At 47.8% G+C, this 57,671-nt stretch carries 56 protein-coding genes and 1 riboswitch (2 of these 57 only partly in view); of the genes, 43 read left to right on the forward strand and 13 right to left on the reverse strand.

All coding sequences use genetic code 11. The features are described 5' to 3' along the window. From MHI55_RS07925 to MHI55_RS07955, 7 genes are all read left to right on the forward strand, one after another. Positions 1–491, forward strand: the 3' portion of a protein-coding gene (locus MHI55_RS07925) for a type II secretion system F family protein (RefSeq protein ID WP_047842033.1). Its footprint begins 379 nt before the window's first position; 491 of the gene's 870 nt are visible here — the last part of the coding sequence; its start codon lies off the left edge, out of view; the stop codon is at positions 489–491. An 11-nt stretch (positions 492–502) separates the two neighbouring features. Further along, positions 503–691, forward strand: coding sequence for a Flp1 family type IVb pilin (locus MHI55_RS07930; protein ID WP_036669085.1), 189 nt, complete (start codon positions 503–505; stop codon positions 689–691). After that, on the forward strand, positions 675–1,349 hold the full coding sequence (locus MHI55_RS07935; RefSeq protein ID WP_076251550.1) for a TadE/TadG family type IV pilus assembly protein: 675 nt from the start codon (positions 675–677) through the stop codon (positions 1,347–1,349). Before MHI55_RS07930 ends, MHI55_RS07935 begins: the two co-directional genes overlap by 17 nt. A gap of 91 nt (positions 1,350–1,440) precedes the next feature. Continuing rightward, positions 1,441–3,558 carry a hypothetical protein gene (locus tag MHI55_RS07940; protein ID WP_340389607.1) on the forward strand — a complete coding sequence of 706 codons (2,118 nt, stop codon included), beginning with the start codon at positions 1,441–1,443 and terminating at the stop codon, positions 3,556–3,558. Beyond that, the gene (locus tag MHI55_RS07945) at positions 3,555–4,619 is read left to right on the forward strand and encodes a pilus assembly protein (protein WP_306068494.1); all 1,065 of its coding nucleotides are present in this window, start codon (positions 3,555–3,557) and stop codon (positions 4,617–4,619) included. The genes MHI55_RS07940 and MHI55_RS07945 overlap by 4 nt, the downstream gene beginning before the upstream one ends. Before the next feature lie 11 nt (positions 4,620–4,630). Continuing rightward, positions 4,631–5,146 (forward strand): prepilin peptidase, encoded by a 516-nt coding sequence (locus MHI55_RS07950; protein ID WP_076251552.1) that lies wholly within the window; start codon positions 4,631–4,633, stop codon positions 5,144–5,146. Positions 5,147–5,195: 49 nt separating this feature from the next. After that, the gene (locus MHI55_RS07955) at positions 5,196–6,968 is read left to right on the forward strand and encodes a DUF6382 domain-containing protein (protein ID WP_076251553.1); all 1,773 of its coding nucleotides are present in this window, start codon (positions 5,196–5,198) and stop codon (positions 6,966–6,968) included. A gap of 12 nt (positions 6,969–6,980) precedes the next feature. On the opposite strand, the gene MHI55_RS07960 is transcribed toward MHI55_RS07955, so the two are convergent. Both MHI55_RS07960 and MHI55_RS07965 read right to left on the reverse strand, forming a co-directional pair. Continuing rightward, positions 6,981–7,892 carry a TIGR01777 family oxidoreductase gene (locus MHI55_RS07960; protein ID WP_076251555.1) on the reverse strand — a complete coding sequence of 304 codons (912 nt, stop codon included), beginning with the start codon at positions 7,890–7,892 and terminating at the stop codon, positions 6,981–6,983. A 159-nt stretch (positions 7,893–8,051) separates the two neighbouring features. Next, a complete protein-coding gene (locus MHI55_RS07965; protein ID WP_036610792.1) occupies positions 8,052–8,519 on the reverse strand; it encodes a DUF2621 domain-containing protein in 468 nt (155 codons plus the stop codon). 170 nt (positions 8,520–8,689) lie between these two features. Here MHI55_RS07965 and MHI55_RS07970 point away from each other — a divergent pair, with 170 nt between their 5' ends. Both MHI55_RS07970 and purU read left to right on the forward strand, forming a co-directional pair. Continuing rightward, positions 8,690–9,796, forward strand: coding sequence for a deoxyribonuclease IV (locus MHI55_RS07970; protein WP_036669096.1), 1,107 nt, complete (start codon positions 8,690–8,692; stop codon positions 9,794–9,796). A 42-nt stretch (positions 9,797–9,838) separates the two neighbouring features. Beyond that, on the forward strand, positions 9,839–10,732 hold the full coding sequence (gene purU, locus MHI55_RS07975) for a formyltetrahydrofolate deformylase (protein WP_017689986.1): 894 nt from the start codon (positions 9,839–9,841) through the stop codon (positions 10,730–10,732). Between the two features lie 74 nt (positions 10,733–10,806). On the opposite strand, the gene MHI55_RS07980 is transcribed toward purU, so the two are convergent. Beyond that, positions 10,807–11,286, reverse strand: a complete 480-nt coding sequence (locus MHI55_RS07980) for a hypothetical protein (protein WP_076251557.1) — start codon at positions 11,284–11,286, stop codon at positions 10,807–10,809. A gap of 436 nt (positions 11,287–11,722) precedes the next feature. Between MHI55_RS07980 and tkt the strand changes: the two genes are divergently transcribed. From tkt to MHI55_RS08005, 5 genes are all read left to right on the forward strand, one after another. Continuing rightward, positions 11,723–13,765, forward strand: coding sequence for a transketolase (gene tkt / locus MHI55_RS07985; RefSeq protein WP_076251558.1), 2,043 nt, complete (start codon positions 11,723–11,725; stop codon positions 13,763–13,765). Positions 13,766–13,914: 149 nt separating this feature from the next. Next, positions 13,915–14,232, forward strand: coding sequence for a pyrimidine/purine nucleoside phosphorylase (locus MHI55_RS07990; RefSeq protein ID WP_017689983.1), 318 nt, complete (start codon positions 13,915–13,917; stop codon positions 14,230–14,232). A 236-nt stretch (positions 14,233–14,468) separates the two neighbouring features. Continuing rightward, positions 14,469–15,824, forward strand: a complete 1,356-nt coding sequence (locus MHI55_RS07995; RefSeq protein WP_017689982.1) for a glucose-6-phosphate isomerase — start codon at positions 14,469–14,471, stop codon at positions 15,822–15,824. A gap of 176 nt (positions 15,825–16,000) precedes the next feature. Further along, positions 16,001–16,633: a YigZ family protein gene (locus tag MHI55_RS08000; protein WP_340390581.1), complete on the forward strand. Its 633-nt coding sequence runs from the start codon at positions 16,001–16,003 to the stop codon at positions 16,631–16,633. Positions 16,634–16,638: 5 nt separating this feature from the next. After that, positions 16,639–17,241, forward strand: coding sequence for a TetR/AcrR family transcriptional regulator (locus MHI55_RS08005; RefSeq protein WP_036669101.1), 603 nt, complete (start codon positions 16,639–16,641; stop codon positions 17,239–17,241). A gap of 190 nt (positions 17,242–17,431) precedes the next feature. Here the strand turns inward: MHI55_RS08005 and MHI55_RS08010 are convergent, their stop codons facing one another. Further along, positions 17,432–17,833, reverse strand: a complete 402-nt coding sequence (locus tag MHI55_RS08010; protein WP_036669103.1) for a secondary thiamine-phosphate synthase enzyme YjbQ — start codon at positions 17,831–17,833, stop codon at positions 17,432–17,434. 345 nt (positions 17,834–18,178) lie between these two features. On the opposite strand from MHI55_RS08010, the gene cysT reads away from it, so the two are divergent. The 11 genes from cysT to MHI55_RS08065 all read left to right on the forward strand — a co-directional run bounded on the left by cysT (position 18,179) and on the right by MHI55_RS08065 (position 27,321). Further along, on the forward strand, positions 18,179–18,994 hold the full coding sequence (gene cysT / locus MHI55_RS08015; protein WP_017689978.1) for a sulfate ABC transporter permease subunit CysT: 816 nt from the start codon (positions 18,179–18,181) through the stop codon (positions 18,992–18,994). Next, positions 18,991–19,788: a sulfate ABC transporter permease subunit gene (locus MHI55_RS08020; RefSeq protein ID WP_017689977.1), complete on the forward strand. Its 798-nt coding sequence runs from the start codon at positions 18,991–18,993 to the stop codon at positions 19,786–19,788. The genes cysT and MHI55_RS08020 overlap by 4 nt, the downstream gene beginning before the upstream one ends. A gap of 1 nt (position 19,789) precedes the next feature. Then, positions 19,790–20,854: a sulfate ABC transporter ATP-binding protein gene (gene cysA, locus MHI55_RS08025; RefSeq protein ID WP_036610770.1), complete on the forward strand. Its 1,065-nt coding sequence runs from the start codon at positions 19,790–19,792 to the stop codon at positions 20,852–20,854. Positions 20,855–20,879: 25 nt separating this feature from the next. Beyond that, complete coding sequence (locus MHI55_RS08030; protein WP_340389610.1) at positions 20,880–21,944, forward strand: sulfate ABC transporter substrate-binding protein; 1,065 nt, start codon at positions 20,880–20,882, stop codon at positions 21,942–21,944. A 157-nt stretch (positions 21,945–22,101) separates the two neighbouring features. Then, a complete protein-coding gene (locus tag MHI55_RS08035; RefSeq protein WP_338708050.1) occupies positions 22,102–22,548 on the forward strand; it encodes a hypothetical protein in 447 nt (148 codons plus the stop codon). 283 nt (positions 22,549–22,831) lie between these two features. After that, positions 22,832–23,638, forward strand: a complete 807-nt coding sequence (locus MHI55_RS08040) for an MBL fold metallo-hydrolase (protein ID WP_340389612.1) — start codon at positions 22,832–22,834, stop codon at positions 23,636–23,638. A 117-nt stretch (positions 23,639–23,755) separates the two neighbouring features. After that, complete coding sequence (locus MHI55_RS08045; protein ID WP_340389613.1) at positions 23,756–24,628, forward strand: RNA polymerase sigma factor; 873 nt, start codon at positions 23,756–23,758, stop codon at positions 24,626–24,628. 18 nt (positions 24,629–24,646) lie between these two features. Next, positions 24,647–25,228, forward strand: a complete 582-nt coding sequence (gene clpP, locus MHI55_RS08050) for an ATP-dependent Clp endopeptidase proteolytic subunit ClpP (RefSeq protein ID WP_340389616.1) — start codon at positions 24,647–24,649, stop codon at positions 25,226–25,228. A 227-nt stretch (positions 25,229–25,455) separates the two neighbouring features. Next, positions 25,456–25,830 carry a GntR family transcriptional regulator gene (locus MHI55_RS08055; protein WP_036610760.1) on the forward strand — a complete coding sequence of 125 codons (375 nt, stop codon included), beginning with the start codon at positions 25,456–25,458 and terminating at the stop codon, positions 25,828–25,830. Between the two features lie 5 nt (positions 25,831–25,835). Beyond that, positions 25,836–26,702 (forward strand): ABC transporter ATP-binding protein, encoded by an 867-nt coding sequence (locus tag MHI55_RS08060; RefSeq protein WP_076319127.1) that lies wholly within the window; start codon positions 25,836–25,838, stop codon positions 26,700–26,702. Next, complete coding sequence (locus MHI55_RS08065; RefSeq protein WP_340389619.1) at positions 26,695–27,321, forward strand: ABC-2 transporter permease; 627 nt, start codon at positions 26,695–26,697, stop codon at positions 27,319–27,321. Before MHI55_RS08060 ends, MHI55_RS08065 begins: the two co-directional genes overlap by 8 nt. A 140-nt stretch (positions 27,322–27,461) precedes the next feature. On the opposite strand, the gene MHI55_RS08070 is transcribed toward MHI55_RS08065, so the two are convergent. Then, the gene (locus tag MHI55_RS08070; RefSeq protein ID WP_340389621.1) at positions 27,462–28,883 is read right to left on the reverse strand and encodes a PLP-dependent aminotransferase family protein; all 1,422 of its coding nucleotides are present in this window, start codon (positions 28,881–28,883) and stop codon (positions 27,462–27,464) included. A gap of 120 nt (positions 28,884–29,003) precedes the next feature. On the opposite strand from MHI55_RS08070, the gene MHI55_RS08075 reads away from it, so the two are divergent. Then, positions 29,004–29,942 (forward strand): EamA family transporter, encoded by a 939-nt coding sequence (locus tag MHI55_RS08075; RefSeq protein ID WP_340389623.1) that lies wholly within the window; start codon positions 29,004–29,006, stop codon positions 29,940–29,942. 64 nt (positions 29,943–30,006) lie between these two features. Here MHI55_RS08075 and MHI55_RS08080 read toward each other — a convergent pair whose 3' ends face one another. Then, entirely contained in the window at positions 30,007–30,576 is a 570-nt protein-coding gene (locus MHI55_RS08080; RefSeq protein ID WP_340389625.1) for a TetR/AcrR family transcriptional regulator, read from the reverse strand. 156 nt (positions 30,577–30,732) lie between these two features. On the opposite strand from MHI55_RS08080, the gene MHI55_RS08085 reads away from it, so the two are divergent. Further along, the gene (locus MHI55_RS08085) at positions 30,733–32,259 is read left to right on the forward strand and encodes an FAD-dependent monooxygenase (RefSeq protein WP_340389627.1); all 1,527 of its coding nucleotides are present in this window, start codon (positions 30,733–30,735) and stop codon (positions 32,257–32,259) included. A gap of 328 nt (positions 32,260–32,587) precedes the next feature. On the opposite strand, the gene MHI55_RS08090 is transcribed toward MHI55_RS08085, so the two are convergent. Both MHI55_RS08090 and MHI55_RS08095 read right to left on the reverse strand, forming a co-directional pair. Beyond that, positions 32,588–33,391 (reverse strand): Cof-type HAD-IIB family hydrolase, encoded by an 804-nt coding sequence (locus MHI55_RS08090; protein ID WP_036610742.1) that lies wholly within the window; start codon positions 33,389–33,391, stop codon positions 32,588–32,590. Positions 33,392–33,679: 288 nt separating this feature from the next. Next, on the reverse strand, positions 33,680–34,684 hold the full coding sequence (locus MHI55_RS08095; RefSeq protein ID WP_036610740.1) for a lipoate--protein ligase: 1,005 nt from the start codon (positions 34,682–34,684) through the stop codon (positions 33,680–33,682). 189 nt (positions 34,685–34,873) lie between these two features. Here MHI55_RS08095 and cobD point away from each other — a divergent pair, with 189 nt between their 5' ends. The 11 genes from cobD to MHI55_RS08150 all read left to right on the forward strand — a co-directional run bounded on the left by cobD (position 34,874) and on the right by MHI55_RS08150 (position 46,400). Beyond that, entirely contained in the window at positions 34,874–36,025 is a 1,152-nt protein-coding gene (gene cobD, locus MHI55_RS08100) for a threonine-phosphate decarboxylase CobD (RefSeq protein WP_340389629.1), read from the forward strand. After that, the gene (locus MHI55_RS08105) at positions 36,022–36,858 is read left to right on the forward strand and encodes an adenosylcobinamide amidohydrolase (RefSeq protein WP_340389632.1); all 837 of its coding nucleotides are present in this window, start codon (positions 36,022–36,024) and stop codon (positions 36,856–36,858) included. Before cobD ends, MHI55_RS08105 begins: the two co-directional genes overlap by 4 nt. 44 nt (positions 36,859–36,902) lie before the next feature. Continuing rightward, positions 36,903–37,883 carry an adenosylcobinamide-phosphate synthase CbiB gene (gene cbiB, locus MHI55_RS08110; protein WP_340390582.1) on the forward strand — a complete coding sequence of 327 codons (981 nt, stop codon included), beginning with the start codon at positions 36,903–36,905 and terminating at the stop codon, positions 37,881–37,883. Next, positions 37,874–38,560 (forward strand): histidine phosphatase family protein, encoded by a 687-nt coding sequence (locus tag MHI55_RS08115; RefSeq protein ID WP_340389635.1) that lies wholly within the window; start codon positions 37,874–37,876, stop codon positions 38,558–38,560. The genes cbiB and MHI55_RS08115 overlap by 10 nt, the downstream gene beginning before the upstream one ends. 178 nt (positions 38,561–38,738) lie before the next feature. After that, positions 38,739–38,857: riboswitch (cobalamin riboswitch) on the forward strand. 410 nt (positions 38,858–39,267) lie between these two features. Further along, a complete protein-coding gene (locus tag MHI55_RS08120) occupies positions 39,268–40,266 on the forward strand; it encodes an ABC transporter substrate-binding protein (RefSeq protein ID WP_047842049.1) in 999 nt (332 codons plus the stop codon). Next, a complete protein-coding gene (locus MHI55_RS08125) occupies positions 40,263–41,309 on the forward strand; it encodes an iron chelate uptake ABC transporter family permease subunit (RefSeq protein WP_340389638.1) in 1,047 nt (348 codons plus the stop codon). The genes MHI55_RS08120 and MHI55_RS08125 overlap by 4 nt, the downstream gene beginning before the upstream one ends. Then, the gene (locus MHI55_RS08130; protein ID WP_076251577.1) at positions 41,306–42,118 is read left to right on the forward strand and encodes an ABC transporter ATP-binding protein; all 813 of its coding nucleotides are present in this window, start codon (positions 41,306–41,308) and stop codon (positions 42,116–42,118) included. Before MHI55_RS08125 ends, MHI55_RS08130 begins: the two co-directional genes overlap by 4 nt. A gap of 45 nt (positions 42,119–42,163) precedes the next feature. Then, positions 42,164–43,285, forward strand: coding sequence for a nicotinate-nucleotide--dimethylbenzimidazole phosphoribosyltransferase (gene cobT / locus MHI55_RS08135; protein WP_076251752.1), 1,122 nt, complete (start codon positions 42,164–42,166; stop codon positions 43,283–43,285). Then, positions 43,282–43,842, forward strand: coding sequence for a bifunctional adenosylcobinamide kinase/adenosylcobinamide-phosphate guanylyltransferase (gene cobU / locus MHI55_RS08140; RefSeq protein ID WP_076251579.1), 561 nt, complete (start codon positions 43,282–43,284; stop codon positions 43,840–43,842). Before cobT ends, cobU begins: the two co-directional genes overlap by 4 nt. After that, a complete protein-coding gene (gene cobS, locus MHI55_RS08145; RefSeq protein ID WP_076251581.1) occupies positions 43,839–44,729 on the forward strand; it encodes an adenosylcobinamide-GDP ribazoletransferase in 891 nt (296 codons plus the stop codon). The genes cobU and cobS overlap by 4 nt, the downstream gene beginning before the upstream one ends. Positions 44,730–44,798: 69 nt before the next feature. After that, entirely contained in the window at positions 44,799–46,400 is a 1,602-nt protein-coding gene (locus MHI55_RS08150; RefSeq protein ID WP_076251584.1) for a cobyric acid synthase, read from the forward strand. Between the two features lie 126 nt (positions 46,401–46,526). Here the strand turns inward: MHI55_RS08150 and MHI55_RS08155 are convergent, their stop codons facing one another. Then, positions 46,527–48,227 (reverse strand): methyl-accepting chemotaxis protein, encoded by a 1,701-nt coding sequence (locus MHI55_RS08155; protein WP_076251586.1) that lies wholly within the window; start codon positions 48,225–48,227, stop codon positions 46,527–46,529. 352 nt (positions 48,228–48,579) lie between these two features. Between MHI55_RS08155 and MHI55_RS08160 the strand changes: the two genes are divergently transcribed. From MHI55_RS08160 to MHI55_RS08170, 3 genes are all read left to right on the forward strand, one after another. Further along, positions 48,580–49,977 carry an L-cystine transporter gene (locus MHI55_RS08160; protein ID WP_340389640.1) on the forward strand — a complete coding sequence of 466 codons (1,398 nt, stop codon included), beginning with the start codon at positions 48,580–48,582 and terminating at the stop codon, positions 49,975–49,977. A 374-nt stretch (positions 49,978–50,351) separates the two neighbouring features. After that, positions 50,352–51,035: a queuosine precursor transporter gene (locus MHI55_RS08165; protein ID WP_076251591.1), complete on the forward strand. Its 684-nt coding sequence runs from the start codon at positions 50,352–50,354 to the stop codon at positions 51,033–51,035. 201 nt (positions 51,036–51,236) lie between these two features. Continuing rightward, on the forward strand, positions 51,237–51,590 hold the full coding sequence (locus MHI55_RS08170) for a hypothetical protein (RefSeq protein WP_036610715.1): 354 nt from the start codon (positions 51,237–51,239) through the stop codon (positions 51,588–51,590). A gap of 291 nt (positions 51,591–51,881) precedes the next feature. On the opposite strand, the gene MHI55_RS08175 is transcribed toward MHI55_RS08170, so the two are convergent. Then, positions 51,882–52,970: a Xaa-Pro peptidase family protein gene (locus MHI55_RS08175; protein WP_340389642.1), complete on the reverse strand. Its 1,089-nt coding sequence runs from the start codon at positions 52,968–52,970 to the stop codon at positions 51,882–51,884. A gap of 262 nt (positions 52,971–53,232) precedes the next feature. On the opposite strand from MHI55_RS08175, the gene MHI55_RS08180 reads away from it, so the two are divergent. Continuing rightward, positions 53,233–54,453, forward strand: coding sequence for a PQQ-dependent sugar dehydrogenase (locus tag MHI55_RS08180; protein ID WP_076251595.1), 1,221 nt, complete (start codon positions 53,233–53,235; stop codon positions 54,451–54,453). 304 nt (positions 54,454–54,757) lie between these two features. Here MHI55_RS08180 and MHI55_RS08185 read toward each other — a convergent pair whose 3' ends face one another. Both MHI55_RS08185 and MHI55_RS08190 read right to left on the reverse strand, forming a co-directional pair. Further along, the gene (locus tag MHI55_RS08185; RefSeq protein ID WP_340389644.1) at positions 54,758–55,489 is read right to left on the reverse strand and encodes an MBL fold metallo-hydrolase; all 732 of its coding nucleotides are present in this window, start codon (positions 55,487–55,489) and stop codon (positions 54,758–54,760) included. A gap of 56 nt (positions 55,490–55,545) precedes the next feature. Further along, positions 55,546–56,088, reverse strand: coding sequence for a hypothetical protein (locus MHI55_RS08190; protein WP_340389646.1), 543 nt, complete (start codon positions 56,086–56,088; stop codon positions 55,546–55,548). A gap of 104 nt (positions 56,089–56,192) precedes the next feature. Here MHI55_RS08190 and MHI55_RS08195 point away from each other — a divergent pair, with 104 nt between their 5' ends. Next, complete coding sequence (locus tag MHI55_RS08195; protein WP_339189045.1) at positions 56,193–57,056, forward strand: SDR family oxidoreductase; 864 nt, start codon at positions 56,193–56,195, stop codon at positions 57,054–57,056. 47 nt (positions 57,057–57,103) lie between these two features. On the opposite strand, the gene thrS is transcribed toward MHI55_RS08195, so the two are convergent. Then, on the reverse strand, positions 57,104–57,671 hold the 3' end of the coding sequence (thrS, locus tag MHI55_RS08200; protein ID WP_340389648.1) for a threonine--tRNA ligase. It continues 1,433 nt past the right edge of the window; the window shows 568 of its 2,001 coding nt (coding positions 1,434–2,001); its start codon lies beyond the right edge, outside the window; the stop codon is at positions 57,104–57,106.

The raw sequence follows: 57,671 nt of genomic DNA on the forward strand, positions 1-57,671 counted from the left end.
TTGCGCTCTACAAAGACCTCAATACAAAGGTGCAGCGAAGAGACCAGGATATTCTTATGGAACTGCCTGAGCTACTGAACCGAATTGTACTGCTGGTTGGCGCAGGGGAAACCGTGCAACGTGCCATCGTTCACTGTGTGACAAGCCAGGGGGAACGGAATCATCCGTTGTACAACGAACTCAGAAAGACGGTGGGGGATTGGAATAATGGTTACTCTTTTCAACAATCATTTGAACAGTTCAGTCGTCGCTGCGGCGTACAGGAAGTGACGATTTTTACGACAACAGTGCTGCTGAATTTCCGACGTGGGGGAGGTGACTTTGTATTGGCGCTGCGGGATCTGTCACATGTGTTGTGGGAGAAACGCAAGGCTGTCAGTCGGGCGAAGGGAGAACAGGCTTCTTCCAAACTGGTGTTTCCAATGGTACTGATCTTTTTTACGATTGTGGTCATGATCGGGGCACCTGCTTTTATGATGATGAATATGTAGGAGGAATTGGGATGATGGAAGTGTTAAAAAACAAGGTAAGCGCATTTTGGAAAGAAGAGGACGGACTCGGCACGTTGGAACTGATTCTGATTATCGGGGTTATTATCATTATTGCTTTGATTTTTAAAAACCAAATTAAGACGTTGGTAGAGAGACTGTTAACTAATGTGAGTAATAAAAGTAATGAATTTTTCGAATAACAAGTTCAAAAAGGAAGAAGGGAGCTTCACCGTTGAAGCTTCCCTGATCTTCCCTGTTGTGCTGTTTATTCTTGTGTTATTGCTTTTTTTCACCATGTACATGTATCAAAAGACATTCTTGAATCAACATGCTTATGCAGCTTCGGAACGTGCAGCCTATAGCTGGGACAACAGCCACAAACAGGCGATGACGGGTGAATATGGTGTTGGAGAACATGACAATCTGTACTGGAGACTGACGGACGATCGTATGCTTGGAGCACTGTTTGGCTGGGCGGGAGCGGATAATCAGGTTAGCGTCTCTATACCTGGTGGTGAAGGTGGCAATCTCTCGGAACAGAAATTAGCACAAGCGGTGCAACATATGCCCTCAGCTATGAAAGGAACGATTGAGTATCAGAATTCTCTGATTCAGCGGAAAGTAACAACCAAGCTGGAACAAGTAATTTCTTTGCCTCTTCCTTCTTTTTTGTTCGATTCAGGTAACCGTGTCCTCACTCAAGGATCGTCCGCAGTTGTTGAACCGGTTGAATTCATTCGAACGGTAGATTTAATCCGGTATTATGCAGCCAAGTTTAAAGGGAAAGGCGGTGCGGCGACCAGTACAGCGGCAGAAGCCGGACTGGTTGTGCAGCATTTTGGCAAAAGCAAAAAGTGAGAAAAGGAGGAGGGCGGAGCTGTTTAGAAAAAAAGACGGTGAGTCGGGAGCCGTAACCCTTTTTTTAATATTAATATTGGCCGGAGTTTATATGTTTGTCGCAATATTTATTGATTACGCTCGTATAGCGGCATTCAAGGTGCAGACCGAACGCATGACTCATGCTGCGATGAGATCCGTCATGTCAGCCTATGACACATCACTCCGGGAGTATGGTCTATTCGGGTATGGCGACAGCAGTGGGGATGCAATTATGGCTAAAGTGTTGAATGATAGCGTGAAGCCTTCAGCTGTAAAAGATGGATTCCCCATTCTGGATATCCAGTGGGATACAACTTCGCTGAGCATGGAGCGTGAACTGGGCAGATACGATATATTTAATCGCCAGATTCAGGAGGATATGAAGTATCGGGCTCCGGTTGATTTTACCCTTGAAGTGATCAATCGGTTCAAACCGATATCAGACGAGATGAAGGAAGCCGCGCACACGGTAGACTTGCTGAAAAAATTACAGAAGTTATATGACAAACGTGAAGAATTACTGGATGAAGCCATTGCCAATCAGACAGAATCCGCGGAGAAACTGAAGAATCTTCCAAAGTTGATCATGGACCCGCCTTCACAGGCCATCTATGAAGAGATGCTGGAAGATACACCAGAGACAGCTGCCGAGGCAGCGGCACGTTATGCAGATTATCTGAACAAGAAACAGGCGGATGAGGGACTGCCATTCAGAGAGCAACAATACATATTGGAACTGGCTCGTTATCGGACTGGTGTTGGTAATGTGGTGACAGGCATCAGCATGATCATACAGCCCGCGTTACAGGCCCATCAAACAAAGCTGGAGGAAGCACAGTCCAAAATCGAAGAAGCGCGCAAAGTTAATGAGGAAATGAAACGTGTGATCGCGGAGGGGGAGAACCGTTCGCAGAATGCGAGCTATGACAACGTGGGCAACTCGAGTTTGCCTGGAACGAGTCCTGCATCTACTGGATCAGGCAGTGAAGCTAAAAGCACGCGTTCTCTTGCTTCGGAGCTTGTGAGGGCAGATAGCCTATTTGATCAATTGAAGGCACGGGTTGTTTCCCAGAATTCGGACTTCTCTAACGTCAGAAGAGACAACATGGAATTGAATACACAGCTTCGCAGTGTCACGGCCATGAGCGGTGTTCCGATTAAACCGGCGGTCAGACAGGCAAGTCAGGTTACGGAACGATATATTGACACCTATGTACGTAGCGGTCCTTCCAATCTCATCCAACAGAGTAAACAGCAGCTGGAGAGTGGTCGTGGGTCGGATGCCCAGCGCAAAGCAAATGACAAAGAATCCAAAGGGAAATTGAAGGAAGTCAAACGAATCTTGTCGCAGATTCAGAATGGAAGCTCGGGTTCCATGGACGCTTTCAAACAGTTGGAGGAATATTACAACGCTAATATTGCTTTTAACGAGGCTAGTCGTGAGGAAGCCAAAAAGGCAGAGATTGCTGGAGATCCCTATGACTCTGGTGGCGATGCCATGAAAGGGATGGACAGTTTGTTTGGCGGGATGTCCGGTCTGCTGGACAGTCTTGGCGACGAATTGTTTCAGAATGAATATGCTTTAGCCTATTTCAACTCCATGGATTTTGGTCAGTTATTTACCTGGACTGAAGGTAGTGGAGATGCTGGTGATGTTTTCAAACTGGAGAATCAGGAACTGGAGTATATCGTTTACGGGTTTCATAATCCTTCGGGTAACATCGCTGCGGCATATGCGGAGATATTTGGTATGCGGCTGGCTATTCGGACGGCAGAAGGGTTAATTGAGCACAGCAAGCTTGGGAATCCACTTCTGGTTTTATCGGCGGCAATCTTATACGGGATTACAAACGCCATCGCGGATATGGTGAAACTAGCAAAAGAGGGCAGTGTGGAATTGTCCAAGTATATCAAAGTCAAACTGACGTACAGGGACCATCTCCGATTGTTCCTATTGATGCATAGCAACAATGAACGCAAAATGTCCAGAATGCTGGCGCTAATTCGAATGAATACCGGTGTGAATCCAGATGAGAAACAGACGTATGCTTCGGGTAACATGCGTAGTAGCATCAAGCTGTGGTTTTTACCAGGGGTGGTTAGAAGCATCGGTGCAGTTATGGGTAGTGCGGACCAAGTTGAAGATGGACGATTTTTCATTGAGCGGAAGGCGGATTATTCCTATTGAATGATCAGGATCGTTTCGGTGGAGGGATTATGGATAAGCAGCAACATTATGAAAAAGAAAGCGCACAAAAGCAGATTCGTTTAACACGAATAATCAGATTGCAGCGTTTGAAGTCTCTCAAAAAGCAGATATGTTCTCAAAAAAAGGAACAGGGTAGCATGGTTCTGGAAGCTTCACTGGTGTTACCTGTCTTTATATTCTTTATCATGTTTCTCATCTTCATAGTGCAAATGACTCTAATCTCCACAGCGTTACAGAGCACGGCGGGTGAAGCGGTGAAGCAATTGTCAACGAAAATATATCCCGTTTCCCTTGCATTCACACCTTCTGATTCTGCTGGCGGAGAAGGTTCAGGAGGGGGTTGGAAGATACCAGAGTTATCACTGACGGAATGGGCAGAAGGTTATGCTTCTTCTCTACCCGAGCCTTTAAGTGATTGGGTACGTTCAGCGGCGGCCAGTGGTGAACAGCCACTACAGGAGATCAAAACATCCGTCTTGGAAACCGTACTTGATCCCACGGTAAAACCGCTGCTTCGACCTTTTATCGAGCCAACGCTGCTTAATATGGAACGTGTTCATGTGAATGGTATTTCGATACCTGATCTCAAAAACAAAACAAATCCATATTTCCGACTTGAACTGAGTTATGAATTGCCTATAAAAGTCCCCTTTCTCAGTAAACGGCTTCGGATTCAGGCTGCTGCGGCAGAACGGGTATGGATTGGAGATACCGGAGAAGGATCAGATGGCAGCGCAGGAGACGGGGATACTGCGGGTTCAGCAACGGTACTGTCGAAGCCTGACCCGGCATACATAGGCAACAATGCAACGATTAAGGTGAAGGTAGAACCAGGAGCGACAGCCAACTTAACGATATTTTACAAGTCAGGTGAAAGTTCTGCGAAGCACATCGGCTGGGCCACCGCAGATGAGAATGGAATTATTGAATGGAATTGGTTTGTTGGTACTCGGACAACAGAAGGAACATGGAGTTTTGTTGTCGAGACAGGGGACGGTGCCAAGACGGAGACTACGTTTACCGTGGCCTCCAGAAAATAAGTGAGGAGATGATGGAGGTGGAGTGGTTTTACATTGCCTGTGGCATATACATCATTGCAGCTTTTATTACAGATATTCGTTCAATGAAAATTCCAAATCGATTGACTTTACCCGTGACTGTTGCAGGCGTATTGGCCCACATCATATGGGGAGGTTGGGATGGTTTCTTGTTCTCAGCCGCTGGATTTGCAGCAGGTTTTGGCATTTTGTTTCTGATGTATGCGATTGGAGCCGTAGGGGCAGGAGATGTGAAATTGTTTGGTGGGATTGGCGCATGGACGGGACTTGCTTTTGGCATTCATGTCATTATTTACTCCGTTTTGTACGCGGGCGCAATTGGTCTAGTAATACTTCTATTCCGTAAAGATTCAGCGAAACGAATTCGAGGCATGGCAGGTAGTCTTGCAGGTTTTTTCATGCTCGGTTCGCTCAAGCTGGTAAACAAAGAGAAGACATTGAAGTTTCCGTTTATGCTGGCGGTGTTACCTGGATTTATCACGGTCCTTGTCTCAGGACTTTTCCCTTAAGTGAAGAAGTAGAGAAATTTGAGAATAACAATGGAAAGAGAGGATTGGCATGTATGGATTAACGAGAGATTTTATTCGTAACGGCGGAGCGTTCATGGTTTTGGAGAAAGCAGACGGGTTACGAATGGAGGAATTGAGCCGTGTACAGATGGGGATGTTGTCCTCCAATCAGATTCCGCGACTTCTTCCTGTTCATATTCGGGAAGTCGATCGAAATGTAACTTTGCAGTACGACATATCAGGGTACAAGATGTTATCTCAGATGTTAAAGTCAAGCAAAATCAAATTGCGTGTTCTGTATGGTTTGTTGTTCCAACTAGCCGATGCCTTCACGGAATGCCGACAGTATATGTTGGAGCCTCGTAAATTATTGATCCAGGAAGAGTCTTTGTTCATTAACGGTTCATTCGAACAGGGTGAACTTGGAATGGTATATGTGCCAATCATGGATACAGTTGAAGTTGATCCAACACCTCAGCAATTCCGTGAACTAGTGATCAGATTGATGGCACATGTACAGGAACTGCAGGGAGAAGGTATTCAGCGTGTTCTGCAGTTATGTGACAACGAACGCTGGGATATCAGACAGTTGCGCGAGCTTCTGCTGGAGTTATACGCTGACGAGCAAGAGAATGGAGGAGGCGCAGCATTTCTCTCGTCCAGAACTTTGGACACACCCAATGATCCAAGAGGTGATCTTCATTCGTCGATTTCTGAGCGAGATAGCAGGCTAGCCACTGGTACTTCTCGGCCATATCAACCCGGTCCTCCCGTTCAAAATGTTGGTGTAGGGCCGCAACTAAATTTCCGTCAGCCGCAGAAAACAAGTGAATTCGAGGTTGAAGACATTCCGGTGAGATCTCGAACCTTTCCAGGCAGGCGCTCACCTGAGCAAGTTCCATTAGAGAGTTCAAACGGTATGGATAAGAAAGGAAGTAACTCGTATGATTCGCTAGAGCGTGTTGATATGGAAGTGGAGGAAAAGCCTGGATCTTCCAAAGTAACTTATATCATATTGGGCTGTATGGTTGCCATGGCATTGGTATGGAGATTTATTTACATGGAGCAACCGGGACAGACGCAGATGATCCTGTGTATGGTACTCAGCCTTGGCTTGCTTGGTGTAGCAGGATGGACGTGGAAGCGTAAGGGAAGCCCTCATAATGCCTCAGAGAATAAGCGGTCTTTTTCATTCAATTTAGGTAAGAACAAAGGTAAGCAGACGGATGATGAAGAGGAGCAATTTCAGGAGAGTTGGCGCTGGAATGCAGCTGAAAGGCCAGTGGAACGCATAAACCAAACGGTTGCATCCGCCTCAGAAGGTGGTAGCGAGCATTCCCGTTTTCAAAATTTGCATATGGCATCTGAACACTCCGAACCACCGTTCGTTCAACGCCATGTGGAAACGGTAGCTTCAACTTCAGAGCTAATTCGACAGGATGCAGTTGCAGAGGCAACCGTGAATTTGCAGAATCTGAGTGGAAGTAATGTTACAGGGGTAGGCCCGGTGATGGCGTTTTATTATCTTGAACGAAGATCGGGAAGCAGTGACCAACATGAACGGATGGATGTGCAAGGAGCATCTTTTGTCATCGGAAGATCAGCAGACATGGTTCAGTGGGTGGACAAAGCGACCGGGGTGTCCCGTGCTCATGTGGAATTGAGCCGGAACAAATCGGGCTATGTGATTAAGGATCTGGGTTCCGTCAATGGAACCATTCTTCAGGGCAATATTCTTGCTCCGTATAAGGAGTATCCATTGGCGGATGGAGACACATTTACACTTGCGGAATCAGTCTACACTTATCGGTCGGTTGGATAAGACATAGTTCAATCAGTCAGATAAGCCGCGGTGTTTCAGATCTTCCAGTGCCTGGGTTAAGGTTGGGAAGGTGAACTGGAATCCGTGGTCGAGAGCTTTTTGCGGAATGACTCTCTGCCCTTGAAGCACGACAACGGATAGTTCTCCGACCAAGGTTTTAATCAGGAAGCTGGGTACGGGGAACCAGTGAGGGCGATGATACACTTTACCGACCGTACGACCGAATTCATCATTGGTAACAGGGTTCGGTGAGGAAGCATTGACCGGACCTGACACTTGTTTATTTTGAATGCTAAAATCAATGAGTCTTACGATATCCATAATGTGAATCCAGCTAGTCCATTGCTTGCCACTGCCGATCTTGCCACCAACACCTAGCATATAAGGAAGTTTCATCAATGGAAAAGCACCTCTTTTATGTCCAAGCACCAGACTCACCCGGATTTTAACGAGTCTTACATCTTTGATAGCATCTGCAGCAACTTCCCATTGTTCCGAGACCCGGGAGGGGAAATTCATTGATTTTTGCGGACTGCTCTCGTCAAAGGTTTCGTTAGGAGAGGTTCCATAGATGGCCATGGCAGAAGCCTGAACGACCACTTCCGGCTTTTGTTCAAGGGATTCTACCAATCGGGCTACCCGCGCTACGGTCGTGACTCTGGATTCAACAATTTCCAGCTTCGCCTTGGTTGTCCAACGTTGATTCAGCGTTTCTCCGGCAAGGTTAACGAGAGCGTCCATACCTTCCAGCAAGTGAGGTTGTTCTTCGACTTGTTCCCACGATATATATGTAAGATTTTTACTTGGATTATGCAAGTCAGGCAGTTTTCGTGTAATAACTTTCACATGGTGCCCGGCTTGCAACCAGTAATCTACAAGTGCTCCTCCTACAAATCCGGTACCTCCACAAATGGCAATTTTCATATCAAACATCCTCTCTGTATTTTCACTGCGCTGATACATACCGTTGGATCGACAAACAGCCCCGTACGGTAAGCAATGCCTGTTGGGAACAACTTACCTGACGGAGCATATCTGTATCTAATTAACCAAATCTATATGCCACTTAACTCATCTTTTATTTTATTTAATCAAATGTTGATAAGGGGAATAATCGATTTTGTTTTTCTCCAAAAATTTTACCAAAAACTTATTGTCCCGCTTCGGTGTGGCAATAATGTATCCTTTGATGCAATGATCTCTCGATACTTCCGTGGCATTGTCTTCGACTGCAATCTTACCGATCTCTGCAGCAATGGAATGTTTGGCGATGTCACGAAATGGCCCGGGCACAGGCTCCACTAGTTGATCCAAAAAAGCTTTGGCTTCATCTGTCCATAAGTGACGGCTGGCTTCAACCCAATAATTCTGCCAATCCAGTTTGGACTTTCCGTCTGCTTTTGGTAGCACTTTCAAAAACTTGCGCATCATGAAAAATCCACCGATACACATGCTGCCTAGCAATAAAAAAGTCCAGAATGCGATCGTATTCATAAACCAATTGCTGGGGGAATAGCTGTTCAGTATTATCGCGTAGGAGTCGAAAATCATTGCGGAGTCACCTCGGTTCATTGATTTTCACGGAAAGACGGATTCCGCCTACCCATGTTCCACATATTAGCTGTAAAAAATAGCCTCTATCCCGAATTATAGCGCATTTCTAGATTTATTTCGATAATCGCGTTAGAATAAGGGATAATTCAGAATAAGGGGGATCAATAATGCTGAAAATCGGCTCCCACGTGTCCTTTTCGGACAAGGGATTATTGAGTGCAACGAAGGAAGCGTCCTCGTACGGTTCCAGTTCGTTTATGATATATACGGGTGCACCACAGAATACACGTCGCAAGCCAATTGAGTCCATGTATATTGAAGAAGGCAAGGTTGCCATGCAAGAGGGTGGAATGGAAGATATCGTTGTCCATGCACCGTACATTGTTAATCTTGGCTCATACAAAGATAATACGTTTAGACTGGCTGTAGATTTCCTTCAGGAAGAGATTCGTCGGACACATGCTATTGGTGTGAAGAACATCGTATTACATCCCGGCGCATTTACAGACAAAGATGCCCACTATGGGATCGGACGGATCGCAGAAGGATTGAATGAAGTGCTGGAGGGTGTGAAAGACACGGATGTGAACATCGCTCTGGAGACCATGGCTGGCAAAGGTACGGAGATGGGTCGCAGTTTCGAAGAGATCGCTCAGATTATCGAGAAAGTAACATATAACGAGCGCCTGACTGTGTGTATGGATACATGTCACATTCATGATGCCGGATATGATATCGTTAATGATTTTGACGGTGTACTGGAACAATTCGATCGTACGGTAGGACTTGACCGCATTGCCGTAATGCATATTAATGATAGTAAGAATGCTGTGGGTGCGCACAAGGACCGTCATACACCAATTGGCTCTGGCTGGATCGGGTTTGAAGCGATTAACAGCATCGTCAACCATGAGAAGCTTCAAGGACGTCCATTTATTCTGGAGACACCTTGGATTGGTAAAGAGTCCAAGACACAGCGTCCAATGTATGAGGTTGAGATTGCGCTGCTTCGTGGGGATGTTGCCGGTCGATTTGGCCAGGAATTCCTGACTGAAGTAGAACAGTTGCAACACTTTTTCAAAGGTAAAGAGATTGAGTCTCGTTCGTATATTCTGGATGTGTGGACGTTGCTCAAAAATGATGCCAAAGCCAAAAAGGCAGATCCGCGCGAACCGCTGGAACGCCTCTATGACATGGTGACTGAAGCTGCACTATTCCCGCATTTGAATGAAGAACAACTGAATCATCGCTTGATTGCATGGCTTGCGGGTTAATCCCGCAGGTCATGGCTTAATTGAAGGAGGAAGAATAACCCGATGGAGATCCACGCTAAACAAGTACGCCCTGATTCTAAAAACCGCGCCGATCGTGCGCGCATGCTTATTTCCTGTCCTGATGGTCCAGGAATTGTAGCTGCCGTATCTCATTTCCTACACCAGCATGGTGCAAACATTGTTCAGTCGGACCAGTATACAATGGACCCTGCTGGCGGCATGTTCTTTATGCGAATTGAGTTTGATCTTCCGCAATTGTTGGTCAATTTGCCGAAACTGGAAGCCGATTTTGCAGAAGTGGCAAGCCGTTTCCAAATGGAATGGACGTTATCTGCGGTTAGCCGCAAGAAGAAACTGGCTATCTTTGTATCCAAAGAAGATCACTGTCTGGTTGAATTATTGTGGCAATGGCAGGCAGGCGATCTGGATGCCGATATTGCTCTTGTGGTCAGCAACCATCTGGACATGAAGGATTATGTAGAATCATTTGGCATTCCATATCATCATATCCCAGTTACAGCAGATACGAAGAAAGAAGCGGAACAGCGCCAACTGGACGTCATCGGCAACGATGTGGATGTGATCATTTTGGCTCGTTACATGCAGATTATCTCTCCGATGTTCATTGAGCACTACCGCAATCGAATCATTAATATTCACCATTCGTTCCTGCCAGCCTTCGTGGGTGGTAAACCGTATGCGCAGGCGTACAACCGCGGTGTCAAAATAATCGGTGCGACAGCGCACTATGTTACGGAAGAACTGGATGGCGGCCCGATTATTGAACAGGATGTGCAGCGTGTAAGCCACGGGGACGATGTAACCGAGCTGAAGCGTATTGGACGTACCATTGAGCGTGTTGTGCTCGCACGTGCCGTGAAATGGCATGTCGAAGACCGCGTGCTTGTTCACGAAAATAAAACCGTTGTATTTTAAGCTCACGCTTTAATACTGTGCAAGGTTGATTCGGAACCACGTAATAGACTAACAATAAAGCGACCCCAATTCGTTTACGAAGCGGGAGTCGCTTTTTTTGTTGTGTTGATATACTTTCCGCACAAGCCAAGCACAATACCAAACAGCAGATGTCCAACAATCCAGTAGAGGATGGCGGACACATCGTATAGGTCTGGCACACGTGATGACATTTGAGAGAGTGGGATATAGAGCAAGGACGAGACCGCACCAAGTAAAATTCCTTTGATCATAGGGCGGCCTGAATGCCTTACCCACCACAGATAGAAGATACCGATGACAACGGACACGATTAGATGCAGAGAAAATTCAATGATTTCGGGTAAGGTTGGTGGAAGACCAGGCACAAAATCAATATTCAGCAGCAGGGTATATACTTGTTCACCTGTGTTGGCCTGAATCATTTTGAGGAAAAATCCCAGGACAACTCCGGAGAGAATCCCCGTTAAAATACCAGATATCCAGGGTAATGAGTGTTTTAGCGATGTTGATGGGTGAGCAGCAGGATCTGGCATAATCGCGACCTCCTATGATTGACGCGTGTACATCTGAAAAAAGTAAACCACAGCCCGACTTTCGAATCCATATTCAGGAACATTATATGTGAATTGAGGATGAATATCTAAAAAATGCATGGTTTTCAGGTTAAAGGTTATACTTCATGCGATGGATTTGCGAGGCGCCTTAAGTCTGTTTTTGGAATTTAGTACCTTGTACAGTACGATTTTTGCTTGATAGGCCAAGGAATATTCATCACAGAGCACCGATTTTTCACGAACTTCTAAAAGAAGGTTATGGAAAAGCTTCACGCCAAGTGATACAATACAAAAGTGAATAAGTCAAAATGAAACACTCAAGCGGATTCACTTATTGTGAAATTCGGTTTGCTTGTATGATGAGAGGGATTCGCTTGCGCACCCGACTTATCTAAAGACATGAGGAGGACAAACCATGACTGACAAGAACGAAGCGATTCAAAAGGACGAGAACACTACAATCGACAACCTGTCGATTACTACCGTACGTACTTTGGCGATTGATGCAATTGAGAAGGCAAATTCCGGACACCCGGGTATGCCTATGGGCTCCGCTCCAATGGGGTACCAACTTTTTGCAAAAACGATGACTCATAACCCGGACCACCCAACTTGGGTTAACCGGGACCGTTTTGTCCTGTCTGCAGGACATGGCTCCATGTTGCTGTACAGCTTGCTGCACCTGAGCGGATATGATCTTCCAATGGAAGAACTGAAACAGTTCCGTCAATGGGGAAGCAAAACTCCGGGTCACCCGGAATTCGGACATACTGCAGGTGTTGATGCAACTACAGGCCCACTGGGTCAAGGTATTGCAATGGCTGTAGGTATGGCGATGGCTGAAGCTCAACTGGGCGCAACATACAATAAAGACAAATTCAACGTAGTTGACCACTACACTTACGCAATCTGTGGTGATGGTGACTTGATGGAAGGTGTATCTCATGAATCAGCTTCCCTTGCTGGACGTTTGCACTTGGGCAAACTGATCATGTTGTTCGACTCCAATGACATCACGTTGGATGGTAAATTGGATCTGTCTTCTTCCGAAAGCATCGCGAAGCGTTTTGAAGCTTATGGCTGGCAAGTGCTGCGCGTTGAAGATGGTAACGATCTGCCTGCAATCGAAAAAGCAATTCAGGAAGGTCAAGCAGATACACTGCGTCCTACACTGATCGAAGTTAAAACGGTTATCGGTTATGGTAGCCCGAACAAACAAGGTAAAGGCGGCCACGGCGGTACTCACGGATCTCCACTGGGTGCAGACGAAGCCAAATTGACTAAAGAGTATTACAAATGGGTTTACGAAGAAAACTTCCACGTACCAGCTGAAGTTCGCGATCACTTTGCACAAGTGAAAGATCGTGGTATCTCTGCTAACAAAGCTTGGGACGAGAAATTTGCCGAGTACAAAAAAGCTTTCCCTGAGCTGGCAGCTCAATTCGAAACAGCGATTAACGGCGACCTTCCAGAAGGTTGGGACCGTGATCTTCCTAAATATGCAGCAACAGACAAAGCTCTTTCCACTCGTGTAGCATCCGGTAACGCTCTGAATGGTCTGGCGCACAACGTGCCACAACTGACAGGTGGATCTGCTGACTTGGAAAGCTCCACAATGACTCACTTGAACAACCTGGAGAACTTCACACCTGAAGATTACTCCGGCCGTAACATCTACTTCGGTATCCGTGAATTCGGTATGGCTGGAGCAATGAACGGTATGGCACTGCACAGCGGTGTGAAAGTATTCGGAGGTACGTTCTTCGTATTTACCGATTACCTGCGTCCGGCTGTTCGTCTGGCTGCCCTGATGGGATTGCCTGTAACGTACGTTCTGACTCACGACAGTATCGCTGTTGGTGAAGACGGTCCTACGCACGAACCGATCGAGCAATTGGCATCCCTGCGTATCATTCCTAACCTGACGGTTATTCGTCCGGCTGATGGTAATGAAACTTCGGCTGCTTGGGCTTACGCGCTTGAGAACAAGAGCAACCCGGTTGCACTCGTACTCACTCGTCAAAACCTGCCGATCCTGGAAGGTACGGTTGAAGGTTCACGTGAGAACGTGAAACGTGGTGCTTATGTTGTCTCTGATGCAAAAGATGGCAAAGCGGTAGCACAAATTATCGCTACAGGTTCTGAAGTGCAATTGGCTGTTAAAGCTCAAGTAGCACTTGCAGAACAAGGCATCCAAGTTCGCGTAATCAGCATGCCAAGCTGGGATCTGTTCGAGAAACAAGACAAAGCTTACAAAGAGTCCGTTCTTCTTCCGGATGTTAAAGCTCGTCTTGCGATTGAAATGGCTTATCCAATGGGCTGGGAGAAATATGTTGGAGATCAAGGTGACATTCTCGGAATCAGCACATTTGGTGCATCCGCGCCTGGCGACCGTGTTATCCAAGAGTATGGCTTTACGGTGGATAACGTGGTTAGCCGCGTAAAAGCATTGCTGTAATAGCTTCATAAGCGCTGCTATGATTGGGAGGGCGTCATGCTGTCCTGATCCATGGCAGTAATTTATTTCCGCAGAGATGGGCGGTGACTCGTTATCGCCTTGATCTGTTTTGCCTTTTGTTTTCATTAACTTCAGGGGAGCGGGTACGCATGTCACAATTCGATCAAGTCAGTGTAGTGAAAGAGGCCAACATTTATTATGATGGTCAGGTAACCAGCAGAACGGTTATTTTGGGGGATGGCAGCAAAGTGACTCTGGGCATCATGCTTCCAGGCAGTTATGAGTTCGGTACGGATTCCCGTGAAATTATGGAGATTCTGTCTGGAGATCTGAAAGTATTGCTTCCCGGAGAAGAAGAGTGGCAAGAGATTCAAGGTCAAGCTACGTTCCACGTGCCTGCCGAATCCAAATTTAAACTGGAGATACGCAGCGTTACTGACTACGTCTGCTCGTACCCGGCGGAATAACATAAGAAGGGTAAGCAGAACCGCAACCCGCGGATTCGGTTTACCCTTTTTGCTTCTTGAATTCTAACGACAAAGTTCGAGCTGCAAGCTTGTCAGCCCCGTGGATTTGAAGTATCCTTAAGGCAAGTTGTTTAGAATGGAATACGGACATAATATAAGAGGTTGTTCAAAAAGTCCGCTTTTGATTACAAAGTTTGAACACGCACTATAATCGAAATCAGGAGGTTTTTGAGATCATGGCAAAAAAAGTGACATTTGACTATAGCACGGCATTGCAATTTGTAAATCAGCACGAAGTGGATTATTTCGCAGAACCGATTCGTCTGGCTCATGAGCAGCTTCACAACGGAACAGGAACAGGCTCCGATTATCTGGGCTGGATTGACCTGCCAACGGCTTATGACAAAGAAGAGTTTGCTCGCATTCAAAAAGCGGCTGCCAAAATCCAAAGCGACTCCGAAGTACTGATTGTTATCGGTATCGGTGGATCATACCTGGGTGCACGTGCAGCGATTGAAATGCTGACTCACTCGTTCTATAACAATCTGCCAAAAGACAAACGCAAAACGCCTGAAATCTATTTTGCAGGAAACAATATCAGTTCCACATATGTAACTCATTTGCTGGATCTGGTTGAAGGCAAAGATTTCTCCGTCAACGTTATCTCCAAATCCGGTACAACAACAGAGCCGGCAATTGCTTTCCGTATCTTCCGTGCAGCACTGGAAGAGAAATATGGTAAAGAAGAAGCTCGCAAACGCATCTATGCTACAACAGACAAAGCACGTGGTGCATTGAAAGAACTGGCAAATGCAGAAGGATACGAATCTTTCATTATCCCGGATGATGTAGGTGGACGTTACTCCGTTCTGACAGCTGTAGGTTTGCTGCCAATCGCAGCAGCGGGTATCAGCATCGAAGAAATGATGCAAGGTGCGGCTGACGCATCCAAAGAATACAGCAACCCGAACGTAGCTGAGAATGAAGCATATCAATATGCTGCTGTTCGTAACGCATTGTATCGCAAAGGCAAAGGCACTGAGATCCTTGTAAACTATGAGCCATCCCTGCACTTCGTGTCCGAGTGGTGGAAACAACTGTTTGGAGAGAGTGAAGGTAAAGATTACAAAGGGATCTATCCTGCATCCGTTGATTTCTCTACAGACTTGCACTCCATGGGTCAATTCATCCAGGAAGGTAGCCGGAATATCTTCGAAACTGTTATCCAGGTTACTGAAGTTGCTGAGCATATCTCAATCAAATCCGATCCGGACGATCTGGATGGTTTGAACTTCCTTGAAGGCAAAACTATGGACTTTGTTAACAAAAAAGCGTTCCAAGGAACACTGCTTGCACATACAGATGGTCAAGTACCAAACCTGATTGTGAACATTCCAGATATGACTCCATATTCTTTCGGATATCTGGTATACTTCTTTGAAAAAGCATGCGGTATCAGTGGCTACCTGCTGGGCGTCAATCCATTTGACCAACCAGGCGTGGAAGCTTACAAGAAAAATATGTTCGCATTGCTGGGCAAACCAGGCTTTGAAGAAGAGAAAGCAGCGCTCGAAGCGAGACTTTCCGAATAATTCATCGGTCTGCTCATATAGTTGAATAAGGTAATGTAATTCTAACCGGTAATCACTGTTTGTGTAAGATGCAGGGTTCCCGGATGTAGATAACCAGGGCAGTTCGTCCGCGTTCGCGCGGTGAACTGCTTTCTTGTAAAATGGACTCAGGAAAAGATCAGAAAGTTGGATTTAGGATGATTGAACGTTATCGCACGGTTCGAGGACCGGGCAATCTGGAAATTGTAATCAAGAAGTCGCGATTTATCGGTCATATTATGCCGGTCACGACAGAGGAAGAGGCTGTTGCCTTCATCGATGAGATCAAGAAAAAACATTGGAATGCCACTCATAACTGCTCTGCATACATGATTGGGGAGCGGGACGAGATCCAGAAGCAATCCGATGACGGTGAACCCAGCGGAACAGCAGGGAAACCCATTCTTGAAGTGATCAAAAATCAGAAATTAAAAAATGTGGCAATTGTGGTTACGCGATACTTCGGGGGAATTATGCTTGGAGCTGGCGGGTTAATTCGTGCTTATACGGATGGAGCTGTAGCAGCCATTGAAGCCGGAGAAGCCATTACCAACGTGCTACATCGTGAAGTGTTTGTTGAACTGGATTATACGTGGCTGGGTAAAGTGGAAAATGAGTTAAGAAGCCGGGAAGTCCGTACAGGTGAAACTGGATTCACCGAAAAGGTTACGTTGACTTGTCTTCCGCCGGATAGTGAAACCGAGGCTTTTATAGCCTGGATCACGGATTTGACGCAAGGGCAATCCCGGATCACGGAGGGACAGCGGCTTTATTTTATTGAAGGGGAATAAAATATATGGCTAGAAGAGCAGTCGAACAGGAGTTGTCGAGGGAGCGGATACTGGAGGCGGCGAGGCACCTTTTTATTACCAAAGGATACCGCGCCATTTCGATGCGAAGCATCGGCCAGCATCTGGGCTATAGTCATGGGTCGCTGTATTATCACTTTAAGGAAAAGGCAGAGCTGTTCTATGCCATCGTGGTTGAAGATTTCAATCATCTGGGGCATTTGCTGCTGCAAGCCATGGTCAGGCCGGTTCGTGATGATGTGAGCAAGGTAGAGCACATTATGATGGAGTTTATTCGCTTTGGTCTGGAGAATCCATACCAATACGAAATTATGTTTATGATCAGGGACGAAGAACTGTTGTCTTATTGTCGTACCGAACAGGGACGTTGCTTCGAATTGTTTGCATCGATTATAAGACAGTATATGAATGAAGCGAACTGTACGGAAGAGGATATTCAAAGGGTACCGCGTACGCTATTTTTGGCTATGCACGGATTCATTTCTTATTACATTCAGGACCGTTTAACGTTTGTGGAGATTGAATCGTCTGCGCTGTCTCATGTCAAAGTGCTGTGCCGCAATCTGGGTCAGCAGCCTGGCGACCAATAATGGCGCTGTTGTTGCACCCCTACACTTCAGGGCGGTGATTTGTCATAACTTTAATTCTTTATAACGTTGTCTCGCGAAAGTTAGTAAACGCAGCAGACCAAGTCAGGCGGCTCCGACCCGGAATGAGGGTGGACCGCCTGTTTGTGTTTGCAAAAAATGAACGAGTTGGTGGCAGGCCTATTGGACCCAACTAACCTTCCATGATTTTGAGAAAATACTCCCGCTCACGTGGTCCATCGAATTCGCAAAAGTAAATGCCTTGCCAGCGGCCAAGCAGCAGCCTGCCTTCGTGAATAATTACCGTCTGTGACGGCCCTGTTGTGATCGATTTGAGGTGAGAGGCTGTATTACCTTCGGCATGTCGATACTCGGGATGCTCCCAAGGGTACACTTCGTCAAGGCGTAACAATACATCGTGTTTCACATCCGGGTCAGCATTTTCGTTGATGGCAATACCTGCCGTCGTATGTGGACAGTAGATGAGCACCGTCCCATTCTGCACCCCGCTACTCTGGACAACCTGCTTTACGTCCCATGTGATATCCTTCATTTCATCTCGTGTAGAAGTGGATATATTCTTCTTGTATAACATGTTAAATCACTCCTTAGGATCTCATTTCTTACCCTCGATTGTACCTTAACCACTACATACCAAACAAACCACAATGACGCTGATTATGGGAACTGCACCATAACGAAGAGGACAGAAATAACCTGAAGTGATTTTTATTAATCGTTCTCATATGAGGCCCAATTATATTCAATAAAAGCATTGACGATTAGCACTGCAAACTGGTAAAGTATCAGAAAAGCAAAACCAAGTAGACTAATGGGAATAATATTAAAGTAATATCATCCAACTTAGGAAAAATGTCGTATTAAAGTCAGGAAGACTGCCGACCGGAGCTAAAGCCGGAGGCTGGGAGGGAACGCAGCAATGAATACCGTTCTTCGTCATAAGGGATGGACTTGGGGATTCCGCAGTACCGTATTGTTATATTTTATCGTACTTATTGTACTTCCAATCATCGGTGTGTACGTCAATTCCTTCTCTGAAGGATGGAGCAACTTTGTTCAGAGCATTATGGACCCCATCGCGTGGAAAGCCGTACTGCTGACCATTCGGCTGGCCGTCATTGCCACGCTGATTAATGTGGTTTTGGGCACGATGATCGCCTGGGTGTTGACAAGGTATCGCTTTGTGGGCCGATCGTTTCTCAATAGTCTGGTTGATCTCCCGTTTGCACTGCCAACAGCGGTGGGCGGCTTGATGATTATGCTACTTTTGGGTCCGGTCAGTGCCATCGGGAAACTGGCAGAATCCATGGGATTTGAGATTGTATTTCACCAGCCCGCCATTGTTATCGCGATGACCTTTGTCACGTTTCCGTTTGTTATCCGTGCAGTGCAGCCTTTGCTGGAAGAAATCGATCCTTCCGAGGAAGAGGCCTCGTACACGATGGGGGCATCCAAGGCTCGCACGTTCATGCAGGTTATTCTGCCTTCTATGGCACCTGGCATGATCAGTGGGGGGATGCTGGCTTTCTCCAGAGGACTGGCTGAATTCGGGGCTGTCGTGCTGGTGGCTGGTAACATTCCGGGCAGAACACTGACCGCTTCCGTATTTATCTACGGGGAGATTGAAAGTGATAATCCAACGGGAGCTGCTGCGGTATCCGTGTTGCTCCTGACACTCTCCTTCCTGATCCTCTGGCTGATCAATCTGGTGCAGATGCGGGGGAGAAGACGATGAGACGACTCTTAATCGGACTGACGTTTGCGGTATTTATTGTACTGCTGATCATCCCGCTCGGACGCATTTTTATTGGCGCATTTGAAGACGGGGCAGGTGGATTCCTGAAAGGGTTAATGCGCCCTGAGGCGTTACATGCCTTGATGATGACCGGACTGGTGGTTCTGGTGGTCACCCTGTTAAATACATTGTTTGGCATCATGATGGCTCTGTATCTGGTTCGTGCTGGATGGCTGAGTGAACGGATAAAAGGGCTGCTGAACAGCATTGTAGACCTGCCTTATGCCGTATCTCCTGTCATTGGCGGTTTGATGATTGTGTTGATGTTGGGACCTAACAGCATTATGGGTGCTTTTTTTGAAGGGATTGGATTCAATGTGGTCTATGCCTTCCCGGGTATGGTGATCGCAACGTTATTTGTTACCTTTCCACTGATGGTCAGAGAGGTTATGCCTGTCCTGCAGGAACTCGGTTCTCAGCAAGAGGAGGCCGCATCTACCCTGGGTGCCTACGGCTGGAGAACATTTTGGAGTGTGACATGGCCCTCGATCCGCTGGGCGGTAGTGTATGGTCTAGTCTTGACGGTTGCGCGCTCGCTTGGGGAGTTCGGTGCAGTGCTGGTTGTATCCGGGAATATTATGAACAAAACGCAGACCGCAACAACCCTGGTATATCAGGATGTTGAGAATTTTAATGTGGCTGCTGCAAATGGTGTGGCATTGGTGCTGGTCACCTTCTCCGTCGGACTGCTGCTCATGATGGAATGGGCCAAGAAGCGAAAGGAAGTGCATTGATATGCATGTAGAAGTCCGTGATCTGAACAAACATTTCGGTGATTTTCATGCGGTAAAAGATGTCTCATTCGATATTGCCAAAGGCCATCTGATCGGTCTGCTTGGACCCAGCGGAGGTGGGAAAACATCCATTCTGCGGATGCTGGCGGGTCTGGAGAATCCGGGTTCCGGAGAGATTCGCTTTCACGGAAAAGTCGTGAACCATCTGCCTCCACAGGAGCGGGGCATCGGATTTGTATTCCAGAACTATGCCTTGTTCAAACATATGACGGTATTTGAGAATATCGCCTTTGGACTCAAGGTCAAGAAGACGCCAAAAGCCCAGATCCGTGATCGGGTGATGGAACTGGTTGAATTGACCGGGTTAAAAGGTTTCGAACAGCGCTATCCACATCAGTTATCTGGTGGGCAGCGTCAACGTGTTGCTTTTGCCAGAGCACTCGCCCCGGAGCCACAGCTGTTATTGCTGGACGAACCGTTCGCGGCCATTGATGCCAAGATCCGTCAGGAACTGCGTTCATGGTTGCGTGAGTTGATTGAGCGAGTGGGAATCACTTCGATTTTTGTAACGCATGACCAGGATGAAGCGATTGAAGTGGCGGACGAGATTATGATTATCAGTCAGGGTCGTCTGGAACAGAAGGGCACACCTTGGGATATCTACAAAAACCCGCAGACACCGTTTGTCGCTACATTTATCGGGGAGTCTACGGTTGTGGAGGATGCCTCCCAGTTGAAAGGATTCGAACATGCCGTCGAGGGTGAACATACCAAAGCGCTGATTCGACCGGAGTATATTGAGATCGGTTTGAAAAACGAGTTCACCATGCTTTCTGCTACGGAAAAAGGCACAGTCAAACATCTTCATTTCCGCGGCAGTGAATGGATGGTAGAGGTGGATGTACAGGGTCATAAGTTAATCACATATCGTTCCCTGGAGAAAACGACATTGGAGATCGGTCAACAAATTCGCGTCCTTGTACACCGTGCATACCTGTTCAATGACTCCAACAGTTGGGTGGTTGAGAACCGACTGAAGGAAGATCCGATGCCGGTGATGATTTAGATCAAGTGGAAGAAAGGGGCTGCCCATGCAGACGAGGAAGAAGAAAGCCATACTCTTATATGTCGCCCTCATGCTTCTGCTCGTCTGCATGACCGCTGGATGCAGCAAGCAGGAGGAGTCCAGCGAACAGAACGAGCCATCTGGTAACGATTCATCCAATACGCTGGTGATTGGTGCTTATAGTGTAGCGAAAGATGCTGTAGGCGAATTGCTGCCCAAGTTCCAAGAGGAGTGGAAGGCAAAAACCGGACAGACGATTAACTTTCAAGAATCCTATGAAGCTTCGGGCACACAGGCAAGAGCCATCGTTGGTGGATTCGAGGCTGATGTGGCCTTGCTCGCGATGGAGAGTGATATCGAGAAGTTGGTCAAAGCCGATCTGGTTAGCTCTGATTGGAAACAGACCCCTAATGAGGGCATGATCACCCGTTCAATTGTTGTTCTGGGCACAAGAGCGGGCAACCCGCTCGGTATTCGTGATTTTCAGGACTTAACCAAGCCAGGAGTGAAGGTACTGTACCCCAATCCAAAGACATCCGGAGGCGCACAATGGGACATTAATGCCATTTATGGTGCCGGATTGAAACTGTCGGAGGAGCAAGAGGGGAAGAAAGATCCTGCCGTAGCCAAGGCTTTTCTCGAACAGGTACATCGTAACGTTGAATCATTGGACAAGAGTGGGCGTTCTTCGATGGCGGCATTCGAATATGGTGTGGGTGATGTCATCGTCACGTATGAAAATGAATTGCTTGCCCGGATCGCCAAAGGTGTAGATTATGACATCGTCATTCCAAAAAATACGATCCTGATTGAGAACCCGGCAGTTGTGGTGAATAAATATGCCGATAAACATGGAAATCGCGAACTGGCAGAAGCCTTTGTCGCATATCTGCGTACACCAGAAGCGCAGCGTATTTTTGCCAAGCATGGTTTTCGTTCAGTAGATCCGGATGTATTTGCACAGACGGAGTCGACATTCCCAACGCCAGAAGGACTATTTGATATCAACTATCTGGGTGGATGGGACGAGGTACGCAGTACGTTGTACTCCAAACGCGGCGTGTGGTATCAAGTGCTCGCTGGATTATGAGTATTGCTGATGTAATCGAATAGGTAAGCGAGCATGTAGATACTAAACCTTCATTTCAATGGAAGTAGAGATGGAGGTTTTTTACTGCCAAAAGGTTATAATAGAGGTATACTGAATCATGATTGTTACATAGTACTAGCAGGAAGGTGTGAGTTGGATGAGTGCAGAGATCAAATTATCCCAAAGTACAGCAATTCGACTGGAGCAGGCCCGCGGTAAGGGGATGACTGAGGAAGAAATTTTAAAAGCTATTCAAGCGAAAGACGTTTCCGCTTTTGACGCCGTGTCTGAAGAGGAATACCGATATAACGAATTTTTCTCGTATGCGGATGAGCATGGTGAAAATCTGGAGGCAGCAGTAAAAGATGGCTACCGGATTACCTTTAACACGCGTGGTGGACTTGGAATCTGGTTGGAGAAAGCCTTCAAGGTACAGCCCGAGAAAGACTTCACAGTGGGTGAAGGAATCATCACCGGATTACAGTTGAAACCGGAGCAGGCAGAGGTACTGGCGAAGCGGCTTGCATCGAACTGGGTCATTACGGATTCGAAGGATGTACCTGCGGGTCAGGAACTGACGTTGAAGCTGCGGGCACTGGTATAGTTCCAGCGCGGAGTGGATGTGACTCGAATTAATCGGTCGTGGCCTGTTTAAAAGGTAAGGCGTGATCTTCATGCGGATGCCCCGCTTATAAGGTGCATCACATGCTGACGAAGCGTACGCTCCCGAATGGAGCGAAGCATGGAATTAAAGTCTGACGGTGAACGGTCAGACCACAGACTGTCCCGAATTGCAGTGGAGAACTGCAGCGGGATGGTCTTTTTTTTTGCAAAAACGGAGGTGGACGATTACAATCTACATATCATTAATTCAGGGGGAATGCGGATTGAATCAGCTAACATTTCTGGGCACTGGCGATGCGATGGGCGTTCCACGTGTGTATTGTGATTGCGAAGTATGTACAGAGGCAAGGCTTACGGGGGAGAATAAACGGAAACGCTCTTCTGTTCTGATTGACGGTGGTGGGGATGGTGCGGGTGAACAGTTCATGATTGACTGCGGACCAGACTGGAGATCACAGATGGAGGATCAGGGGTTGCGTATGGTGCATACGCTGCTCATCACTCATGCCCATTTTGACCATATTGGAGGATTGCCGGAATGGGCGGATGCGTGCCGCTGGCTGGGTGTGAAGGGGCGTTTGTATGCACCACGTGAAGTGATTGCCACCATTCAGGGACAGTTTCCCTGGTTGGGGCGTCATATGGACTTTCTCGAAACGGATGGCGATATTGAACTAGGCGACTGGAAGGTACATTCCTGGAAAGTATGCCATGGACATAACGGGTATTCGTACGCCTATCGATTTGATCAGGGTGGGTATAGCTGGGCGTATTGTTCAGACGCTATTGACCTGAAGACATCCGAAAAAGAGCCATTGCACGGACTGGATATGCTGGTCCTTGGAACAAGCTTTGTGCATGAGCTTGCGGAATTCTCAACACGTTCCGTGTACGATATGCGTGAGGCGCAGGAGCTGCTGTGGGAACTGAAGCCGGGTCATACTTATTTTACACATATGTCTCATGACGTCGATGTACGGCAGAATTATAATCTGGATCAAGGTATTACGATTGCCCTTACCGGGATGAAGGTGCCGCTTGGAACATTAAAGCTGGAAACGAATGCGTAACTCAACTTAACTAGCGTAACAAAATAAATTCAGAAGAGCGTATCCTTTACAAGGGGTTCTTCGTTTACATAGTGTAAGTCAAAATCAATCAGGAACCAGCAAAGGGGGGCCCCCAAGATGGCCTTTGTGAAGTCCGTGGATTGCAGAATCAACAGACCACATGATGATGGTAAACAAGATAAATTCAATATTGAATTCAATGGCAATGACAGAAAAAATCAATTGAACCCAAGCATCCATACCGTACTACCCGATCTGATGGGTTCGTTGTATGCGTATTGTCTATCTCTGACGAAATCAGTTCCAGACACGGAGGATCTGGTTCAAGAGACCTGTCTCAAAGTGTTGTCGTCGAGAGTGGTTGGAACTTCCGGGATGAATAAAGATATAAACTGGGAAGCTTATCTGATTCGTATTGCACGCAACAGCTGGATTGATATCTTACGTCAGCGAGAGAGATTGGCTTATAAACTGGATAGCTTGAAGCCGCTCCTACACGAAATGGAGGAGGAAAGGCGATTCGAGGAATTGGAGTCTGCCGTACAACTTCTTGTAAATACGCTACCACCGTGGCAGCGAGTGATATATGTATTACGTGAATTAATGGGTTATAGGGCGGCAGAGACTGCGGAAATGCTGGATACGACAGAAGGTGCTGTGAAAGCAGCGTTAAGTCGTGCACGCTCTGCCATAGCTGAAGTGAGGCACAGGTTGGAACAATCGGACACAGAATTTCAGTATGAGGAAGGCGCAGTCGAGGACAATCGGGAGGAACTGCGCAGCTATCTGCTGGCATTTCGTAATGGAGATACAGCCCGAATCATTGATCTGTGCCTGAATCGGACTGATGATCCGATGGCTGTGGCGGGGACGATTTTGCAGCAGACTTTGCCGTCTCCATCCACGCAGCCAATGATGTACGGGTACTCCACTTCTGGCATGAACTCGATGTCGTATGGAGGCGGATACACGGTCAACATGGTTGCCTAAACCGAGGAGGCGACACACATGAATGTAGTGCCCTATGTAGTGGAACAGACAGCTCGCGGAGAGCGGAGTTATGATATTTATTCACGTTTGCTCAAAGATCGGATCATTATGGTGTCTGGAGAAATTGAGGATCAGATGGCAAATGCCATCGTGGCCCAGTTATTGTTTTTGACTGCAGAGGACCCGGAAAAGGACATCCAGATGTACATCAACAGCCCTGGTGGGTCGGTGACTGCGGGATTTTCGATCTATGACACGATGCAATTTGTGAAGCCGGATATCTCCACAATCTGTACAGGGATGGCGGCAAGCTTTGGCACGATATTGCTGGTAGGTGGAACAAAAGGTAAACGTATGGCGCTGCCCAACAGTGAGATCATGATCCATCAGCCACATGGCGGTACGCGAGGGCAGGCGTCGGATATGCTGATTCATACTAACCGCATCATTCAGCATCGTCAACGTCTTAACAAGCTGTTAGCCGACCATACAGGACAGTCAATTGAGCGGATTGAGAAGGACTCGGATCGAGACTATTTCCTGACGGCTGCGGAAGCAGTCGAATATGGATTGGTGGATAAGGTCATATCCAGCACATAACATTAGCCTGGGAGGTCATATGACCTTTCGGGCTTGATTAATCAAGAGGACGAACAGGAAACTGACGTCCTCTTTTTGTCGTCCAGATTAGCTAGCCCGTGTCTATGGATCGAATCAGAATGAGAATAATGTGAAATAAAGATTGACCATCGGTAGGTATAGTGTGTATATTATATATACACACTATACCTACTGGAAACTACGTAACATCAATGAGGTGAGGAAAGATTAACATTTTAATATCGAATGCTTCGAGCGATCCGATCTACATGCAGATTCTAACTCAGATCAGACAGAGCATCTTGAGCGGAGAATTGGTTGCTGGAGATAGTCTTCCCTCCATTCGGCAGCTCGCCAAGGATCTGCAAGTCAGTGTTATTACAACTAAACGTGTCTATGAAGAGCTGGAGAAGGAGAAACTGATCGATTCAGTTGTAGGCAAAGGGAGCTTTGTATCCGGAGCCAATCAGGACTTTATTCGAGAGCGGCGGATGAAACAATTGGAAGAGAAGATGCTCGAAGTGATTCGTGAGAGCAGAGAACTGGGCATGAGTTCACAGGATGTAATCCATCATCTTACATTGTTGGTTGAGGAGGAATAAGCATAATGAACGCTATCGAATTACGTAATGTAACCAAAACGTATCCCTTATTTAAAGTAGATAATGTATCTCTGGATGTGAAAAAAGGGTATATCACGGGACTTATTGGTCCGAATGGGGCGGGAAAGAGTACTTTGATCAAAATGATCACGGGTCTGATCCAGCCCGATAAGGGGAGCCTCAAGACATTGGGCAGTGAGATGCCAAATCAGGAAGTTGATATCAAGCAACGCCTGGGCATTGTGTCAGATGAATGCTTTTATTATGAGCATCTAACGATCCGGGAGATGACACAAATGATCGCTCCTTTTTACACCAAATGGGATAATAAAGCGTTCAATGACTACTTGGATCAGTTCGAACTGTCTCCCAAAAAGAAAATCCAGGATCTGTCCAAAGGCATGAAGATTAAGTATTCTCTCGCCGTAGCTTTGTCGCATGAAGCGGATCTGCTGATTATGGATGAACCGACATCCGGGCTTGATCCTGTGTTTAGGCGGGAACTGCTTGATCTGCTTGCAGATATGATACAGGACGAAACAAGGTCTATTATTTTCTCAACGCATATTACGACGGATCTGGAACGTATTGCAGACTACATTACGTTTATTCATCAAGGGAAACTGGTGTTTAACGAGGCAAAAGATGATGTGCTGGAAAGGTATACGATTGTAAAAGGGGATATGGGTCTGCTTGATTCCGACATTCGGAAACATTTCATCGGAATACGCGAGACAGCCGTTGGTTTTGAAGCATTGTCGGATCATAAGGCAGAGGCCGAACGGTTATTTGGCAGGTTAGCTCTTTTACAAAGACCTACGTTAGAAGACCTCATTTATTTTACGGCGAAGGGAGGACGCAAATATGCTTAACTTGCTTCGTAAAGATTTCATTGTACTAAAAAGTTCACTGTGGACGATTGGGTTATACCTGGTGGTATTTAGTCTCGCCTTTATACCTAAGAGTGAAATGTCAATGTATTTTGTAGGCATCTACACAGCCTTTGGTTCGGTCATGCTGGCAACCATGATTGATATCAAAAACCATAATCACAATTTCCTGGTCACACTCCCCGTTAGCCGCAAACAGATTGTAAAAGCCAAGTACCTTTCTGCTATAATCTATACGTTATTCGGGGTACTCGCGTCGTTTGGGATTCACCAGCTTGTGAACCTGAATTATCCTGAACTGAACAAGCCGAATTATTCACTTAGGGATATTGTCATTGCCGTAGGCATGGTGCTTGTATTAGTCTCCATATACATGCCTCTATTCTACGGACTTAGCAAAAAAGGGGCAGGCATCATCAATGCGATATTCATGGTCTGCATGATTATACTGGCGCAACCCGTTGCTTATCTTATGAGTATGGCTAACGAGAACGGCATGATTACCACAACAACAATGGCATTGGTTTCTGTAGGCATTATAGGTTTGTTTGTAGTGTCTTATCTTATTACGATCCGCCTGTTTGCAAGAAAAGACCTTTAAGCATAGAGCGGGTGCAGGTAGAGAATATAGAACACCAAAAGTAAAGTCGCCATAAGGCGACTTTTTTTGATGCAGCAGGGTGAGAGGGCAATTGCACTTGATATTCTTCGGATTGGCTTCAATCCAAGAGTATCAAAATGTTACATTTCTTTCGCAAGCGTAATGAGCCTGCTCATGCCTTCTCGAATCTGCTGCTCATGTGCATAAGAGAAGGACAGGCGCAGCTTGCGACTGGCTGAATGATCCGAAGAATCAAATACCGTTCCGGGTACAAAGGCAACGGATTGTTCCATGCATCGGTGGAGCAGTCTCCCTGTATCCACACCCTCAGGAAGCTCTACCCAAAAGTTGAGTCCGCCCTCCGGCCGGGTCCACGTCCAGTCCGTTTCCAGCAGAGATTGTTCCATCACTTCCATCCGTAGCTGGATGGCGGTCCGCAGCTTGGACAGATGCTGATGCATACGTTCTGACTGAAAATAACGGAGAAAAAGCTTCTGGTTCAGAAGGGGCGATCCGTTATCTGTCAGTGATTTTACAGCCTGTAGTCCTGACATGAATCGCTGGCGGCATATGATGGCTGCAATCCGTAGCCCGGGTGCAACATACTTGCTGTAACTGCGGATGTACAGAGTGTGTCCAGTAGTATCGTAGGTGAAAATGGGTGCAGGAGGTTTCTCCTTAAAATAGATATCATAGGTACTGTCGTCTTCGAGCAGAAAACAACCATACTGTTCTGCAAGTTCAGGTAACTGCTTACGCTGTTCTACGGGAACATTAAGGCCGGTTGGATTCTGAAAGGTCGGTGTCATATAAAAGAGGCGCGGCTTCTCACTCTTCATCAGATGTTCGATCTGCTCCAGATCATACCCATCCGAGTGAATATCCGTAAAGATCAGACGAGCACCTTGTTTGCGGAAAATCTCCATTGCCGGTCCATACGTAGGTCGTTCCATCAACACCCGATCCCCGGGTTTGACCAGCGTCCGCGAGATGACATCAATCGCTTGCTGCGCCCCCGAAGTAATGAGCACTTCGTCTGCAGAGAGGTAGAAGCGTTCTTTTTTCGTTAGATGGCTTGCCAGCGCACTTCGCAATTCCAGATCTCCCTGAATCGTGGAATACGTTCCGAGCAAACGGGGATATTGATCCAGCAGATCACGCATTAGTTCACCCCAATAACGGTTGGGCAGCAGAGAGGGATCGATTAACGATTTGGAAAACTGGTATTCTGCTTCAAGGGACTGTACCCGTGCTAGTGAATCCCAATGCAGCCAGGCAGACACGGCGGGATCATCCGCCTGATCCGTTACTGAGAATGGAGTCGCTGGGCTGACATAATAGCCAGACTTATCCTTCACATAAACACTCCCACGTTCCTTTAACTCCTGATAGGCTTTGAATACGGTCAGACGATGTACGCCGAGTAGCTCGGACAGGCTTCGTACAGATGGCAGTTTTTCATGTTCGGCCCACTCTCCCGCTTCTATACGTACAACGAGATAATGGATTACTTGCTCATATAATTTCAGGCTGTTATCTGTCATCATCATGGTTCTGCCCACCCGGCTCACACTCCTTTTGAACTCTATTGTAACAGCTAATGGGAGAAAACTGTTCTGTTTTGTTCATTCTGTTCTGTAGACCATGAGATATGATGGAGAACAGATAAAGGAGTGGTTATCATGGTGGGGATTGCATTTACGGTTATGTGTCTTATTTTCGGTACAACATTTCTGGCTATTAAAATTGGAGTAGAGGCAGGCATGCCGCCTTTTCTGTCAGCCGGATTGCGATTTTTAATCGCGGGAGCGCTGATGTTTGCATGGATGAGGATGAAGGGCAAAGTTAGCTGGTCGCTCCTGTTCCGCAAGGAGATGTTGTTAACGGGAGCGGGGCTGACCTTCGGCACTTTTGCCACATTATATTGGGCTGAACAGCATGTGAGCTCGGGTGTGGGTGCCATTCTGTCAGCGACAGGGCCGCTGATGATTATGTTGATGCAGACGGCGCTGTTACGGCAAAAAACATCTGCCCGTATGATTGTGGGCTGCCTGATCGGGTTCACCGGTGTGGTTCTGGTTGTGTTGCCAGGTGTATCGCTTGGTGCAGGTTCCCTGTTTATGTGGGGCTGTATCGCGGTACTGGTAGGGGAAGTCTGTTATTCAGCAGGTGCATTGTACTCCAAAAAGGTTATTCATCAGTTCAAGGAGGCTAGTCCTGTAGCGATCAATGCGGTGCAGATGATGTATGGGGGACTGCTGTTATCCCTGCTCTCGGTCGGAACGGAATCGTGGAATATGTCTGCTCTGGACTGGGTGCCTGCCGTCTCGTCGGTGATCTATTTGACTGTCATCGGCTCCATGGTGGGGCATAGTCTGTTCTATTGGATTATGTCGCGTACTAATCCGTTATTCCCGGCAACCTGGTTATACATTTCACCACCCATTGCCGTAGGGCTTGGTGCTGTTGTCTACGGTGAGCATGTCAGCTGGGTTACATGGATCGGAGTGGTGCTGGTCGTTTCAGGTCTGCTGGCGATGAATGAGAAGGTGAGCGGCTGGTTGAAAAGAGGAAAGCGTGCGAGGATGACAGTGCAGGCTTCCGAATCTGTTTTAAAATAGGTAAAGTTTGAAGGTATGCAGCTCAATCTCAAAATCAGCCATTGATTTTAGGTTGAGCTGTTTGTTATTCCAACATGATATTCTCGTTAACCAGTAGGTAGTAATATTCATCCATCTGTTCTGCCGTAACATTTTCTTCGAAATGTTGTATCCACCACGTCACAAGTAAACGAATCACCCCCGAGTGAAACTCGGCAACAAGTTCTATGGGAAGTGAAAATTGTTTACCTCTTCTCTTCAATTCCAGAAAATCCCGTCTGAATATCTCTCCGATATAATGTATGAAAAAGTTGTTAAACCCCTCATCCTTCTGTTGGTTCTGCACAATTGTCTCCAGTACATTTCCAAACAGCATTTTAGATACGCTTTGCAAAGGCTGCTGTAATCGATCTTCTACATTCATGTGTAAATAATCCTGAAGGACCCATGTTAGGGTGGAGGACAGTAGAGCAAATTTATCCTTGAAATGTTTGTAAAACGTTGTTCGGTGAACCATAGCTTTGTCACATATCTCATTAATTGTGATGTTGCTGAATAGCTGGCCTTTCTCACATAACAGATCAAGTAGCGCCATCGTTAACAATTTATGAGTTCGGGTAACTCTCAAATCCACCTTTTTATCAATCATTTTCATCTACATCATTTCCTTATTGTAGTTTAGCTATATAGTATCAACACATTGATTCTTACATGATACGAGATTCCAAGTGTATATTGGTATTATAAGTAATTTTTAGATAGAGCTACAAGTGTAGATGAAATATGATGGATTGGAGAGGATGAAGTGGCAATGTCCGACATGAAAAAAGCTGTGGTAATTGGGGCAGGTATTGCAGGGTTAATCACTGCAAGGATGTTATCTGTTTATTATGATGAGGTATGTATCATTGAGCGAGATGAATTGCCTTCTGAGCCGGCGAATCGGCAGGGTGTGCCTCAATCCTTTCATCCACATCGTGTATTACCGCGCGGCGGACTCATTCTGGAACATTACTTTCCCGGATACAATGATGAATTGGTCGCGCTTGGCGCCATTCCTTCGCATGAAGAGAAAATTGTGATTGCCAATCGCTATGGTACATTAGTCAATAAGGCGAATGCCGCTTCCTCATTCAAAATTGCATCGAGCAGCAGAGCACTGCTGGAATGGGTATTGCGTCAGCGAGTCCAGAGCATAGATCATATAAGCTTCTTAACGAGTACGGAAGTTACCGGGTTAATGGCATCAGAAGATCAGCGTTCGATTACAGGCGTGTATACCAAAGAAAGAGGTCGGGATAATCGGGAAGAAAATCTTGCAGCAGATATGGTTATTGATGCCGCGGGACGTTCTTCCAAATTGATCAGATGGCTTGAACAGATCGGGTTGTCCGTGCCTGAGCCGGAAGTGCTGAAGGTGTCGCTTGGTTACAGCACCCGCTATTATAAGATACCATCCTCTATTCAAAATGATTGGGGAACGGTGATAACAGAGTCCGATCCTGTGCAAGGAACTCGTGCAGGCATGTTGTGGCGCATTGAAAATGATATCGCTGGACTATTACTGTTCAACGCAGGAGGAGATGAATATCCTCCAACCCATCCGGATGAGTTTCAAGAGCAAATCAAACATCTGTTTGCTTCGGATGAAATCGTAGCGTTGGCAGAACAGCTGGAGCCTTTTCAAGGACCGCGTGGATACCGTATTTCCGAGTCTGTCCGTCAACATTTTGAACTGATGGAAAATTGGCCCTCCGGATTACTCGTCCTTGGCGATGCATTTTGCAGCTTCGATCCAATCCATGGCCAAGGCATGACGGTTGCTGCAATTGAAGCCGAGACCATAGCGAAATGTTTGAATGAGCAGCGAATGCATCCTGAGCCGCAGTTTGAGCGCCAAGTGTTGCTCCGTATGCAGCAGGCCATTGAACCGGCCTGGTGGCTTAGTTCTGTGGCTGATCTGCGTTGGAAAGGGGTCGAACATGTTGGGCCTTCCCGAATGAAAGGGGTTACTTTTGCTCAGAAGTATATAAACTTGTTTACTAAGCAGGCGATGAAAAAGGCGAGTCAGGAAAATAATAAACATCTCTTTTTTACCCAGTTCCTGATGAATGCTCTAATCCTTCCTCCAAGTGAATACTTTAAAGGTGAAATCCTGAACATGATCCTGAACGACAACGGTTCCAAAGAAGAAATGGAGTTAAGAGCAGAGCTTGGTGTCCAGGATCCGGAGTTATTCCAGCAAAGAATAGATGAGATCATTCCGTCATTTCAACTGGAATTTGATGGGCAAATAAAAAAACTGCTTGAGTCTTTCCAGCATGCCATGAGCAAGTAAGATAATAAATCGTGGTGCGTGAAAGTAGGCAAAACATGAAACGAATAATTTTAAATTTCATAGCTAGCATTGTCATCTCATTTATTGTATTTTTTATTGTTTTGTTTTTTGCCGATGTCCAAGATACAAATCGTGTCATCTTATCTATGGCGATTACGATTTCACTACAATTATCCTTGATTACCGCATTGTTGCTCTCAAAACATAAAAAATAACAGAGAAATATACCTAATATAATCGTTTAAATAGGCTAATAAACATATTTTAAAAATCAAAAAAACAGCCCTGTACGGCGAAATTCGCCGACTGGGCTGTTCGTTGATCTTATTTACTCTGCGTTCAGCACAAACTTCTCGATAACTTCTTTCACGCCGTCTTCGTTATTACTTGCCGTAATGTAGTCCGCCAGCTCTTTAAGCGCAGGGATGGCATTTCCCATCGCTACACCAAGACCAGCAACTTCGAGCATCTCATGGTCGTTCCAGGAGTCGCCGATGGCAATACACTCGCTGAGCTGGTGACCGAAATGGTCAGCCAGGAAGGTCAGGGCGTGGCCTTTAGTTCCTTCGTTGTGCATGATCTCCAGGAAGTAAGGTTTGGACTTTGTGATATGGACTTGAGGTCCGAGCAATTCACGCAAGTCAACGGCAACCTTATCCAAGTAGTCTGGCTCATCGATAATAAGCAACTTTGGTGTTTTTTGTTCGATGACTTTGATGAAATCAGATTCGATATAATATTGGGTGCCGTTTAATTTGGCATAATCACGCAGCTTGTCGTTTTCCTCACGGGCATACAGCTTGTCGTCAATGTATGTTTGCAGGTGGAGATTGTTCTCCAGGCAGTAATCATACAATTTGCGGGAAGCTTCCTGTGGAACGTAGCGCTCATAAAGTACTTTTTCGTCCAGCAGGTTTTTCACCAATGCGCCTTGATACGTGATGATCGGAACGTTAAGTCCGGTTTGACGAGCAAGCGCTTGTGCGGAAGCATAAGCACGTCCAGTCGCCAGCGTTACAGTTACACCATGGGCAACCGCTTGTTCCAGTGCAGTCTGTGTGGCAGGGGTTACTTCCTTGTTGTCGTTGATAAGGGTGTCATCAATGTCGATTGCAATCAATTTGTAGCTCATCTGTGTTTCTCTCCTTTTTTATCTGTATCTATTTGTATCTATACCCGACTTAATCTATATCAGTTCAACTAAACGTTTTACACGATAACGGAGAGGACAGAAAAAACCTGAAGAAGCGGAGCGTTCGCCTGAAAGCTTTCTGAAAGAAAGCTACATCGGAAGCATAAGCTATCCCCGGATTTTCCCTTTGAAGAAGGGAATCAAGAAAATCTGGGGATAACAGCGATCGGAAGGTTATTCTGTCATCGGAGTGGCAGGTGTAAACATTCTTGGGTTGAACTTATATACCTACTCTTCCAGGAAAACAAGGCCGATAAAGTCTTCCAGCTCAAGGTTGCCGAAGTAATGTTTTACATCCAGGCCCTCAAGTGCAGTCCGCACCTCGGTTTCCTCATACCGTTTGCCGCGCAGCATATTTTCGATATCCGCCACATCACCTACACCGAAGAAGTCGCCGAAGATTTTGATATCTTCGATGCGTCCATCCTTGATGTTCATGCGCAGATCGATGATGCCGACAGGGAATTTGCGAGTGTGCTTCACATTGCTTTCCGGAGACAAGCCATAGTTCCAGTCCCAGTTGTTATAACGCTCAGCGGAAATTTCCTTGATTTTGTCCCAGTCCTTGTCAGTCAGCTTGTATTGCGGGACGTCCTGTGGCTCCATTCTGAAAATGTGACGTAACAGCTCATCGCGGAACTGCTCAATCGTCAGGTTGGTGTCAATCAGATCCCGTATGTTGGCGACCCGGCTGCGCACGGACTTGGTGCTCTTGGATTTGAATTTCTCGGGATTGACGTTCAGGGAAGCCTGAACATGCTCCAGATTCAGATCAAACATCAATGTGCCATGACTGAACATGCGCCCACGTGTGGAAAACTGGGCGTTGCCCGAAATTTTCTTTTCGCCGACTTGCAGATCATTACGCCCGGTCAACTCGGCATTTACACCAAGCTCGTGCAAAGCTTCAACCACAGGCTGGGTGAACTTGCGGAAATTGTGGAAGGATTGACCGTCATCCGCTGTAATAAAGCTGAAATTCAGGTTGCCCAGATCATGATATACCGCTCCGCCTCCCGAAAGACGACGAACGACCTGCACACCGTTATCCTGAACGTACTCGATATTAATTTCTTCAATCGTATTTTGATGTTTTCCGATGATGATCGACGGACGGTTGATGTAGAACAGCAGATAGCTGTCATCCTCCATCGGCAGATGCTTCAGAATGTACTCCTCAATCGCAAGGTTTACAGAAGGATCTGTAATGCCCTGGTTGTCTACAAACAGCATGGTCATTCCTCCATTAATGTATGTGAGGGATTGCTAGTCCCTTATGTAGTGAACCTTGTATATCAAAAGGAACCGAAATTCCTCTTCTATTGTAAACGAATTATGGTTGGGACACAAAGAAAACAGGATTGACCCACACCTCCCGTGCCATCCATAATAAAAAGGACATACAGAAAGGATGACGGAAGAATGACCGGTTATATCGAAGTGTTCGGACATGGCGGGGACGTGGAGACGGCTGCGTCACGATTTGGGAGGGAAGCCGCTGATTTTCTGGATTTCAGTGCTAACATTAATCCACTCGGTCCGCCCAGAGGGGTGCTGGAGGCTATACAACAAGGATTGCAGTCGGTGATTCGGTATCCCGATCCGGCGCATCGGGGATTCAAAGCACTGCTGAGCGAGCGTCTTGGTGTGATGCAGGAGCAGATTTCCGTGGGCAACGGCGCAGCCGAAAGTATGGCGCTCATTCTGCTGGGGTTTGCCCCTCGCAAGGTGGGTACGGTGGAACCGGGATTTTCGGAGTACCGGTCGTTGGCACGACAATTCGGTGCCGAGGTTGTGCATACGGAGGGAAGAGAAGAACTGGCGTGGCGAGCGGAACCCGAGGACATCGAGCAGCTCATGAAAAAGGTAGACCTGCTCTTCCTCGGACAGCCCAACAATCCAAACGGTGTACAATATCCACTTGAGGTATTACAAAGGCTTGCCCGCAAAGCGGAAGAAACGGGAACCGTACTTGTCATTGACGAGGCCTTTATGGATTTTATTCCGGTAGACCGGCGTCAGTCCCTGGCAGCACATCTGAATGACTATCCGAATGTAATCATCATTCGCTCGATGACAAAGTTTTATGCCATTCCGGGCTTGCGTCTCGGATATGCTCTGGGCCGTGCCGAATACATTCAGGCGATGACAAAGAAACAGGTGACCTGGAGTGTCAACGGTCTGGCGCTCATTGCAGGTGAAGCCTGTCTGCGCAGCGGAGAACGGTACGAACAGGAAACCATATCACAGATCACGCGGGAACGGAGTCATCTCATCGAAGGACTGCAGGCGTATGGATGTGCCGTGACACCGGGAGAGGCGAACTTTATTTTGGCACGTGTGCCGGCCCCTTGGACAGCGGCATCAATGCAGGAGGCGTTGGGCCGAAGAGGCATTCTGATTCGCAGTTGTGCCATGTATCCGGGGCTTGACAAAGGGCATGTACGTTTCGCGGTCAAGGATGCAGATGCCAATGCTACATTCCTGGAAGTGCTGGGCAGCGTGCTGGAAACCAAGGGATATCCGAATGTCGATCAGACGAAAGATGAGGAACAGGGAGGGAAGTGGCAATGACACTCCCGTTTTATAACTACTTTACGAATAGAGAAACAGGCGAGAATGAATATGCTTCCTCTTCCTGGCCGGGACTGAACATATCTGCACATGAACGACATATCAAAGCACAGAGTTCAAGGGCAGCCCAAGCGCTGTCGAGTGCGGTATATGGCGGCGGGATGTTTGAACTGGATCGCATATTTAACATCTATGTGGACAGGCATTACCGCTGTGATGATCCGCCGCGTGATATCGAACAAGCGCTGAATGAATGGCATGAGCCACGCGATCAATGTGCCGGATTATTGACGGCCGTAAGACTGGAGCATACCTCCATTCAGGAATATACAAGTGATGAATTTGGTCTTTTGTGCTGCACCACTGCGGGTGTATCAAATGCCGCACGCGCGGGGTCGGAGAGAACGGTATTTGATGCGGCGGGAAATAAGACGATGTCTTCCGGCAGGGAGCGCTCTGCTCCTTCAGCACGGAATCTGACGATGCCATCCTATGTCCCGGGTACAATTAACATCATGCTCTGGTTGAACGGACGCATGACCAACGGGGCGATGGTGAATGCGGTACAGACGGCGGTGGAAGCCAAAGCGGCCGCGCTGGCGGATGTGGGTGTTCTGGATTCGGAGAACGGGTTGCTCGCCACCGGCACCACAACCGATGCCATTGTGTTTGCGGTAGGTCAGGCTGTGGAAGTGGAGGAACCTCAGCCGATGATCACTTATGCCGGGACAGCGACTACGGCAGGGGCGGCAATTGGCAGATTGGTATACGACACGGTGACGGAGAGCCTTCAGGCCGGACTGTTATGGAAAGAGAGGATCAGGCACAAATGACTTTTGACCTGGAGCATCTATGGACTTGGCCGTTCTGGACAGGCATGGCGGGAGCCTGGATTATTATACTGGCGTACCTGTTGGACCGATGTATCGGAGATCCGCGCTGGATTCCCCACCCGGTGATTGGCATGGGAAAAGGCATCTCGGCGTTGGAGCGTGTCATTCGCTCGCGTGTGCGCACAGATTCGGGGCTGAAGAGAGCAGGGCTATTGTTCCCGATTGTGATCGCGGGGAGTTCTTTTGTAATCACGTGGGGACTCGTATATGTGCTTAGGCTGATTCATCCTGTCATTGCAGCGACAGCTGAAGTGGTGCTTATTGCAACGACCATTGCTTCAAAAGGGCTGAAGGATGCAGGTATGGAAGTGTATCGTCATCTGAAGCAGCAGGATTGGCCGGCGGCCAGACGTTCACTGGGCATGATTGTTGGACGTGATACGGCACATCTGGATGAACCGGAGGTTGTGCGGGGAACGGTAGAGACGGTGGCGGAAAATATCGTGGATGCCATTGTATCGCCGTTATTCTATGCGCTCATTGGAGGCGCTCCGCTTGCCATGGCTTATCGTGCCGTCAACACGCTGGATTCCATGGTCGGATATAAAAATGACAAGTATCTGCATCTTGGCTGGGCCTCGGCCCGTCTGGATGATGTGACGAACTGGATACCTGCCCGGCTGACCGCGATTCTATTAATTGTGGGTGCCTGGGTCATGAAGCTGGACGCCAAAGGAGCAGCACGCATGGTTGCACGGGATGCAAGACTACATCCAAGTCCGAATAGCGGTTTTCCCGAATCAGCGGTGGCTGGAGCACTGGGCATCCGGCTTGGCGGACATAACGTGTATCACGGCGTTGCTTCATTTCGTGCCTACATGGGTGAAGCCACACGGCCGATGGAAGCCGAGGATATTGTGCAAACGTCACGTCTGATGTTCTGGTCGGCAGGTGCTTTTGTGGTACTATGCGTGTTCATAACGCTGGGTGTGTGGCTGGCAGGAGGGACGCTGTTATGGCCGTAAATGAAGGAAATGCAGGCAATGAAGTACATACGAATCAGCCTGGGCCGCTGAAACGAAACATTCTGTGGGTCCGTCATGGGACAACGTTGTGGAATGTGGAAAAAAAATATCTGGGGCATACCGACATCGGTCTGCTGCCAAATGCCAAAGAAGAACTGGCTCCGCTTCATGAACAATTGAGCGGTATTTCGTGGAATGAGGTATATTGCAGTGATCTGCTTCGCTGCCGGCAGACGCTGGAACAGATTCTTCCTGATGCCATCGGACAGGTGAAGTTCGACTCGCGCCTGCGCGAGAATGATTTTGGACAGTGGGAAGGGCTGACGTATGATCAGCTTAAGGATAACCCTGTGTACCGAAGCTGGATTGATGCACCGCAGGAGGTCACTCCGCCCGGTGGGGAATCGTGGCAGGAGTTTACCGGACGGTTGGATTCCTTACTCCAAGAGATGTTGTTGGAGGGTCGTCCTTCAATGCACGTTGATGAGGGGCGTGAGTCAACCATCGTTGTGGTTACGCATGGTGGTGTCATCCGGTATGCCTTGTCCCGTCTGATAGCCGGGCTTGGGTTCTGGGATACACATGTCGTACCGGGACAGGCGATTCAGGTTCAGCTTGATCAACAGGGGAATCAGTGGTTTGGCAGCAGAGTGAGTTTTCCGCCGATCGGGTTGTAAGGATGTACAATATACCCTATAATCACAACAGAAGTGTGACTTCAGCATGGATACAGATACGCTGCAGGTGTGAAGCCTGAACGAGTATGCAACATGCAGAAATTACATGGCAATGCTTTACCATATCAGCGACCAAGGGTCCCGCGTGTGAAGGCTGTTTTCATGGCAGATTACTACGAGTCATGAAATACACAAGGGTGAAATGGGGAAGCCGGTGCAAATCCGGCACGGTCCCGCCACTGTAAAACAGGATGATTCCTGTAAGTCAGGTTACCTGCCCTGGACGTACAAACCGGTATTCCTTCGAGGAAAGGACAGCGTTTCGGGCTATTCTATGCGCATGGACAACCCTAGGTTGAACATGTACAGATCGCCATATGCGAGACGTCATCCCTGATCCTGGACGTATGGATTGGGGATTTTTTATTGTTCATGTAAGCTGAACGAGACCAATTTTACACGAGGTCACTACGATTGCAGTACCATCTTCCGATCGCTGTTATCCCCAGATTTTTTGATGCCCTTTCTTGAAAGGGAAAATCCGGTGATAAAGGCGAACACTTCGTTTCTTCAGATCGGTTCTGCACTCTCCGTTAACGTGTAAATGTTGCAGTTCAAACCTTATACAGGAACACCAAGGCATGGGTAGTAAAAGTTCGAGCACGATGCAAGAAAATAGTACAAATAGAGAAGGGGAGAATAACAGAATGAATTTCAAGAATTGGAAAAACGTAGCGTCCCTGCTAAGTGCAGCGGCACTCGCACTGGCTTTGGCCGGATGTGGCAATGCAACAACAAACGAGGGCACAGGTACTTCACAGCAACCGGCACAGGAGCAGTCCCAAGGCCAGGCGCAGACGGACCTCAAAACACAATATCCACTTACCGTTACGGATGCAACGGGTGAATCGTTCACCTTTGAAAAGGCACCGGCCAAAATCGTATCCGTGTCTCCGGCTGAGACGGAATCCCTGTTTGCCCTTGGTTTGGACGACCAGATCGTTGGTGTATCCGACTATGATGATTATCCGGAAGCGGCAACAACCAAAGCTAAAATGGGCGGTATCACCAAGCCCAATGAAGAGTCTATTATTGCAGCTGAAGCCGACATTGTCTTCACAGGTATCTCCATGAGCGAAGATGCAGTGAAGAAACTGCGTGAACTGGGCATTACCATTTTTAAAACGGATCCTAAATCCATTGACGATGTGATGAACAATATCGAAACCTTCGGTAAAATCACCGATCATCAGGAAAAAGCACAAGAAATCATCACACAGATGAAACAGGACGTGACGGATGTAACCGAAGCGGTGAAGGCAGTTAAACCGGAAGAGAAGAAAAAAGTATACGTTGAATTCTCCCCGGGCTGGACTGTGGGTAAAGGCGAATTCATGGATGAACTCATCACTGTAGCTGGTGGTAGCAATATTGCTTCGGACAAAGAGGGTTGGTATGAAATTAATGAAGAGAACGTGATTGCCTCCAACCCGGATGTGATCCTGTATGCCAACGATGTAATTGATGAAAACTCCAAAACACTGGATCAGATCATCAAGGCGCGCAGCGGCTGGGATCAAATTACGGCTGTGAAAAATGACGCGGTTATTGGCCTGGATGCCAACCTGCTGAGCCGTCCGGGTCCACGTGTAACTCAAGGGTTGAAAGAAGTAGCCAAAGCGATCTACCCTGACTTGTTCCAATGAGTAAAAAGCTGATCCTGTTCGGAACGACGGGCATGGTGCTGCTGGTGCTCACCGTGCTCATCTGCACGGGCATTGGTTCAGTAGCGTTGCCGATCCGGGATATTGCAGGCATCCTGATTCACAAAATTCCCTGGGTGGGCGATTGGATTACAGCGGATTGGAATAAGGCAGCCGAACAGATTATCTGGAAAGTCAGATTCCCACGTGTACTGCTTGCCGTGCTCGTGGGCGCATCGTTGGCAATTGCCGGTACGGGATTCCAGGGGGTTCTTCGGAACCCGCTGGCAGACCCGTTCACCCTGGGCGTATCATCCGGTGCTTCGGTGGGTGCAGCCTTTCTGATTTTCTTCGGATTGCAGTATGCACTGATCGGAATCTGGACGTTGCCACTGGTGGCGTTTTTGACGGGTGTAATCACGTTATGGTTTGTTATGGCACTGGCTCGTGAAGGGCGTAAAATATCTACACATAGCCTCATTCTGGCTGGTGTGGTCATGCAAAGTTTCCTGGGCGCAGTTGTTTCCTTCCTGTCGACCATGTCGAAACAGACGATTAATGAAATTATATACTGGACGATGGGAAGTCTGGCTCTGCGTGGGTGGTCGTATACGGCCATCCTTTTCCCGTATTTTCTGTTAGGGCTGGTCTTTCTCTGGAGCCGCGCACGCTCATTGAATGTGCTTGCACTGGGAGAACGTCAAGCGTCACATATCGGGATCGGAGTGGACAGGCTCAAGTTGTCGGTGCTGGCAGTTGGCACATTGTTGACTGCTGGGGCTGTCTCGGTATCGGGTGTCATCGGATTCGTTGGATTGGTGATCCCGCATATGTTGCGGCTGCTGGTGGGACCGGATTACCGACTGTTGGTACCTTTGTCTGCCATTGGTGGAGCGATCTTCATGGTGTGGGCCGATACCATTGCAAGGTCGTTGCTGGCACCAACTGAAATTCCGCTCGGTGTTGTCACCGCCTTTGTTGGTGCGCCGTTCTTTGCTTACCTGCTGAACCGGAACAAAAAGTTGCAGAAGGGGATGATGCCATGAATTCCAGTACCAGTTTCAACTCGACTTCACTTATCTCCATTAAGGGAGCAGGGAAGTCATATGGCAATCATCAGGCACTGCACAATGTAGACTGGCATGTTGGCGAAGGTGACTGGTGGGGAGTTGTCGGACCAAACGGCAGCGGCAAGTCCACCCTGATCCAGCTTATTGCCGGAACGGAACAGTTAAACGAAGGTCAGATCCGTATCGATGGTCGAGATATCGGCTCTTACAGCCGTAAGGACCTGTCACGCATGATCGCTGTATTGCAGCAGGATGGCTTGCCAGCCATCTCCTATCCTGTAAGAGACGTGGTGGAGATGGGGCGATATCCATACCAGAACTGGCTGGGGCGGGAAACGGGTGATGGGGCACTTGTAGTGGACAGGGTGCTTGAAGACCTGGGATTGACAGAACTGGCGGACAGACCGCTGGATGCACTCAGCGGCGGGCAACGTCAGCGGGTCGCACTAGCCAAAGTTATGGCTCAGGAGCCGCGGTTGCTGCTGCTGGACGAGCCGACCACGTTTCTGGATATTAAATATCAATTGCAGTTCATGGAATTGTTATCGGCATGGCGACAGAGAAATAACATTACGATTGTGGCTGTGCTGCATGATCTGAATCTGGCCGCGTTATTTTGCGATCACATTCTGGCGCTGCGTGAGGGCATGGCGGTTGGAAAGGGTACGCCTCATACATTGATCAACGATGAGAATATCCAGGATATATTTCGCGTCAAACCCGCGATTGTCTCTCATCCCGACCATGCCATACCTCAACTGCTGTTGCGGCGGGACATCGATTAAATGAAACGGGGCAACCCATATTTTGATGAAGGAAGTGCTGGTTGTATGAATAATGAACAGGTGTTGGAGCATTTAACAAGTAAGATTACTGCTCCTGACCAGGAAGTGGCGGCAGAAACCTCTGCGCACGTGGATTCGTTGACGAAGCCGCCGGGGAGTCTGGGCAAATTGGAAGAGCTGGTGATCCGTCTGGCAGGCATGACTGGCAATGCACGTCCGCGTTTTGATCACAGGGCGGTCATTGTCATGGCCGCAGATCACGGCGTAGTGGAAGAGGGCATCAGTGCTTTTCCTGCTGAAGTGACCCCGCAGATGGTCCTGAATTTCCTCGCTGGAGGTGCGGCGGTGAATGTGCTTGCCCGTCACGCCGGAGCAGATGTGATCTGTGTGGATATTGGTGTGAATGCCGATCTTGAACATCCGGACCTGCTTTCCCGTAAAATTCGTAAAGGCACGGCCAACATGGCCCGGGGTGCAGCGATGACCCGGGATGAGGCAGTCAGCGCTATCCTTGCAGGAGCCGAAGTTGTATCAGCAGAGGTGGCGAAGGGAACACAGCTGTTTGTCACCGGGGAGATGGGAATTGGCAACACCACCGCAAGTGCTGCGGTAATGAGCGCGTTAACCGGAGTTGCACCAGCTGCCGCTGTGGGGAGAGGTACAGGGATTGATGATGCAGGCTTGCAGCGCAAGGCTGCTGTAGTCAGCCGGGCGCTTAGCGTAAACGCACCAAACCCGGAAGATGCACTGGATGTTCTGTGCAAGGTGGGTGGACTGGAGATTGCCGGACTCACAGGGGTTATCCTCGCAGCAGCTGCTCATCATTGTCCGGTCGTTGTAGACGGGTTCATCTCTACCGCCGCAGCGCTGGTGGCGAGACAACTTGCACCTCTGAGTACAGCTTATATGATCGCTTCTCATACCTCACACGAAAATGGACATGAAGCGCTGCTGCGTGAACTGGACCTGAAAGCGATGCTGGATCTGGACATGCGTCTGGGTGAAGGCACGGGCGGCGTGCTTAGTCTTCATCTGATTGACGCAGCCTGTCTCATTCTGAATGAGATGGCAACCTTTGCAAGCGCGGGTGTCTCGGATGGAACAAGCCCTGCTCCAGATTCCGTTGCGTCGGTTGATTCATCCCTGCAAGGAGAGAGTTCACGATGAGTGTACTGGTGACAGGCGGCGCACGCAGTGGCAAAAGCTCCTTTGCCGAGCGTCTCTGCATGCAGCGTTCCTCGGAGGCGTGGTATGTGGCGACAGCTCAGGCGTACGATGATGAAATGCGTGAGCGTATCGCGATGCATCAGCATCAGCGGGAGGCATCAGGGTATCTGTGGCACACGATGGAGGAACCGATACATCTGCCTGCTTTGATAAGCCGCATGGGTGAAGGGCATACAGGGACTTCTGCACCCACCATTCTGGTGGATTGCCTGACGCTGTGGCTGACAAATGTTTTGTTAGCGCATGAGCATGACGAGAAGCAGGTGTTACAGGGACATTTGGACGCGTTGGTTGAAGCGATTCGAACCTATCCCGGTTTGCTTGTTTTGGTTACAAATGAAGTGGGAGATGGGATCGTACCGGAATATGCCCTTGGCAGGAAATATCGGGATTTGGCCGGTGTACTGAATCAGCGTATTGCGGCGATATGCGGTGAAGTGTTTCTGGTGACCGTAGGCATTGCGATTGAACTAAAAAGCAAGGAGTACCGCTTATGAAGGATGGCACGCCTGCTCCTCAGCGCAAACATGCGGCGGCAGCCGCTTTTCAATTTTTGTCCCGTTTCCCTGTCAAAATGCAAATCGATTTTGTCCCGCCATTGCTGCGGGAAAGTGTAGTCTTTTATCCGCTGGTCGGTGCTGCGATTGGTCTGTGTGTCTGGCTCGCGGGAGCCTTAAGTGGTGCAGTGCTTCCGGCCTTTCCGGCTGCCGTCCTGACCCTGACGTTATGGGTATGGCTAACCGGAGGGCTCCATCTTGACGGATGGATGGATACGGCGGATGGCTTGCTCAGTTATCGTACACGTGAGCGGATGCTGGAGATTATGAAGGACAGCCGTGTCGGGGCAATGGGCGTGATCGCCTGCGTGTTGCTTCTGATGATGAAGGCTGCGCTGATCGCCGATTTTATTGCCCGGGGCCAGTGGGTGTACGGTGCGCTGCTGATCCTGCCCATGATCTGGAGCCGCTGGTTCATGGTGTATGCAATGTCGGCCTGGCCGAATGCGCGCGAAGATGATGGACTTGCCGTATTGTTTAAAGGTCTGGGTGAGAGGAAGGAGGTCCAGCGTGCACGAAGTTCAGCTGTGGGCCTGACCTTGGTCGCAGGGGCACTTACGTTTGCCTCGGTGTGGCTTTTCAAGCCGGATATGGGGATTGCGGATGCGATGGTGAGTGGGCTGGGAACACTGCCATGGTGGCTATACCCGGTGACGGCAGTTATTATACTGCCTGTGGCGTGTTATTATATCGGCCGATTCGTGGCTGCCCGGATCAGTGAACGGCTCGGTGGTTTAACCGGGGATACGTATGGTGCCATGAATGAGCTGCTGGAGGCGGCTTTGTTGACCGTGCTGAGTGTGCTTCAAGGACTGTTCTGGCTGTAACTTTTGAAATATGAAGCAGTATGGAAAGTGTTACGCATGAGGTTGGGAGTAAGGTGATCTGGATATAACATGGAGACAGGGGGAGAGAGCGTGGAAGATAAGCCATCACAACCAGCGGCGGTACTGATGCTGCAAGGAACGGCTTCCGATGTGGGCAAAAGTGTCATCACAACGGCATTGTGCCGGATTTTTAAGCAGGATGGCTTCAAGCCTGCTCCGTTCAAGTCACAGAATATGGCATTGAATTCCTATGTGACGGAAGATGGCAAGGAGATTGGTCGGGCCCAGGGGGCACAGGCCGAAGCCTGTGGTATTGAGGCGACAACCGATATGAATCCAATCCTGATCAAGCCGGTGAGGGACATGCATTCGCAGATCGTGGTACATGGTGTACCTTTTGCCCAGATGAGTGCATCGGACTACCGTCAGCATTTCCTGCCTGAAGCAAAGCAGACGGTTATGGATGCGTTGAACCGGCTACGGGATACCTATGATATTGTGCTGATGGAAGGAGCGGGCAGTCCGGCCGAGATCAATCTGAAGGACCGGGATATCGTCAACATGAATCTGGCAGGCTGGGCCGATGCGCCGGTGATTCTGATCTCCGATATTGATCGGGGCGGAGTGTTTGCTTCCATTGTAGGTACGCTGGAGCTGCTGGAACCCCATGAGGTGGCGCGAGTCAAAGGGTTCATTATCAACAAGTTCCGCGGTGATCTGTCCCTGTTGCAACCAGGACTCGACTGGCTCGAAGAACGGACAGGCATTGCAGTATTAGGTGTTTTGCCTTACATAAGAGATATTCAGATTGAAGCAGAGGATTCGGTGGTGCTGGACTCCATGCGTCATGGTAAATCCGGCAAAACCGAGCTGGATCTGGTGGTAATCCGATATCCGCGAATTTCCAACTTTACAGACTTTGACGCACTTTCCCGTGAACCGGATGTGAATGTGCGTTACGTGACCTCGCCAGAGGAATTGGGTAGTCCGGATGCCATTCTTCTACCAGGTACGAAGGATACCATAGGTGACCTGGCATTTCTGCGTGAGTCTGGGCTGGAGCAGGCGATTGCGAGCCAGACCGAGCGTGATCATGTTCAGCTCGTAGGAATATGTGGCGGATACCAGATGCTGGGACGTCATCTGAAGGACCCGTTTGCTGTGGAGGCCAATCAGATCCAGGAAGCAAAAGGACTTGGCTGGCTCCCGCTATCGACAACATTTCTTCAGGAAAAGCAGACCGTCAGAGCTTCCGGACGGGTGCAGCCTGATCACCCGATTCGTCTGTATGGTGAGCAAGATGTAGCAGATGCTTCATTACCCATTAACGGATATGAGATTCATATGGGCGTTACGGAGTGTCACGAGCCTGAACGTGTAACCGCATTGTTTGAAATCTCGCATCCAGGTGGTCAACCTTTCCAAGAAGGCTGGGGCTCAGTAGATGGCAGCGTGTGGGGAACCTACCTGCATGGTTTGTTTGAAAGTGATCAATTCCGACGTTCGTGGCTGAATGCCTTGCGTGCAGGAAAGGGGCTGGCTCCACTTCAGGAGACGTATAGTGCGCATGAGCGTAAGGAGATGGAGTTCGATCGGGTAGCTGAATCGTTGCGTTCAGCATTGGATATGAAGCGTGTGTACGAGATTATGGGTGTTCAGGCACCCGAGTGAAACAACAATACCCCCATGTCGGACAAACCGTTCTATAGAAACGGAATGTTAGCGGCATGGGGGTATTGTATATCCTATGATTAAATGAGGTTTAAAACAGGTGATGATAGGTTAATGGTTAACCTGTTAGTTTATTTTGAAATTTTTCATAGCGGATTGCAGCTCTACAGCTTGTTCATGCAGATGACGAACTGTATTCGAATGTGAGTCCATCTCGCTGAGCTGCAGATCTGCTGTTGAAGCAATCTGTAACATGCTCTCACGGGATTTGGTCGTAATCTGTGCCGTTTCTTCAACGGATGCACTCACTTCTTCAGCACCAGCAGATACTTGTTGTGTAGAAGCCGAGACGGTCTGAATGGTCAGATTCACGTTCTGAATCAATTCATTCAGTTGCTGGAAGGCAGAGCCTGCTTGTTGAACGACCCTTGTGCCTGAACCAATCTCCTGGGTTACACGGTTCATGGCATCAACCGAGCGTTCAGCATCTTCACGAATGGTACCCAGATAATCCGAAATTTCTTCGGTGGCTGTCTTGGATTGCTCGGCAAGTTTGCGAACTTCTCCAGCAACAACAGCGAATCCGCGGCCATGCTCTCCGGCACGTGCTGCTTCGATGGAGGCATTGAGTGACAGCATGTTAATCTGTTTGGTGATTTCAAAAATCGAAGCAACAATGGTGCCGATGGCTACCGAACGTTCATTCATAGTTTCAACATATCGCAACGATTCGCTTGCTGTCTGGCCTACACGCTCCATCTGCTCAATGGCATTCTGAGCCAGTCGGTTACCGTTAACTGCCTCGTTGGCTGCTTCACCAATCTGGTCAGACACTTCAGCAGAAGAAGAAGCAATATGCATGATACCTTGCGTAATTTCTTCCATAGCTCTGGCGTTCTCGGATGCGCTTGACGCAATGCTGATGCTGCCTTTTTCTGCATCTTCTGCAGAGCGGCTGGAGTTTCGAACCATACCGGACATCGATTCAACCCGCTGAAGCAGGTCATTGGAGCCTGATACAACTTCATTGGACGTGGACAAGGCACGGCTAATCATTTCTTTCAGGTTATGCGTCATCGTCTGGAAGCTTGCGGCAAGCTGGGCAATTTCATCTTTACCTTTGATCTCTAGTTCAGCGGTCAGATCACCCTGGGATATTTGTTTGCTATGTTGGACGAGCTTGATGATTGGTTTGGTAACTCTTTTGATCATACTAGTGGAGATAAGCCAGCCGAGCACAAACACTAATGCTGTAATCCCAAGGCACAACCAGAAAATCTGGGTAATCTTGTCTTGAATGAACTGGGCATCCATGCTCACAGCCATAATCATGTTACTTCCTGCAATGGGGATAAAGGCTGCTTTATGTACACCAAAGGAATCGGAGTAGACCTCGCTGATTACCATTTCTTTGTTCTCAATAGCTGCATTCATTGCGGGTTCTACACTAATTTCATCCTGGGCTTTCATGTTTGAAGAAGGGTTGGCCACAACGACTTTGGCTGAGCCATCTTGAATAGCAACAACGTAAGCCGCATCCAAATTATGTTCTTTTGCTTTATCTGCCAGGTACGATTCCACGGTCATGGCAGCACCTTCAGAACCGGCTCCGCCACTCTGTACCTGTAGGATTTTGGATGCTGAAGTATTCTTGTATATATCCTGAATGGACGTGTTTAGGACTTTGTCAAACTGCGGTAGCACGTAGCTTTGAATAATATTCATCGATACGGCATAAAAACTAATACTGAACAACAGGGAAGCAACCAGCAGAACGAGGAACAAGGTGCCTCTGATTTTACCGGCAACGGTGCGATTACGAAACATATGATCATCCTTTCACGTCAAGTTCATTAACATTGTCGCTTTTCCGTAATCCTAAGACCTATCTACCAATGAAGAAAGACCTAAATTGAACATTGAGAAAACTTGGGAATAAGCGGATATACCTATATTACAAAATTAACCGGAGGTTGAATAGAACAATTTTCACGATTTGGTGTATTTTTTTCAGAAATAGATGAATCTGTTACATGCATATTACATAATATCAATTAATACCTACCAGAATAGTTTGTTATATGTTATATTGTAAAATGTCTTTGTCGGAAGTACAAAAGATAGAAGAGAAAACCGGATATTCTCCGGTTACACACATGCCTGAGGAGGATTTAAAGAAATGGATACTTTTCTAGTCATATTGAATGTAGTGGTTATACTTGCCTTACTTGGTATCCTCTACTGGATGCAGAAAAAGCATATCTCCTTTACGAAACGCGTATTTGCGGGTCTGGGACTGGGGGTTGTTTACGGGGTTATTCTTCAATTGGTGTACACATCAGGTTCTGATGTAGTTACGAAATCAGTCGATTGGTTCAATCTGGTCGGTTCAGGATATGTTCGTTTGTTGCAAATGGTCGTGATCCCATTGATCATGGTGTCGATCATTTCGGCCATTATGAATCTGAAGGGCAAACAAAATCTCGGCAAAATGAGTGTTTCCATTATTGCCATTCTGTTGATCACCACAGCGATTGCCGCAGGGGTCAGCATTGTAACCAGCCTTGGCTTTAACCTGACTTCCATTGAGATTCAAGGAGGAGACCGGGAGAATGCGCAGATTCAGAAGGTGGAGGAACGGCTTGTTGATGTGAAGGATCAGACCATCCCGCAGCAAGTGCTGGAATTCATTCCTTCGAATCCATTTGCAGATATGACAGGAGAACGTCGTACATCCACACTGGCGGTGGTTATCTTCTCCGCGTTTATCGGTGTAGCGGTACTTGGACTGGATCGCAAAAAACCTCAGCAGGCGGAGACGTTCCGCGGTATGGTTAATGCGGTATATGCGGTGGTTATGCGAATTGTTACGCTGGTGCTTAGGCTTACGCCTTACGGGATTCTAGCACTGATTACAAAGGTAACGGCGACAACCAATGCGGAAGAGATATTAAAGCTCATCAAATTCGTCATTGCGTCCTACGTGGCCCTCATCGTGATGTTTATTATTCACCTGATCATTATCTCTCTGTCCGGCTTCAACCCGGTTACGTATTTGAAGAAGGTGCTGCCAACACTGATATTTGCCTTTACGTCCCGTTCAAGTGCAGCGGCAATCCCGCTGAATGTGGAGACACAGACGAAGAAACTCGGCGTATCGGACGGCATTGCGAACCTGTCTGCAAGCTTTGGTGCTACGATTGGGCAAAACGGCTGCGCCGGGATCTATCCGGCCATGCTGGCGGTGATGATTGCTCCGACGGTCGGCATCGACCCGCTGAGCTGGGACTTCATTGTGACTTTGATCCTCGTAGTCATGATCAGTTCGTTTGGTGTGGCTGGCGTTGGCGGCGGGGCAACCTTCGCTTCCCTGATCGTATTGTCCACCATGAATCTGCCTGTGGCTCTGGTTGGACTACTCATTTCCGTGGAGCCGCTGATCGACATGGGTCGTACAGCGCTTAACGTGAACGGGTCGATGACATCAGGACTCGTAACGAGCAGAATTTTGAAGGAAAACGATCGGGACACGTTTAACGATCAGAGTCGTGAGCTGGATTCTGCGGCTCAGGCTTAATACAGAATGGATTAGATAGAAGCTCACATTAAGATAGCTAGAGCCGTCTACAAATCAAGTGAGAAAAGCCGTCCTTCGGAGGAATCCGGAGGGCGGTTTTTTTTGCGGCAATCAAACTATGCTGTGCACAGTGGTGAAGCAGTCTTCTTTTTCTATACACGGTGCAAGGGGAATAGAGGTAGGAAAAACTAGTATGGTCGAGAGGGAAGCGGAGGAATATAGAAGGGGTCGTAGTCACTCAGGCACGCTTGGAGTTATTTAGTTCTGTTCATGGGACGAGAAATGTGATAGAGTATTCATGTTTTGGCCCTGAGCCAAACCGCGGTTCGTAACCATCCCGCGTAATCAAAACTAGGAAGGCAGTGTATGTATTTATGTTTAACTTAGGGTGGGGAGCAGTTTTTGTTCTCGTAACTTATGGATTTTTCCTGCTGTGTTACCGCTTGTTCGGTAAAAAAGGTCTCTATGCCTGGATTGGTGTGGCTACGGTTATAGCCAACATTCAGGTGACCAAAACGATAGATATCATGGGAATTGTACTGACGTTAGGCAACACGATGTATGTCAGCATGTACCTGACCAGTGACCTTCTTAATGAAAAATATGGACCAGGTGAGGCACGCAAGGCCGTATGGTTTGGATTCTTCACGCTCATCATGACAACGGTTCTGATGCAGATGGTGTTGTTCTTTGAACCGGCACCAACAGACTTTGCACAGGAATCTATGGCGAAGTTGTTCGGTCTGCTGCCACGTTTGGCACTCGGAAGTCTGACAGCGTACTTCATCAGTCAGTTCCTGGATGTACGATTGTACTCCTGGCTGCGCAAGGTGGCCCCAGGGCGCAATCAGTTGTGGATTCGCACCAACGGTAGTTCGATCATCAGTTCATTTGTGGATACACTGGTGTTCTGCACAATCGCGTTTGCGTTCATCTATCCTTGGGATGTTTGGCTGGAAATCTTCCTCACGACGTATATTATCAAATTTGTATTAACTGCGGTCGGAACGCCGTTTCTGTATGCTGCACGTAGCTTTAAGTTTAAGGATGAAGCTTAGACAATATTCAAAGAGTATCACTTGAAAAAAACCTCTGCGCGGTCAATTGTAATTCGGACTCTGCAAGGTTTTTTTTCATAGAAAAGACCCGAAACAAGAAAATCCTTTTTACATTTTTATGAAAAAGTTATAATATAAACGACCTGTCGTTATGAGCGTGTATCAATAGGAACGATCATTTCATACAAAGGGGAATCGCACATGTACTCTACACTGCGTTATACACTGGAAAGCAATGGCACAACCTACGAGAATGATAGCATTAATGCCTCGTTATTGGTGGAGTTGATCTCCAATCTGGAATTGCAGGAATTCGTAGTACTTGTACCTTCCGAGCTGGTGGAGGGAAGTATGTATATGCAGGCTGCTGCGCTTGAGGAACCAGGGCAGATGGTGGCGGAGATTCGTTTGCAGGAAGGCGAGGACGGTTTCCGACATTACAGCTGCAGAACAACAGATACGACTGGGATTATTCAATGGTTTCTGGATTACTGGGGGAAGCAACAGCTGCCACAGCTGGAGTCTTGGCAGGATATCACGCATGAGTTTGACTAATGGTAAATGAGTGAGCAGGAATAAAATTACGTAGAATGCAGACGGAGTAATTTAGGATATGCTTTGTATTAATTAAAATCCCGCAACCCATGATATTTATGGATTTGCGGGATTTTTGCGTTCGCGTGTGTACGTGCTACTTTTTCTGTATACAGGCCTGAGGCGTACGCGAAAGGAGTATATTATTTTGAAGATACGGTTCAGCACAGTTTTGTGCAGTTTAGTTCATGATGCATAATATCGGCTAAGCATTGATGTATCTGGGCTATTTTTGACATAGATCCAATTGGATTAGTCAGTAAGGATTTGCAGTTCTTTTGGATATGTCGTCAGAACTTCGATACCCGTCTCGGTCACAATTACATCATCTTCGATACGGACGCCGCCTGCTGCGGTATAGATGCCCGGTTCAATCGTGAATGCGGTACCTTCATTCAGGATGTCCATATTCTCTCCATGAAGAGAAGGATACTCATGTACGTCGATACCCAATCCATGGCCTACTCTGTGCATGAAACGTTCGCCGTATCCCGCTTCTTCCGTGACCTGGCGTGCTGCACGATCCACTTCGGCGCAGGTAATGCCTGGTTTCACGATTTGGATAGCAGCTTCGTTTGCTGCGAGCACAGTGTTATAGATGGTTTTGAGTTCAGGAGAGATGTCACCAAAGGCGAATGTACGTGTGATATCCGAGGCATACCCTCCAGCATACACACCCATGTCAAACATCAACAGGTCACCATGTTGCAGTTTCCGTTCACCCGGTGTACCGTGTGGCAGACCTGTTTTGGGTCCCGTGAGCACCATGGTATCAAAGGAAGGACCATCGGCACCCAGCTTTTTCATCTGATACTCCATCTCTGCGACAAGTTCGATCTCGGTTACGCCTGTGCGAACATGAGAGAGTCCTTGACGCAATGTTTCTTCAATCAGATAAATGGCGTGGCGAATGCGGGCTACCTCATCCGGTGTTTTTTTCACACGTAATGTGCGAAGCAGGGGGCCAACATCTTCAAAGCTGGCAGCACCGAGAGCGGCGGTCAGTTGTTCATAACGTGCGACTGTTACGTATTCTTTTTCAAGACCTACCCGGCCCAAGCGCCCCTGATAACGATCAAACAAAGCGTATGGGTTATCGGTATCCGTGTGAGTGGCAATGTTGGATACCGAGGAAGCGGCAGCGGCAGCTTCTGCGTCCAGTGCGGGTACAATCAACAGGGGCTCTTCGCCGCTTGCGAGCACCAGACCGAGGAAGCGTTCATGCGGATTGCTCGCAAATCCAGTTAAATAGTAGATATGTTTTGGATCTGTGATCAGCATGGCGTCCAATCCTTGCCCGGACAGATCGGCTTCAAGACGAGATAAAGGGTTTTGATTCATAAGTGTAGTTGTCCACCTTTCCATTCATACTATCCTTCTATTATAAAAGATTATGATGGAATTCCAAACTGCGGTGATTTCATATCGTCGGAATACCTTGAATTCTCGGTTTAAGCGGCTGGTATGAAGGGTAATACAGGGCGAAACCGCTTAACAGATGAATAATAACACCACAACAATAGAGAGCAATCCATTAATAATACGTTGAAGCTTGACTTATTTATTTTATACAGAAGAACGAAATACGAAGGGAGATGTAATCATGAATAATCGAGTAACCGTTCCGCTGTATGCTTCATTATTAAGTGTGGCACTGTTAACCGCGTCATGTTCTTCAGGCGAACCTTCTACGGGAGGAACAGAGCAGACGTCTCAGGGACAGGGAACAGGTCAGGGACAGACGGCCAACGGAGGCAATACCGGTGCAAGTGGAAATGAGAGTGGAGCGCAGGGAGAGACGGTTATTCCGTATCAGGCTTCCGTACTGGTTGAAGGACTGAATGCACCATGGGAGATTGTGAGTGTGCCTGATGGTCGGATGTTTGTAACGGAACGCCCTGGTGCGATTCGGGTCATTGAGGATGGAAAACTAGCACCTGAACCACTGATTGATTTCTTAGCCCCGTTTAATGAAGAAGGTGAAGGAGGTGAAGGAGGTCTGTTGGGCCTTGCAGCTGATCCGGACTTTGAGGAGAACGGTTACTTGTATGCATACCACTCCTATCTGGAAGGCGACGATATTGCGAATCGGGTGTTACGCCTCAAGGTGAATGATGGCAAAGCGGTCATAGATCAAGAGTTGCTTGGTAACATTCCAGGCGGAACGAATCATAATGGTGGGAGGATCAAAATTGGCCCGGACAAGTTGCTCTATATCACGACAGGTGAGCGTTATGAACCGGAACTGTCACAGAACAAAGATAGCCTTGGAGGTAAAATATTGCGGATAGGTCTCGACGGATCGATCCCAGCAGACAACCCATGGCCGAATTCACCTGTATACAGTATGGGACACCGTAACGCACAGGGACTGGCATGGAATCCGGAAAACGGTTACCTCTATTCCACGGAGCATGGTCAGCGTAATCATGATGAGATCAACCGGATTGTGGCCGGAGAGAATTATGGCTGGCCCGAGGTAGAAGGAGACGACGATGACAATGGCGCATATCAGGCTCCGCTTGCACATAGTGGGAACGATACATGGGCGCCGTCTGGTGTAGCTTTTGTAGAAGAAGGACCTTGGGCTGGATCACTGATTGCTGCAAATCTGCGTGGAGAGCAGCTTCTGAAGGTCACTCTTTCGGAAGATGGCACACAGGTGGAGAAGGTGGAACCCATCTTCGAAGATGAATGGGGCCGGATTCGCAATGTGAGTGCTGGCGAGGACGGGAAGTTATATGTGCTTACGAACAATCGGGATGGACGAGGATCACCACGAGATGGGGATGACAAGCTGATTGTACTTACTCCGGAGAGCTGAGTCGGGGTCAAGGGGAAAGATACTGTGCAGATGCCAGGTGTAATATAAGATACTGCGTGCATACCGTGCGCAATAGGTGCTACCATACGGTCAACACCAGTGCAGTAGAGTAGTAGAAGTACGTGGTTAATTAATTAAAGGAGCTGTCCCTGTCAAGTTAATGACATTGGGACAGCTCCTTGATTGTAATATATGTGTCATCCTAATCTTGAATGAGCTACAACGCACAATGCCGCACGAAGAGAAACAGCGTTAATAGGATGCTTGTGTCATTCAAAAGCACTCACAAGTCCGCGTTCTTTACTTACTCTGCGCTCTCCGCAAGTGTGGCAATACGCTGAGCCGGATCATTCATGTACTCTCCACCGTGATAACAGAGAACCTTATTGAGCTTAAGGTTGGTCAGTTTCTTCAGGCTTCGCAGCGCTTCAGGCATGTCCGGTGTCGCTTGTGGTGCAGGGCCAACCAGTTCATCATCGACCACACGAAGTTCATCGGCAGCGAGTAGGAACTGTTGCTCCCCCAAATACAGGCAGATATGACCTGGCGTATGTCCCGGTGTATGAATGACCTGTGTACCACCTTGAAGGGGTAATATGTCTCCGTCCGCCAGAGTTCTACTAATGTTCACTTCAGGTAGCTGCAAGAGCAGTTGGTCTGCCAGTGCCAAAACGGGCGCGGGCAGCAGAGCACGACGTTCAGGCGTGAATTTGATCAAAGGCTTCTCACCGGTTAGATATGGATTCTCATCGGCATGTGCCCAGATTTCCAGATCAGGGATGGCATCCAGAAGAGCACCCAAGTTACCGATATGATCGATGTCCTGATGAGTAATAATCACACGTTTGACGTCCGAGAGTTGTACGCCCTCTTGTTCCAATGCGGATTGAAGTTCAGCGAATTGTCCAATCATACCTGTATCCACCAGGGTAACGCCATCTACATCACGAAGCATGACGGGGAATATGGGGCTGTTCCCGGAAGGCGTAGGAATCTGAAGATTTAGTACAGTAATCGAAGTTGTTGGATGGCTCATGGTTATTCGGACCGTAGTCCGGTACACCTCCTTATATTTTTTAGCAATGATTGTTGTTATTCAGGGCGATTATATTTTAAGTGTTTTCTATATTTTTTTACCGTATGGAGCAACGCTTCGAACGTGTCTTCTTCATTACTGCCATCTTTAACGATGGAGACAAACGAGAAGTTATCATGAACAAGTTTGTTCCTCGTCTGAAACACCAGGCTAAGGGCTTCAGCGAAGTGTTCTTTTTCGGATTCCAGAGCAATGAACTCTTTACTCAGTTCGGACTGAATAATCTCCATATTGGAGCGTGCACGGTAGGCAGGAGTTTTCATCAGCTGGGTCGAATTAAACTTTTTCTGATATACGTCTCTGTACAGTTGATGTAACATTTGTTCAATAATGGCGCATAGTTCGATGACCAGTGAAGCATATCTTCGGTTTTTGCGTTTTCGGGTGAGCTCACGTGTTTCTTCTTTGTCCAAAATACCATATTTTTCATACAGCGTAGAATCAACGTTCTGCAAGATTTCCTGATATTCCTGTTCGAGTAGTGCGATTTCAAGTTTGGCTTGTTTTTTAACTTTTTTAAAATCTTCTTTGGTCAGCATACTTGTCCTCCCATGGAAACCGAGATGTGATCCTATCATTATCTCATATTGTCCGTCGTCGCGCCTCTAATTTCGGAACCTCAGGTTCAGAAGGGAAGTACCTCATGTCCAATCAGACAGCAATTGTAACAGGAGCTAACTCAGGTATGGGGTTGGCAACCACCATTGAACTTGCAAGGCAAGGATATCGCGTAATTATGGCATGCCGCAGTGAGAAGCGCGGACAGGAGGCTCTTCAGGAAGCTGTGCGTCAGTCCGGTTCTTCTGCGATTGAATTGATGCTGTGTGACCTGGGTTCACTCGAAAGTATACGCCAGTTTGCCGGCACATTCCGCGAGCGTCATGATCACCTTGACGTTCTGGTTAATAATGCGGGGGTAGTGATGGTTAAGCGGAAGGAAACCTCAGACGGGTTCGAACAAAGTATCGGTATTAACCATCTGGGACATTTCCTGCTGACCTTACTTTTGATAGAACCTCTGAAAGCTGCGAAGCAGGGACGGGTTGTGAACGTTTCGTCAGGTGCCTACAAGGCCGGCAAAATCCACTTCGAAGATCCACATCTGCACAAAGGTTATAATCCGATCAAAAGTTATGCTCAATCCAAACTGGCGAACGTGCTGTTCACTCGTGCACTGGCTAGCAAACTGTCAGGTACGTCTGTCACAGTGAACTGTCTACACCCTGGTGCGGTGGGAACGAGTATTGGCGTAGATCGCAATACCGGATTTGGCACACGCATTATGGCGTTTGCAGGTAAACTTCCATTCTTTCTGTCCCCTGAAGAAGGGGCGCGAACGGCTGTTTATCTGGCCACAAGCCCTGAAGTCGTCGGCATCACCGGTCGTTACTTCTATCAACAGAAAGAGCAGCAGCTGAAGGCACATGCCGTTGACGATGCTTCAGCTGAGCGTTTCTGGACGTGGAGCGAAGAACAGGTGGGGCTAAGAGATGACGAGAAGTTGTAATTCAGCACAAGCTGATGAGTGACTCATGAATAGAGTCGTTACATATTTTATACTTTTGCCTTCACAGCTTGTTGGATCATTTCAATAACAGCTTCAATACGTTGGATGCCTTGATCTCCCTGACCGTATGCACGGACAGAGGCGGATGAGGCATTTTTCTCATTCTCACCAAGCACGAGCGAATAAGGCACTTTTTCCATCTGGGATTCACGGATTTTGTACCCGAGCTTCTCGCTGCGCAGATCTGTTTCTACCCGAATGCCCGCAGCACGGAGTTGGCTCTGTACTTGGAGTGCATAGTCTGCATAATGATCTGACACAGGTAGGAGCTTCACTTGTACAGGTGCGAGCCAGAGTGGGAACGCTCCTGCATAGTGCTCAGTCAGGATACCGATGAAACGATCGATCGAACCATAGATGGCACGATGGATCACGACCGGACGGTGTTTCAGGCTATCCTCGCCAATGTAAGTGAGGTCGAATTTCTCCGGCATTTGAAAATCAAGCTGGATTGTTCCGCACTGCCAGCTGCGCTTCAGCGCATCGAGGATATGAAAGTCAATTTTCGGTCCATAAAAGGCACCGTCCCCTTCGTTAATGCGATACTCCACGCCC

The sequence above is a fragment of the Paenibacillus sp. FSL E2-0151 genome (genome assembly GCF_037993015.1).
Lineage (GTDB): Bacteria > Bacillota > Bacilli > Paenibacillales > Paenibacillaceae > Paenibacillus > Paenibacillus amylolyticus.

Bases quoted from the DNA above. Each gene is read 5' to 3' on its own strand.
- tkt (WP_076251558.1), top strand. From the start codon at position 11,723: ATGACTGACAAGAACGAAGCGATTCAAAAGGACGAGAACACTACAATC.
- MHI55_RS08130 (WP_076251577.1), top strand. From the start codon at position 41,306: ATGAATTCCAGTACCAGTTTCAACTCGACTTCACTTATCTCCATTAAG.
- cysA (WP_036610770.1), top strand. From the start codon at position 19,790: ATGCATGTAGAAGTCCGTGATCTGAACAAACATTTCGGTGATTTTCAT.
- MHI55_RS08090 (WP_036610742.1), bottom strand. From the start codon at position 33,391: ATGAGCTACAAATTGATTGCAATCGACATTGATGACACCCTTATCAAC.
- MHI55_RS08035 (WP_338708050.1), top strand. From the start codon at position 22,102: ATGAGTGCAGAGATCAAATTATCCCAAAGTACAGCAATTCGACTGGAG.
- MHI55_RS07995 (WP_017689982.1), top strand. From the start codon at position 14,469: ATGGCAAAAAAAGTGACATTTGACTATAGCACGGCATTGCAATTTGTA.
- MHI55_RS08075 (WP_340389623.1), top strand. From the start codon at position 29,004: ATGGTGGGGATTGCATTTACGGTTATGTGTCTTATTTTCGGTACAACA.
- MHI55_RS08125 (WP_340389638.1), top strand. From the start codon at position 40,263: ATGAGTAAAAAGCTGATCCTGTTCGGAACGACGGGCATGGTGCTGCTG.
- MHI55_RS08010 (WP_036669103.1), bottom strand. From the start codon at position 17,833: ATGTTATACAAGAAGAATATATCCACTTCTACACGAGATGAAATGAAG.
- MHI55_RS08065 (WP_340389619.1), top strand. From the start codon at position 26,695: ATGCTTAACTTGCTTCGTAAAGATTTCATTGTACTAAAAAGTTCACTG.
- MHI55_RS08165 (WP_076251591.1), top strand. From the start codon at position 50,352: ATGTTTAACTTAGGGTGGGGAGCAGTTTTTGTTCTCGTAACTTATGGA.
- MHI55_RS08185 (WP_340389644.1), bottom strand. From the start codon at position 55,489: ATGAGCCATCCAACAACTTCGATTACTGTACTAAATCTTCAGATTCCT.
- cobU (WP_076251579.1), top strand. From the start codon at position 43,282: ATGAGTGTACTGGTGACAGGCGGCGCACGCAGTGGCAAAAGCTCCTTT.
- MHI55_RS08005 (WP_036669101.1), top strand. From the start codon at position 16,639: ATGGCTAGAAGAGCAGTCGAACAGGAGTTGTCGAGGGAGCGGATACTG.
- cbiB (WP_340390582.1), top strand. From the start codon at position 36,903: ATGGCGGGAGCCTGGATTATTATACTGGCGTACCTGTTGGACCGATGT.
- MHI55_RS08095 (WP_036610740.1), bottom strand. From the start codon at position 34,684: ATGCTGTTTGTAGACAACCAGGGCATTACAGATCCTTCTGTAAACCTT.
- MHI55_RS08150 (WP_076251584.1), top strand. From the start codon at position 44,799: ATGGAGACAGGGGGAGAGAGCGTGGAAGATAAGCCATCACAACCAGCG.
- MHI55_RS08190 (WP_340389646.1), bottom strand. From the start codon at position 56,088: ATGCTGACCAAAGAAGATTTTAAAAAAGTTAAAAAACAAGCCAAACTT.
- MHI55_RS07950 (WP_076251552.1), top strand. From the start codon at position 4,631: ATGGAGGTGGAGTGGTTTTACATTGCCTGTGGCATATACATCATTGCA.
- MHI55_RS07955 (WP_076251553.1), top strand. From the start codon at position 5,196: ATGTATGGATTAACGAGAGATTTTATTCGTAACGGCGGAGCGTTCATG.
- cysT (WP_017689978.1), top strand. From the start codon at position 18,179: ATGAATACCGTTCTTCGTCATAAGGGATGGACTTGGGGATTCCGCAGT.
- MHI55_RS07930 (WP_036669085.1), top strand. From the start codon at position 503: ATGATGGAAGTGTTAAAAAACAAGGTAAGCGCATTTTGGAAAGAAGAG.
- MHI55_RS07940 (WP_340389607.1), top strand. From the start codon at position 1,441: ATGTTTGTCGCAATATTTATTGATTACGCTCGTATAGCGGCATTCAAG.
- cobT (WP_076251752.1), top strand. From the start codon at position 42,164: ATGAATAATGAACAGGTGTTGGAGCATTTAACAAGTAAGATTACTGCT.
- MHI55_RS08060 (WP_076319127.1), top strand. From the start codon at position 25,836: ATGAACGCTATCGAATTACGTAATGTAACCAAAACGTATCCCTTATTT.
- MHI55_RS08175 (WP_340389642.1), bottom strand. From the start codon at position 52,970: ATGAATCAAAACCCTTTATCTCGTCTTGAAGCCGATCTGTCCGGGCAA.
- MHI55_RS08195 (WP_339189045.1), top strand. From the start codon at position 56,193: ATGTCCAATCAGACAGCAATTGTAACAGGAGCTAACTCAGGTATGGGG.
- MHI55_RS08170 (WP_036610715.1), top strand. From the start codon at position 51,237: ATGTACTCTACACTGCGTTATACACTGGAAAGCAATGGCACAACCTAC.
- cobS (WP_076251581.1), top strand. From the start codon at position 43,839: ATGAAGGATGGCACGCCTGCTCCTCAGCGCAAACATGCGGCGGCAGCC.
- MHI55_RS08155 (WP_076251586.1), bottom strand. From the start codon at position 48,227: ATGTTTCGTAATCGCACCGTTGCCGGTAAAATCAGAGGCACCTTGTTC.
- MHI55_RS07935 (WP_076251550.1), top strand. From the start codon at position 675: ATGAATTTTTCGAATAACAAGTTCAAAAAGGAAGAAGGGAGCTTCACC.
- MHI55_RS07965 (WP_036610792.1), bottom strand. From the start codon at position 8,519: ATGATTTTCGACTCCTACGCGATAATACTGAACAGCTATTCCCCCAGC.
- MHI55_RS08115 (WP_340389635.1), top strand. From the start codon at position 37,874: ATGGCCGTAAATGAAGGAAATGCAGGCAATGAAGTACATACGAATCAG.
- MHI55_RS08120 (WP_047842049.1), top strand. From the start codon at position 39,268: ATGAATTTCAAGAATTGGAAAAACGTAGCGTCCCTGCTAAGTGCAGCG.
- MHI55_RS08180 (WP_076251595.1), top strand. From the start codon at position 53,233: ATGAATAATCGAGTAACCGTTCCGCTGTATGCTTCATTATTAAGTGTG.
- MHI55_RS08160 (WP_340389640.1), top strand. From the start codon at position 48,580: ATGGATACTTTTCTAGTCATATTGAATGTAGTGGTTATACTTGCCTTA.
- clpP (WP_340389616.1), top strand. From the start codon at position 24,647: ATGAATGTAGTGCCCTATGTAGTGGAACAGACAGCTCGCGGAGAGCGG.
- MHI55_RS07990 (WP_017689983.1), top strand. From the start codon at position 13,915: ATGTCACAATTCGATCAAGTCAGTGTAGTGAAAGAGGCCAACATTTAT.
- MHI55_RS08105 (WP_340389632.1), top strand. From the start codon at position 36,022: ATGACACTCCCGTTTTATAACTACTTTACGAATAGAGAAACAGGCGAG.
- MHI55_RS08000 (WP_340390581.1), top strand. From the start codon at position 16,001: ATGATTGAACGTTATCGCACGGTTCGAGGACCGGGCAATCTGGAAATT.
- purU (WP_017689986.1), top strand. From the start codon at position 9,839: ATGGAGATCCACGCTAAACAAGTACGCCCTGATTCTAAAAACCGCGCC.
- MHI55_RS08085 (WP_340389627.1), top strand. From the start codon at position 30,733: ATGTCCGACATGAAAAAAGCTGTGGTAATTGGGGCAGGTATTGCAGGG.
- MHI55_RS07960 (WP_076251555.1), bottom strand. From the start codon at position 7,892: ATGAAAATTGCCATTTGTGGAGGTACCGGATTTGTAGGAGGAGCACTT.
- MHI55_RS08080 (WP_340389625.1), bottom strand. From the start codon at position 30,576: ATGAAAATGATTGATAAAAAGGTGGATTTGAGAGTTACCCGAACTCAT.
- cobD (WP_340389629.1), top strand. From the start codon at position 34,874: ATGACCGGTTATATCGAAGTGTTCGGACATGGCGGGGACGTGGAGACG.
- MHI55_RS07970 (WP_036669096.1), top strand. From the start codon at position 8,690: ATGCTGAAAATCGGCTCCCACGTGTCCTTTTCGGACAAGGGATTATTG.
- MHI55_RS07980 (WP_076251557.1), bottom strand. From the start codon at position 11,286: ATGCCAGATCCTGCTGCTCACCCATCAACATCGCTAAAACACTCATTA.
- MHI55_RS08030 (WP_340389610.1), top strand. From the start codon at position 20,880: ATGCAGACGAGGAAGAAGAAAGCCATACTCTTATATGTCGCCCTCATG.
- MHI55_RS08045 (WP_340389613.1), top strand. From the start codon at position 23,756: ATGGCCTTTGTGAAGTCCGTGGATTGCAGAATCAACAGACCACATGAT.
- MHI55_RS08020 (WP_017689977.1), top strand. From the start codon at position 18,991: ATGAGACGACTCTTAATCGGACTGACGTTTGCGGTATTTATTGTACTG.